We start from the raw sequence: 51,662 nt of genomic DNA, 5'->3' as shown, positions 1-51,662 counted from the left end.
TGGAGGTGAAGAGGTCAAATCAAGATACACAGCCCCTTTATTTTAGGGTGGATACCCCATCGGGTGCGGCTTTTCCACCCCTCAAACAGCCTGCTCGGCGTATTACGCTTGATTTTTCAACTCTCTCTTCCCCGGCGTCCTGGCTAACGATCATGTGGATTTCGATGTCAAGGCAGGTGAAATCCATGCCTTGCTTGGCGAAAATGGTGCTGGTAAAAGTACCTTGGTTCGCCAGTTGTATGGTTTATACCGGCCGGATGAGGGGAAAATTTTCATCAATGGCGAGGAAGTTGTGTTTCACTCCCCCAAAGATTCCATTGCTGCCGGCATTGGTATGATTCATCAGCATTTCATGCTGGTGCCGGATTTGACGGTGGTGGAGAATGTTGCACTTGGATTGCCCTCATCCCGCGGCGTAATATTAGACCTTGACCGTGTCCGTAAAAGGATTGATTTACTCTGCCAGCAGTACAATCTCAAAGTTGACCCAGACGCCTACATCTGGCAGCTTTCGGTTGGAGAACAGCAACGAGTCGAAATTCTCAAAGCACTTTATCGCGGAGCCGCTCTTCTCGTCCTGGATGAACCAACCGCGGTATTAACCCCACAAGAGGTGGACGACCTTTTCATCACTTTACGACGGATGGCGGATGAAGGTCACGCCCTGATTTTCATCTCCCATAAATTACACGAAGTACTTGCCATCAGTCAACGGGTTACCGTTTTACGCGATGGTAAAGTGGTCGGCACTCGTCAAACCAAAGGTGCCACGAAAACCGAACTTGCTCAAATGATGGTTGGACGTCCGGTCATCCTTCAGTACGAAAAGCCTCCACTAAAAATGGGGGAAGTCTTGTTGAAAATTGAAAATCTGGTGGTCCGGGGCGATCGCGGGAACGATGCCCTCAAAGGGGTATCACTGGAAGTTCATGGCGGTGAAATACTGGGTCTGGCAGGCGTTTCGGGCAATGGACAAAGAGAACTGGCAGAAGCACTGGCGGGTTTGCGGCCGGTAAAATCCGGACGGATTATCCTGAACGGCGTGGATGTCACTCACGCCTCTCCCTCGGTACGGATTGCTACCGGTCAATCCTACATCCCGGAAGAAAGAATGAAAGACGGAGCCATCAAAGATTTTAGCGTTGCTGATAATTTCATCCTCGAAGATCACGCCAAACCGCCTTTCTCCTCGCGGACTTTTCTAAATTTTCGCAGCATCCGACAGGTTTCCGAACGGCTGGTTCAGGAGTTCAATGTAAAAACCCCCACGATTGAAACCCCCATCAAAAATCTTTCCGGCGGGAACATTCAGAAGATGATCCTTGCACGCGAGCTTTCCCGGAAACCCAAAGTGCTGATTGCCGCACAACCAACCCGTGGGGTGGATATTGGCGCTTCGGAGTACATCCATCAACGATTACTCGAACAGCGGCAGGCAGGCACAGCCACATTGCTCATTTCGGAGGATTTAGACGAGATCCGCGCCCTATCGGATCGCATTGCCGTAATATACGAGGGCGAAATTGTTGGGGTTGTAGATGGCAAGACTGCCACCACCGAAGAATTGGGTTTAATGATGGCCGGTATCCGCGAAAAAGCCAAAGCCTGAAGCAATTCCTGGCTTTTCAGGCAAGAATTTGCCGATTAGTACTTTAATTTTGACGAAAAATATCGTAAAATATTCTTGAGAATCGGTGGTCGGAATCCGGTTAATTGCCGGACCGGCGTCGGACCTGTGTGAGTCCGTCGAAAAGTGCCGCCTTACTGAAGGAGTCCACCGATCCGATGAACATCTGGCAAAAATATGTCATTCCCCGCTCCATTGAAGAAGCAATCCACTACCTGACTTCCGCCCCCGGCTCCGCCCGGCCGATCGGCGGCGGAACCGATCTGTTACTCGAAATCCAACAGGGACACCATCCACCGGTTCACACTCTTGTGGATGTAACCCGCATTCCCGATCTGCTGCGGTTGCAAGAAATAGGGGAACGCCTTTTTATTGGCGCCGCAGTTCCTGTAAAGGTGATCACAGAGTCGCCTCTCGTTCGCCATCACGCTTTAGCCGTCGCTGAAGCCTGCGGATTGATTGGAGGCCCGCAAGTTCGGAATACAGCCACCCTTGGCGGAAATGTGGCTCATGCTTTACCGGCAGCCGATGGCATGATTTCTCTATTTGCTTTGGATGCGCAGGTTGAGATCGCCGGAGCCACAGGCCGCCGCTTGCAGCCCATTCACACTCTTTTCAAAGGCCCTGGCCAGTCAACCCTGGATTTGAACTCGGAGATTATCGTCGGATTTTACCTGCCCCTACGTAAATCCGGTCAGTCCTCTGCTTTCAGCCGGGTGATGCGTCCCCAAGGGGTTGCCCTGCCCATTTTGAACATGGCAGTGTGGATGGAACGGGAAGAGCAAGTGATCCGCGACATTCACATTGCGATCGGCCCCTCCGGGCCGGTGCCTTTTCGAGCCACGCAAGTTGAAAAGGAATTGATCGGAAAATCCCCTGATTCCTTTGCACTTAAAAGAGCAAAAGAGGCTATTCACCAATCCATCCAGTTCCGCAGTAGTGCCATGCGTGCCAGTGCCGCTTATCGGCATCATCTCAGCGAAGTACTGCTGGAAGAAGTTATCGGTAAAGCCTGGCAACGGGCATTTGAATTGGAGGTAGCATGAACGACCCGAACATGATTACTCTAACTGTCAACGGGAATACTTACCAGTTACCCGAAATCCCCGGTGAAATGCTGGCAGACCTGCTTCGTTATCGTCTCAAATTGACCGGTACCAAAGTCGCTTGTGGCGAGGCCGAGTGCGGTGCCTGCACAGTGATTCTTAACGGTGAACCGGTGCTGTCCTGTTCTTATCCGGCGGCAAAAGCCAATGGTGCAAATATCCTCACTATTGAAGGATTATCCAGCGTTCAGACCACTCCTGCATCGGATGGCAGCCAGATTCCCCTTCACCCCTTGCAGCAGTCATTCATCGAGTACGGCGCCGTCCAATGTGGTTTTTGCATTCCCGGACAGATTATGACTTCTTATGCCTTGTTACAACGCAATCCAGATCCCAGCGAAGAGGACATTAAGGTTGCCCTCAAGGATACTTTATGTCGCTGCGCCGGTTATCCCACAATTATTAGTGCCATAAAGGCGGCTGCTCGCACCCTTCAAACTGGCCGACCGCTGCCACCCCCCCAAATTGATCCTTCCAGCCATGCTGGCCGGGTAGTTGGAACAGTCCAACCCCGTCCGGATGCTGTTGCCAAAGTGACCGGGAAGGCAATTTATACAGACGATATTCAATTTGAAAACATGCTGCACGCCCGCGTAAAACGTGCTGGCGTTCCATCGGGTATTTTACGCAAGTTGGACATTGAAAAAGCTCAAAAACTGCCCGGTGTAGTGGCTGTTCTAACTGCCGAAGACATCCCCGGCGAGAAATATCACGGCCTGGTCATCCCCGACTGGCCGATTATGGTGGGCATCGGTGAGCAAATTCGTACAGTAGGCGATGCGCTCGCAATTGTGGCAGCCGAATCCCGTCAGATTGCCACCCATGCGCTTGATTTAATCGAAGTGGAAATCGAACCGCTGCCCGTGATTGATCACCCGGTTAAAGCCATCCAGGAAAATGCTCTTCGCATTCACAATAACGGTAATCTTCTCAAACACATCAAAGTTCGGAAGGGGGATGTTGAACAAGGTTTTGCACAGGCAGATGTAGTGCTGGAACATACTTACCATACCCCCATGCATGACCATGCCTTCATGGAACCAGAGTGCAGCATCGCCCGCCCGACCCCCGAAGGACGCATGGAACTTTACGTTGGTTCCCAAATCCCTTACTCTGACCGCAATCAGGTGGCGCGGGCATTGGGAGTACCCGAAGAAAAAGTACGCATCATCGGCCAATTAATTGGCGGCGGTTTTGGCGGCAAAGAGGACATTGCCGGCCAGATCCACGCCGCCTTGCTGGCAAATGTCACTGGCCGGCCAGTCAAATTGCTTTTTGACCGTCAGGAAAGCCTGGTTGTTCACCCTAAACGCCACGCCACTCAAATTCGGGTGAAGGTTGGCGCAAAAATGGACGGCTCTCTTACCGCTGTCGAAACCGAGTTGTTTGGAGATACCGGTGCCTACGCCTCCTTAGGCGAAAAAGTTTTAACTCGTGCCACAACTCACTCCTCCGGCCCGTATGAAATTCCAAATGTCAAAGCCGATTGCTACGCCATGTATACCAACAACCCTCCCGCCGGCGCTTTTCGCGGGTTTGGCGTAATGCAATCCGCTTTTGCAATTGAATCAATGATGGACACATTGGCTGAAGTCCTTCACATGGACCCGGTCGAGTTACGGAAGAAAAACGCCTTACGGGTGGGCAGTGTGACCAATACGGGCCAGGTCCTTCGGGAAAGCGTCGGATTAATGGAGTGTATAGAAAAAGTTGAAGCAGAGATGAACCGCTTAAGCGATGGGAGTCCCTTCACTCCCAAACCGGTCGAAGGAGCTCCACATCTTATTCGAGCATGGGGTTTTGCAGTTGGCTATAAAAATACCGGTTTAGGTGGCGGAGCGCCCGATAAAGCCGGTGCAGAAGTTGAACTGCGTCGAGATGGCACTTTTCAGGTTCGCTCCTCCTCTGCCGAATTAGGCCAGGGTTTACCGACAGTGTTGCAAGTGATTGCCGCTGAAGAGCTCAACCAAAATCCGCGTCAGATAGATGTTCTGTTAATGGACACCGACTTGACCCCCGACGGCGGCCCAACCACAGCCTCACGTCAGACCTTTGTAACCGGCAATGCTGTGCGTCACGCGGCGCGTGCCTTGCGCCAATTATTGACCAGCGAACTGGCCGAGCGCTACGATGTACCCCCCCAGGAAATCCGCTTCATTGAGGGACTGGCCCAGGTCAACGGCAAGCAGGTCAGTCTTTCCCATTTAGCCGAACAAATGCTTGAATCTGGCAGACAACCGCTTGCTTCCTATACCTACTGGGCACCTGCGACCCGCCCCTTGGGGCAGGGAGGCGACATGCACTTTGCTTTCTCCTTTGCTGCCCAGGCAGCCGAAGTTGAGGTCAATACCCTGACGGGGGAAGTCAAAGTATTGCGCCTGATTATCGCAAACGATGTCGGCACCGCAATCAATCCGCTTGGATTACGCGGTCAGATCGAAGGCGGTGCAATAATGGGAATTGGTCACGCCCTGACCGAAAATTTCATTGTCGAACAAGGCCGGGTCATCACCGACCGCCTCGCCCGTTATCGAATGCCCTCGATTACCTTTACACCGGAGATCATTCCCTTTGTAGTTGAACATCCGGTTTCTGAAGGGCCTTTTGGCGCAAAGGGTGTCGGCGAAATCGTACTGATTCCAACCATCCCGGCAATTACAAATGCAATTTATCATGCAGTTGGGGTTCGATTTGACCGAATCCCCGTTGATCAGGAAAAAATCCTTTTAGCCCTGAAGGAAAAAGCCGCAACCGCCTGATATTATACAAAGATTATACAAACGGTCTTAAAAGGCTGACTTGAATCCTCTCGTTGGCTAAAATGAACTTAGATTTATGTTCGTTTTAGCAGTGAGAGGATTTTTTATGAAACTGGACTTTTCTGCCAACCTTTATCAAAGCAATGAGCTTAACACACCCCTGATTGTGCCTTCTGATCGTGCCTTTCGAATTCATCGTTATCAACTTTTTTCTTTCCCAAAATCCCATAGTCAGGTTAACTGGCTCTGCCTTCCGGTTTCTGGCACCAATGTCCTGCACGATTGGTTGAAGCTGGAAAGGTTGTGGAGTACCCGAAAAATTACCAGTGCCGAATTGGAATATGTCGTCTCGATTGTTTCGAACGAGTTTGAACGCTCGGCAATCCTGCGTGGGCTGATTCGAAATCCTTCAATCAACTCATTAGATACTTTACTGGCTTGGATCAGCGACGATACCTTGAACAATTCATTGATCATTGAGATCTTCAAGCAGAATATTTCCTCTCTAAAAAATTTCTCCGTTATATCTCAACGGTTAACTTCCCTGTTGGGTAATCCCTCCCTCTCCGAAAAACAAGCGACTACCCTCTTATCGCTAGCAGCTTTGCATCCGGCATGGGAGTTACCCCAATCCCTGACGGAAACGATCTTCAAACGATACTATTCTCACCCAGCGGTTGCTTTTGCCCTTCTGGAATACCTTGTTTCACATCATAATATTGATTTTCTGAACCGGTGGATTGAAAAAACCTTATCTAAATCTGAAGTGCCTTATCCCCTCAATCTGGCGGTCTGGCTTTCCCTAAAACAAATCCAACCCTGGCGCTTTGAAGCTTATTTCTCCACTCTTCAATACCTCGATTGCCGGGAAAATCCCTGCCTCAATCCCCTCAAGAACTCTCTTGAGAAAATATCATCTTTTAATCAAGAACAAAATAAATTACCGCACAACGAACATGATTTGACGATTGCTCAATTCATGTTTTTCGGATCAATCCATCAACCGGGAGTTGGAGACAGCGGCGGCTTGTCCATTTTCCTCAATCAGCTTGGTAATGCACTCGCAGAGAATGAAAATATCCGCCAGATCCTCACATTTGTAACCTCTCCCCTTGCCACTTCTCTTCTGACTCCTGTGGAGAATGGCAACCAGATTCATTTACTGGTGACTCTCCCCATTCACGATAACTTCCAGGTTGATAAGGACGACTTTGTTGCCTATCCCCTCCAACTAAAAACCTTTCTTCGGCTTTTCCTCAATCAAATCACCCCCCTGCCAGACATCTTTCACTTAAGGTTTAACGACATTCGAACATTTGCCGTAGCAGAAATTGCCCGAGAAATGAACATTAAAACCATACTGACCCTCACCGCTGATCCGCACCGAGCCATAGAAAAACACTACGAATCTCGATCCAATCTCCAGCCTGAGGATATTCAAATCCTCAATCAATCGCTCTTCCGCGTGCTGATTGCCGATCAACTACTTCACCAATCGGATGCGGTAGTAATCCTCCCTTCCAAACAAGGCATACTGGATTTACTGCCGTATTTTCCACAACTCACTCAAATTATCCGAAAGAAAACTTTTACTGTCATCCCGGAAGGGCTCGAGGTTGCTTCTGCTAACTTTCATCATATTGACCCGATTCAGCCAGTTTTAACTCGCATTAAACGATCTTCGGATGATTCGAGTCACGCCAATCGCCGTCTGATTTTGAGTGTTGGTCGGCTAAGCCCGATCAAACAGCAAAATCTGTTGGTTGAGGCATGGCTGAAAAGCGATTTATGGCAATCGGTTGATCTTGTTCTGATTGGTGGATCACCTTCAAATCCAACACCCTCCGAGCAGAAAATGCTCCGTTCAATTGAGAAATTGCTTGAACAAAATCCCGCAGCCATGCCGTTTTTCTTCCTGTTGCCAGCAATGCCCAATCACCAGATTCGAGCCCTGGAATCTTACCTGTCAGAATGCTACCCCCTTGATCAACCGCCTGTGTATGTTTGCTCCAGCCTTAAGGAGGAATTTGGCATCGCCATCCTCGAAGCCATGTCAGCCGGATGGCTGGCAATTGGTCCAAAAGCCGGCGGCCTTTCCAGTTATATTCGAGATGGCGAGAATGGTTTCCTGATGGATACTTCCGAGGTTAATCAATTAGGAGATGCTCTTCTGGAGATTCTTTCGCTTCCAGGGCAAAAGTTGCAAAAAATTGCCCTTGCGGGTAAAAAAACCGTTCAGGAAAATTATGATATTCACCGTATTGCTCAACTACTGATTGACCTTTATATAAAAACCACCTCTGAATCCAACTTAAAGCCTCCCCATGAAAACCATCCTGATTATCAGCCCGCCGTTTTACTCGCATTTTAGCCCGTTATTGACCATTGCTAAAGCTATAAGAGTTAGTGGACGTGTTCGGGTAGTGGTTGCCACTGCTTCAGCCTTCGAGAATCAAGTTCGTGCGGCCAAGTGCGATTTTGCCCCATTAGAAGTGGCTTCCAACGCCAATACCGGTATCGCCGAGAAAACTCGCCAGGTCAAAAAAGAAGCCCGGCGTTTGGATCAATTTTTCAGGGCTACCCAAGAAGGCGCAATCCCAACTTTACTCATTCAGGCAAAGCACCGCCGTTTGGATATGCTACCTGAGCCTATGCCAATTTACCGGCAACTACAGCAACTTTATCAACAATGGCAGCCTTCGCTTTTTCTGGTTGACCAATTAAATTACGCGGTCACACTTTCCTTATTTTCATTGGGTTACCCATTTATCACTTTTTGCCCCGGCCACCCCACCTACATCCCGGAAGGCGATCAGACCTTCGGTGTGCCTTACGCCTTTCCATCTGAAATTCAACCGGCGGCAAAGGATTTGCAGAAGCTCAATAATCTGGCTTCAAAAATTGAACAGGAGTTTACGTCCGTATTCAATCAATTTTTAGAACAGTACGCACCTCACCTCCCCGCTGTTGAAAATGCGTTTCGTTTATCCTCCCCCCTGGCAATTCTGTTTAATTACCCTGATTTTGGCCATCTCCACCTGCAGCGAGAAAACCCCGTCAAGTGCTTTGGCGGGCATTGCTTCTCTCCCAACCCGACTCTCAATCTGGAATGGCGGGAAATCATTCGGGAAAACCACTCCCGGTTTCCCAAAGTTCTGCTCAGTTTTGGTACATTCCTCTCCGCTCGTTCGGATGTCATTCAAAAAACTTTGAAGTACTTAAACCAAATTTTTCCTAACGGCTTGTTTATTGCCGCTGTGGGTGGTCGTCTGCAGGAGTATGCCGAATTTCAGGACAGCCGCTTCATATTGAGCGAATTTTTACCCCAAACCGCACTCCTTCCTGAGGTGGATTTGGTCATTCATCATGGGGGCAACAACACCTTTACTGAGACGCTTTATCATGCCAAACCGATGCTGATTTTTCCCTTTTCCAGTGATCAGTTCGCCATTGCACACGATGCAGAACATTTTGGCATTGCAAAAGTGTTGAACCCAAACGACTTTTTGCTGGAAGAATTCGAGGGTAAAATTAAAATGCTACTTTCAGGGGATTGTGATGCCTCCCTGCGCAATTGGTCAAAATTCAGCCACCAACGCGGAGCGACTTTCCTTGCCAATTCAATTTTGTCTTTTGCATAAATCGATATTCCCTTTCAAAACCCGATCCATCCATTAAAAGGAGCATCTCATGGCCAAGCGTCTCATCACCGCTGAAGATCTCTATCGTTTTCAAGTTCCATCAGGGGCAGCAATTTCACCGGATGGAAAACACGTTATCCTGACCCTTCAACGAGTCGAGAAGAAAACTGAAAAGAAATTTTCCAACTTGTGGGTAGTCCCCGTCGAAGGGGGGCAACCGCATCAGTTTACCTTTGGCGAGCAAAGTGATAATCACCCGGTATGGTCACCGGATGGGTCACAAATTGCCTTCCTTTCCAATCGTCAGAATAAAGACAAACCGCCGGCGCTATTCCTCATCCCTTTCAACGGCGGTGAGGCCCGTCCGCTGGCTCAGATAGACGGTGAAATTGGCGAGATAATCTGGTCTCCGGATGGAAAAAAAATTCTCTGTACGGTCAGGAAGTTGGATCAGGAAGTTCTTGAACGTCAGAAAAATCCGGATCTTAAAAATATCAGCACCCCTGCCCGGCATTACAATCGTTTATTCTACAAACTGGATGGCTACGGTTACCTGCCTCATGAACGCTGGCATTTGTGGGTAATTGATGCCGCCAGTGGTAAGCCAACCCAAATCAGTGATCATCCGGTCTGGGACGAAAATTTCCCCGATTGGTCTCCCGATGGCAAATGGATTGCTTTTATTTCCAATCACAGCGATGATCCCGACTCCAACCCGGATCTGGATGATATTTTCATCATGCCTGCCCATGGGGGTGAAGCCCGCCGGCTGGAAACACCTCCCGGTAACAAATCCTCACTTCGCGTCTCGCCAGATAGTAAATGGCTGGCCTATTATGGCCAGGAAGGCATCGGAGAAGGCTTTAAGAATATCGGCCTTTGGGTCATTCCAACTGATGGATCCCAACCACCTAAAAACTTAACCGAAGCTTTTGATTTGAACGTCAGCGCCTGGACGATCAATGACATCGGTGGGGCCGTTACCAATCCACCCTTATGGAGCGCGGATAGCCAGGCCCTTTACTTCCCGGTCACTATTCATGGTTCCAGTATCTTGATGAAAATCCAGGTAGATGGAAGCGGATTAGAAACTATTGTTGGCGAAGGCGGAGTTTTTCACACCCAAACCATCAATCGGGCTGCAACCCGGATTGCGGGTTTATACGGATCCTTTTCGGATCCGGGTCAGGTGATGATCGTGGATCTGACCTCTCACCAGCAGCGCATTCTGACTCGTTTTAACCGCGAAATTCTCGACAAGGTTGATCTCGGTGAGATCGAGGAAGTCTGGTTCAAAGGGCCGGATAACAACGACTTGCAAGGTTGGATTCTCAAGCCACCCCAATTTGATCCGAATAAAAAATATCCATCCATAATGGAAATTCACGGAGGCCCGCTCACCCAATACGGCAAACTTTTCATGCACGAGTTTTACTATCTGGCTGCCCAGGGATTTGTGGTTTACTTTTGCAATCCACGCGGTGGCCGCGGTTACGGTGAGCAGCACGCTGCCGCCATTCACGGCAATTGGGGCGACCGTGATTACGCCGACCTCATGGCCTGGGCCGACTACATGGCGCAAAAGCCCTACATAGACACCGGCCGGATGGGGGTTACCGGCGGCAGTTACGGCGGTTACATGACGGTCTGGATTATTGGTCACACCGAACGCTTCCGCGCCGCTGTCACCCAGCGTTGTGTCAGCAATTTCATCTCCATGTGGGGTTCCAGCGATTTTAATTGGGTCTTTCAGCGGGAATTGAACGATAAACCACCCTTCGAGGCATTGGAATACTACTGGCAGCGCTCGCCAATCGCCCACATCGGCAACGCCAAAACTCCAACGCTGGTCATCCACAACGAGATGGACCTGCGTTGCCCGATTGAACAGGGAGAACAGGTTTATGTTGCCCTCAAGCGGCTGGGGGTGGATACCGAAATGGTGCGCTTTCCCGAAGAATTTCACGGTCTTTCCCGCGGCGGAAGGACCGACCGGCGTATCATACGATTGAATCATATTGCCAGATGGTTTAAAAAATATTTGCTCGATGACAGCCAACCACATTAATCCCCACTTTCCGCTCATTGACTTACACCGTCATCTCGACGGCAGCGTTCGACTGGAAACCATCCTGGACTTAGGGCTGACCCACGGTCTGCCTCTACCTGCCCAAGACATCGAAAGTTTACGTCCTTATGTCCAGGTTAGTGAGGCGCAAGCCGGGGTGATGGCCTTCATTGCTCGTTTTGAGTGGATGACCAGGATTCTCGTTAATGAGGATGCCTGTTACCGGGTTGCTTACGAATGCGTCGAAGACCTGAGTAAAGAAGGCATTGACTTCGCCGAACTACGGTTTTCTCCATGGTTCATGGCTGAAACACATCAACTCAACCCCGTGGCGGTGATTGATGCGGTGGTGGATGGTGTCCGCTCAGCCAGCAGTCAAACCGGCATCCCCATCAATCTGATCGGGATTCTCAGCCGCACCTATGGGCCGGAGATTTGTCATCGGGAACTGGAAGCCATCCTTGCCCGCCGCGAGGCGTTCGTGGCGGTGGACCTGGCCGGCGATGAGGCAAACTTCCCTGCCGAATGGTATCAGGCTCATTTCGCCTTGGTCCGCAATGCCGGTTTGCACGTAACCATCCATGCGGGAGAAAGCGCTGGTGCTCAGAGTATCTGGCAAGCCATTCAATTGCTTGGAGCAGAACGGATTGGGCATGCCGTCCAGGCGCAACACGATGAAACCCTGTTGGATTTTATGACCAAAAAACGCATCGCCGTTGAAGTCAATTTAACCAGCAATGTCCAGACCTCAACGGTAAAAAGTTATAACGACCATCCCGTTCGCCTCTTCCTTGATTGGGGAATTTGTGCAACTTTGAACACAGATGACCCCGGCATCAGTGCCATTACTTTGCCCTACGAATACAACGTGGCTGCCCCAAGGGCTGGATTGTCGCAGCAACAAATCTGGCAATTGCAGCAAAACGCATTGGAAGCGTCCTTTCTTACACCTCAACAAAAATCCGAATTGGTCTTGAAGAAAGGTTCACCCACACTTCATGGAGATGTTTGACTTCATTCTCGCCGGAGGCGGTGCTGCAGGCCTGAGTCTGGCGCTGCGCCTGATTCAAACCTTGCCCCACAAAAAAATCTTGATCGTTGATCGGGCACCTAAGCAAACCAATGACCGCACCTGGTGTTTCTGGTCGGTTCATCCAAGCCCTTATCCATCTGCCACTTACCGTACCTGGGAGAGATTGGCTTTCTTCAACACAAACTTCTCAACCACGTTTACCCTCTCCCCCTACCACTATTATTTGATTCGCGGTATTGACTTTTACCGCTATGCTTATGACATTTTGAACGCGTCCCCCAACGTTCGTTTTGAATTTGGCGATGTGCGTAGTATCAGTGAAGATGAGAATGCCGCATACATTGACCTCAATGGTGTTCACTTTCAGGGGGAGTGGGTGTTTAGCAGCCTCTACGATCCCGGCAAGATTAAAGCAGACCCCAAACGTTATCATTACTTAAAGCAACATTTTCGCGGTTGGGAAATTGAAACCAGCCTTCCCTTTTTTGATCCTCAAACACCGACACTGTTTGATTTTCGCACCCCACAAAACGGGCAGATGCGCTTTATGTACATTCTCCCCTTTTCGGAACGGGAAGCGCTGGTGGAATATACCCTCTTTTCCCCAACCTTGCTGACCAGCGAGGAATATGATCAAGCGCTTCAGCGCTACATAACTGAGGTTTTGAAAATCCGCGAATATCAGATCAGGGCAGTTGAAAACGGTGTGATTCCCATGTCCGATCAACCCCTACCTCGTCAACTTGGGAAGCGCATATTAGCAATTGGCACACTCGGCGGGCGGGTCAAGCCATCCAGTGGTTACGCATTTTTACGGATTCAGAAAGATAGTGAAGCAATTATCTCTTCGCTGATCCAGCATGGGCATCCGTTTGATCTTCCGGAATCTCCAGCCCGCTACCGGCTGTTTGACAGCATCATGCTACAAGTGATGCTGCGCCACGGCGATCAGATGCATCATATTTTTACTCAATTGTTTCGTAATAATCCGGTAAAACGGGTTTTTGGATTTTTGGACGAAGAACAAACCTTCTTACAGAATGTTAAAATCCTGACCTCCTTACCCCCATTGCCTTTTCTAAGAGCCTTGCTGCGACTAAAACTTTTAGGCAGGGTCTGATCCGGTTATGACAGGTTGATAAGATTCCTCAAAGAGTTAACCAGCATTCCAAGATATTCCTTCAGGCTGGTTGTGGTCATTGAAAGATAGCCTGCGTTCGGCAAGACATTAATTATTTGAGCGGGAAAATTTGCCTGCCATAAGCTGCGCCATTCTGCGTCGGTAATCGAATAGTCTGCCGGGGAAGGAATTACATCAATACCTTGCTCACGAAACAAGTAAACCGCCCGGGGCATATGTTGTGCCGATGTAACCAGAATCACTTTATCGAAGCCTCTCTCCCTCAAGATTTGGGTGGAATAAAACACATCTTCGGCAGTGTTTTGAGATTGATCCTGTAATATCAGCACCGAGTCGGGCACGCCCATGAACAGCATCAATTCTCGCATCTCCAATGCCGGTGTCGTTGTGCGAGCGGATAACCATTCGATATTTCCGCCGCTCAGTAGAATATAGGGGGCAATCCCCTGACGATACAGCCGAACGGCATGAATAACGCGATCGCCAGCCCCATTCACCTCCACGCCGCTGCGAGGTGCGTCAGAAGATTCCGTTCCACCACCCAGAACGAGGATGACATCGGCAGGCGGCAACTCGGCTGGGGGATGGATTTTCCTCTCCAGAGTGTAAGTCAGACTATAAGCGACCCAGCGGTTTCCCCCCAACCAGAGTAAAACAAGCGCAAGGACAACCAACCTCTTCTGCCACACTGGCGATACCCGAAGAAGCAGACTGAGTAAAATCAACAGGCAAGCCAAACCGAGGGGATAGATCAATAGAGGTAGAAATTTGGAAAGAAAAACAAACATGATTTTCTGCTCCCAACATGGCTATCCAAAATTAAACTTAAACATTCACCGAATATCCCCTGATGCGCTCTTTTATGATACCCTTAACCATACAATCACAAAAGGAATTCTGAGCATGAGAACAATTCGTTGGTTAAATCTGATTACTCTCGTTTTCACGATTGTAGTCAACACTCTGGCAAACGCTTTGCCCATCAACAACCGCACGACCGGTGAGATATCCGACTCATACCCGGTTTTATTTACCCCCGCTGGTTACGTCTTTGCCATATGGGGATTAATTTACCTGTCTTTGCTCGGTTTTGGAATTTACCAGCTTCTTCCCTCTCAGCAGAAGAACTCCCACATTGATCGGATTGGTGGCTGGTTCATTGCAGCCAACCTCTTTAACGGCGCATGGATCTTTGCCTGGCATTACGGCTTAATTCCACTTTCGATGCTGGTAATGTTGGGCTTGCTGATTTCATTGCTGGCAATTTATCTCCGCCTTGGAATTGGGGTTCAGGAAGCCTCACCTGCTGACCGAAGCCTGATTCATTTTCCATTCAGTCTGTATCTCGGATGGATTTCAGTTGCCACCATTGCCAATGCGAGCGTTTTACTCTACACTTTGAATTGGGACGGTTTTGGAATCGCACCTGAGGTTTGGACCGGTGTGGTAATTGTGATTGGCGGATTACTGGCAATCGCTATGATTCACTACCGAAATGCAATCACTTATCCGCTGGTGATCGTCTGGGCATTCTCCGGCATCCTTTTCAAAGCCGGCGGTTCCGAACAGATTGCAAACATTGCTGGAGCAGTTGCAGCACTCATCCTGATCTTCCTGCTGTATTCTATGCTGCGTGCCCGTCAAATGAAACTGATTTCAAGCCGGGTCAATCGTGAAAATTTACGCTAACCAGCTGATTCTCGGTTATAATCTCTTCAGAAGTTTTCAAACCAAATTTGAATGAACCAGGAGTTAGCCATGAAAGAGAACCTTGTTCTTGTACGCCATGGGCAAAGCCTGTGGAATCTGGAAAATCGATTTACCGGCTGGACTGACGTTGACCTGACCGACATTGGCAAAGAGGAAGCCCGTCTTGCCGGTCAGCAAATGCTTGCAGAAAAATTTACTTTCGATTACGTATTTACTTCGGTGTTAAAACGCGCCATCCGAACACTTTGGATCATTTTGGACGAAATGGACTTGATGTGGTTGCCGGTTGAGCGCGCCTGGCAGCTGAATGAACGGCATTATGGCGCATTGCAAGGTTTGAATAAAGCCGAGACTGCCGCAAAGTACGGAAACGAACAGGTGCACATCTGGCGGCGCAGTTACGCAACCCCTCCGCCTGCTCTTTCACTGGATGACCCCCGTCACCCGCGCTTTGACCCCCGTTATGCCAAGGTTGATCCTGCCCTGTTGCCTGCCACCGAATCCTTGAAAATGACCCTGGAGAGGGTGATGCCTTACTGGAATGAGAAAATTGTCCCACGCCTCAAAGCAGGTGAAAAAATCCTGATTGTTGCCCACGGCAACAGTCTGCGGGCGTTGGTCAAGTACCTTGATCAAATTTCTGACGAAGACATTACCGAACTAAACATTCCTACCGGTATCCCTCTGGCCTATCAACTGGATGATCAACTCAAAGTGGTGTCTCGCCGATATCTGGCGGACGAAGAAGCCGTCAAAGCCGCCGCTGAAGCCGTTGCACGACAGGGTTTGGCCAAAAAAGAATAACCACTGGCTTGTTAAGGATAATAAAAGCGGCTGCCACATACAAGGGCAGCCGCTTTTTGGCCGCATGAATGGAAATTATTCACCACGAGTCCCGAAAATATAGTCCCACAATGGTGAGGAGACTCCGAAACGTTGGTTCGGAGTTTTATAGTGATGCCGCATGTGATGGCGCTTCAATGCTTTCAAGATTCCGCTGCGCATTGGCCAGTGATGCGTAGCATAATGAGTAATGTCATACATCAAGTAACCGACAATAAATCCGGAAAAAACCATTGCTGTCATAAATGGAGCCTGTAACAAAACTCCAAATAATAGATGATAAATCCCATAAAACACAAGTGCTAATGGAATACTGACGACCGGAGGCATTACCAGGCGAGTCTTGCATTGAGGTTGTTCGTGATGTACACCGTGGAAGAGATAAAAAATCTTTTCTTGCTGAGGTGTTTTCGGCTTATAGTGAAAAAGGAATCGGTGCAGCAGGTATTCCGCCAGAGTCCACAAAAAAAGGCCGAAAATAAAACCAAATGGGATAAAGAATACCGAAACAAATGCCGGTTTGATCAGAATCCCCCGAATGAAGAAAAACACCGCTACTGGAAGCCAGATGATGACCACGACAATCGGTGAAATGTGGGTGAAAAATTCCAAAAAATCCGACTTGAACAGACGAATGGGTTCATCGCTGTGATTTATTTTGATAGTGTCCATTTGTTCACCTTGCGAAATGGAATTATTGGATAAATTTAGGGAGGATTATGTTGAAGTATATCACAGGATGAATCATTATATAATACCGGTAAAGCAGTCAATCAGGATGAATGTTCGTGAACAAATCCTCTATCCGCAAAAAAAGCCCGGTCAAGCAATTGCTGGCTGAACGATATTTACTTATTTCTCTGATCAGTTTTGCCGCCACTGTATTGGGCATTCGCTTATTTTTAGAACTGACCAATTACCCACGCGTTGAATTTGGTACTCTGCATATCGCCCATGTCATTTGGGGAGGACTGATATTATTTGCCGCAGCCTTATTACCAATCATGTTTGCCAACCGTTGGGCACTATTCTGGTCGGCATTGTTGAGCGGCATGGGCTTTGGCCTTTTTATTGATGAAATCGGAAAATTCATCACCCAAACCAATGATTACTTCTACCCTCCCGCCGCACCGCTGATTTACGCCAGCTTTCTTCTCACGGTGTTGATTTACACCCAATTTCGCAAGCCGCGTCCTTCCACCACTCGCGAGGACTTGTATCACATCTTTAGCATGATGGAAGAGTTACTGGACGAAGATCTGGACGAGGAAGAAAAATCTTACCTCATCCAGCGCCTGACTCACATCATCCACACATCAACCGATGCAACACTGGTTCGTCTGGCACAATCTTTGCTTCACTTCTTACAAAGCGACCTGCTAACCAACCCGGCCCCTTCTAAATCCGGTCTTCTCATCAAGTGGGAGCAACTGGTCACAAATTTCGAGAGCGTTTTTACCCGACAACGGTTATATTTTTTATTGATAATGGGCTTATTCTGGCATGGATTGATCTCTATTCTGGGTTTATTTAACCTGACCCTGCTGTCCATCCAAACCATCAATGGACAACCAGAAAGGTTTATTGAAATCATCCAGACCCTCCCGCCCAATATTCCCCCAGAATGGTTAATTGTCAAAACCGCAAGTCAGGCCGCAATTGGATTTTTTTCGGTTGCTGCAGGGTTGCTGCTGATTTTGAAACGCGAAAAAATTGCCGTTCGGATCGGCATTCTGGTGCTTACCACTTCCCTCACGATTGTCAACTTATTGGTTTTTTATCTGGATCAATTCTCAGCTTCGATCAATGCCATTTTCGAACTGGCTCTACTGCTTGGATTGGTCAATTATCGCCGGCGTTTCATTCAGAAAGACCTTATTGACGGTGCGGTTGAGATGGCGCGAGATTTAACGCCGGACGAAGAACCATCACTTCCGGTTTAAGCGTGGTTACCTTGGCCATCCCGTGGGTCAAATCACCCAAAGATCGTTCAAAATCAGTCAGATTTGAAAGAGGTATCTGCACTTTAAGGCTGACCCGATCGGTAAAATTCTCTTCTATTACCTCACCGTCCTTGTTCTCAATCAAACGCCGGACTTTTTGATAATCGGAATAACCCACGATACACACTAATTCACATGCCTTCACTTGTTTTGCAAGCGGCAACTCGGCAAGCACCGCCTTGGTCACCTGCTGATAGGCTTTGACCAGCCCACCGCTGCCCAATTTTGTCCCTCCAAAGTAACGCACCACTACCACGACGATATTCCCGATTCCGCTGCCTTTCAAAACGCTTAAAACCGGCTTGCCAGCAGTGCCTACGGGTTCGCCGTCATCGTTACAATGTTCAATGACAGTTGTACCGTGACCAATCAGGTAAGCCGGAACATGGTGGGTTGCGTCCGCAAACTCACTGCGGATACGCTGGATAAAATTTCGTGCATCTTCCACCGAAAAAGCAGGTGCAGCGATCGCAATAAAACGGGAATTGACGATGGTTATTTCTGCTCGCCATTCATTAGCAGGAACTGAAATCGTTTTAGAAAATTCAGAGCTCGTGGTATCATCAGATTTGCCCATAAGGCGAGTAGAACTCCCTCTGCCAAGGATCGAAAAATGAAACACTATTTAGTAGATATTCAGTATACCGCCCCCATCGAGAAAATTGATGAAATTTTGCCTCATCATCGGGCCTTCTTACAGGTAGGCTATGATCGGGGCTACCTGTTGTGTTCCGGTCCCAAAAACCCACGCACCGGTGGAATTATCATTGCCCGCGCCGAATCCGAGGATGAATTACGCATCTTTTTCGAACAGGACCCCTATCATCTAAACCACGCCGCTCGTTATTCGTTTATCGAATTCAATCCGGTTAAATTCCAGCCTTTTTTGGAAAAATGGGTCGCCGGACAGGAATAAAGCGTTACGTCATTGGGGTTGGGAAATCCCCATGCCCAATTTCTCGGCAATAAATTGAGCAATTTGTTGAGAGCCATTCATCGTTTCGATTTGTTTTTTCGGAATGGCAAGAGCCGAAGGAAGCACATCCAGCCATTTGCCGTGGATGAAATCTGCTTCTTCAATCCTCATCCCGTGTAATTCCCATTCCACAAAAGCGGCTAAAGGGGTTGTCTCCCGAAAATGGTTGCGGGGGATGTATAAATACGGCACCCCGCTGTGGTATGCCTCAGCAATCGTGCTGTATCCCAGTTTTCCCACAACAACATCGCTGGCGTTGACCAGATCAGGATGGTAAAAAGAATGGTGATGAGGTAGCAGTAAAAGATTCTCCCGCCACTCATATTGTTCGCTTGCGCCTGGAATGACAAATACAGCCTCGTTAAATCTTTGTAGCGGCCGCAATGGATTGAGAAGTTGAGGGATACCTCCCATGGTGATCAGAACCATTGGCTGATTGGAACTTATTTTCAGGGCATCCCGTAACACATGCCGCGGCATTCTCGGCAAACGCGAGACCGGCTGGCTTACCAGATTTGAAGACCGGTATTCACACACCGGTTCAGTTTGGATATGATAATCCGCCATCTCAAAGGCATCGCGCAGCAGGGTGATAAAATCCCTAAAACGCGGTTCTAATTCAATATAACCCTCATAAATCCAATCCCAGGTAAAGTTTTCCACCAATACCGAAGGAATATTTGCCAATTTTGCTGCCACAATCCCTAAAGGTGAAATATCACACAAGACAAGATCACTTTTGCGTTCTTTCAATAACTCTGCCAGATAAAGGACTTTTTCATTTGTAAAAGGCAAAAAGGACTTTAACCGCTCGACCGTTCCGGGTAAATCTTCAACAAAAGGCGAAAGTTGTACCACCCCCACATCGGTTTCAAAGGGAATGTACGCATATCTTTCGACCTTCAACGAGTCCTCAAAAAACCATTCGGGTACACTGGTAATCACATCGAATTGACAGTCTGAAATGATCCGATGAAGCATTTGCAAAACAGCAACCGTCCGCGATGCGTGACCAAATCCGTGGGGCGAAATGACAGCACTAATTTTCATAATTCAACATTCTTTTGTGATTTAATTACCATCGGAATTGATTGTACTACACTATCCGGTTATGTTGGTTAGTTTATCTTTTTTGTAATGTTTACATTGGATTAACATTATGGGAAAAATTCCAATGGCTACGCGCAATAGAAGACGGCTTTTTTCATCCCTTTTCATCGGAATTGTATTATTCTGGAATTTGCAGGCTGCATTCTTGTTTATCGTTACTCCCTCCCCCTACATCTCTTCGTTTCAACTGGAAGGTTTCTCCGGCAAAGTGTTGGTTCAGGGATTTGGAATTTTGTTTTTGATGTGGAATATCCCCTATGTCTTCGCCTTCTGGAATCCGCTTCAAAACCGGCTTTCTCTGATTGAAGCAAACCTGATGCAATTGATTGGGCTTGTCGGTGAAACCTTGTTGCAATCTTCCCTTCCACCGGGTGAAGCCATACTCCGCGCCACGGCTGCGCGTTTCATCTTATTCGACGGGATTGGCCTGCTGTTACTTTTGCTTGCCCTTTGGATTAGCCGCCCATTCAAATCTCATTCGTCCTGAGAAGGCGGCACAGGTAATCGAACGCTCAACCGGCGAATCTGGTCTTTTCCAGCCGCCGCAATGCGTAAAACCGCAATGGTCATGTCATCCTGTGGTTTTCCCAAATCCAAACGGATGGCCTGCCCTAAAATCGAATCGGCAATTCGATCTGCACTGGGGTTTTCCTCGTCCATTACCGCTTCCAATGCAGTGCAAATATCCAACCCCAAGCCAGAAATATTCAAACCTGCATTGGCTATCCCGTCGGTGTACATCACAACCGTAGTTCCCGGTGTCAGGGTTATTTCCGAAATCAAAGGACGGATATTTCTGGCTGTGCCTATCGGTTGAGATTCACCCGTCAAGCATTCGATATGATTATCTTGAGCAACGAATATGGGGGTAGGATTATTCCTGGAAAGAACAATCGTACCGCTCTGCAAATCAGCACTCAAGATATTCAAATACACCGAATATTGCCCATTTCTTTCGGTATAAAGCAAATCAGACGCCGCTCGAGCTGCTGCACCATCGCGAATGCCGTCCGCAATCAGACCAATCACCTTTCGAACGACCATGCCTGAGATCATCTTGGCTTCCCTGCCGGAAGTCTGACCATCGCACATGACCACCGATAATCCACCGTTAGGCCGTTCAATAATCTCAACAGAATCACCACTCTCTAACGAACCAAATTTGGTGACCTTGGCAACTGCGATTTGAATTTCCATAGCACTGATTTTACAGGTTTTTTAGCCATTCGCAAAGGGAGTTGATTCCTTTTCTGCCACGACAAACCACAGGTGATCATCCCCCAACCGATGCCATACCTGCTCGACACGAAATCCAGCAGCACCATAGCGTTGTGTCCAGATTGTCTGATACACCTCGTTTTCTGGACTTTGATGGGTGATACCAAACAACCAGCGAATCAACCGTTTGTACAGCGAATCACCGCCCTGTCTTACGGCTAGCAAAATCACAATTTTTCCCTGGGAGCGCAAAATCCGCCAACATTCCCCAATTGTCCTTTCGTCCAGTGCATATTGGGTGGGGAAGGTCATCAGGATCGTCGAAAAGGAGTCGCCCGCAAAGGGAAGATACTGAGCAATCCCCCGGCACAAACTGGATTGTTGGCCGGCCAGATTCAGCTTCTCTAAACGTTTTCTGGCTAAATGGCACATAAAACGGCTCTCGTCCAGCCCAAAGATGTGTTTTCCTTTCAATAAATATTCTTTTTGCAAATGACCGGGGCCAAATCCGATTTCGAGAATCGGCTCATCATTGAAAAATTTACCGCTTTCATACACCCACTCTTTCCATTTTCCGCCGGATACCCAGGCAGCCACCCAATCATAAGCGAAGGAAAATTGATGATACAGTAATTGAAAGAACCACCGTATCAGACCACCCCAAATATTCATAAGCAACTCAGTCAAATTCATGAACGCTCTCTTTATAACTCCCATTCGGGATTTAACCCGCCAGATGTACTCTTTATTATAAATAAAGTCCGTTTGGGATAAGTTCCACACCATTATTATCATTTGACCCCAACCAAACTGATACTTGCCAGTACAGGAGAGAGTCACGCTCATACCCTCCCAAATGGATTTGTAAGAGATTGACACACCACTCTTCGTCACTTCCCATTGATCTCAACCGTTTAATGTCATTTCAAGTGCAGCGGAGAAATCTCCCCCACAATCCTGCAAACCTTTATGAGAGATGACGGCGACTGCCCAACGACTCCGATAAAATATTTGGAAATCCTTATTCCAAACCGGCAATCCCAAAATTCCGTTGTTTTCTGGATTGCATATTACGAATAAATGTTCTATAATAAGGATGTGGACACTACTAATTTGGCCAATTTCCATCTTCTGACCAGTCAAACCGAGTTTGAGTTAGAAGAATCACACGACACTCCGCCTGAATGTTATTCCCCCAAACCAAAAATGAGGGAGGCACCGGCAATTTTTTGGGCAAAAAGATCGGGTGGCGGCCGTACACCACTCCTGAAAACCCTCTTAACTTCAGCCTGCGAGAAAAACTGCCTTTACTGCCCGTTTCGTGCCGGCCGTGATTTCCGCCGAGCCACCTTACAACCAGTCGAGATGGCCCAAATCTTTTCTCAAATGACCACCGCTGGACTGGTGCAGGGGCTGTTTCTCAGTTCGGGAATGGTCGGCGGTGGGATTCGAACTCAGGACAAGATTCTGGATACGGCCGAAATACTCAGAACAAAATACCAATATGCGGGGTATATCCACCTCAAGTTAATGCCCGGTGCCGAAAAAGACCAGATCCTTCGCGCCTTGCAATTAGCCACGCGCGTTTCGGTCAATCTGGAAGCCCCCAATCAAGAAAGACTGAAGTACCTGGCCCCCCGCAAGAAGTTTCACGAAGAATTGTGGCAGGTACTCCAATGGGCAAACGAACTTCGTCAATCTTTACAGAATGCTCATCAAAATGTCCAAATACCCTCCCTTGTTACCCAACTGGTCGTTGGAGCAGCCAACGAAACCGATGTAGAAATTCTACAAACCTCGGCGGATTTGTTCACTCGGCTTAAACTCAGCCGCATTTATTACTCCCGCTTCTCCCCCATCCCCGATACCCCTTTGGAAAACCTGCCCCCCGCTGATCCATTAAGACCCCTTCGCCTGTACCAGGCCTCATTTCTGATTCGGGATTATGGGTTTAAAACTGACGATTTCTTCTTCACTTCTTCTGGAAATTTACCGCTCGATCAAGATCCAAAAACACTTTGGGCGCAAGCTCATCTCTTGCATTCTCCGATTGAATTAAACAAGGCTGATTTTTCCCTTCTTGTCCGAATACCGGGGATTGGTCCAAAAACAGCCCGGCGCATTCTCCAATTTCGCCGAAACTCAAAAATCAAATCAGAATCTGAATTAAGGCACCTTGGTATTCCCGTGAATCGGGTATCGCCTTATATCCTCCTGAACGGCAAAAAAATCCCCGGTCAACCCTCATTCTGGTGAAATCCATCAACAGGGGATATTTATCCACCTGCATTTTTGGTATAATCTTTTTAGTCAATAACATCATTTTCACCCACATTCGGGGAAGAGACCAAATCCAAATTGGCACCGAAGGGGCAAGGCAATTTTTCCATTCGCCGAATCTCTCAGGTAAAAGGACCCCGGATGAATTCTCCTCTGAAAAGCACCTCGTGCACCCATGGAGCAAATCTCGAAATTCGGGATGAATCTCACAGGTCTATAACAGAGGACATACCTTTGTCTGGTATGTCCTCTGTGTTTTATCCAATCATCTTCTGACAGGAGGTTTCCCATGAATGTCCCACCTAATTTGAAGTACGCCAAAACCGATGAATGGGTCAAGGTAGAAGGTAACATTGCCATCATTGGGGTCTCGGATTACGCCCAATCACAACTATCTGATATCGTCTATTTTGAATTCAAAGTAGATCCCGGCGATACGGTCACAAAAGATCAATCGGTTGCTACTCTTGAATCGGTCAAAGCTGCTGCGGATGTCAACGCTCCGGTTTCGGGCAAAGTGGTTGAATTGAACCAATCCCTCACAGACCAATTTGAAGTAATCAACAGCGATCCCTATGGGGCTGCCTGGATGATGAAAATTGAAATGTCGGACGCTGCCGAACTGGATGCCTTGATGGATGCAGCCGCATATGAAGCCTACTGCCAGGAACGAGGTCACTAATGTACACTCCCCATACCGATTCCGAACGGGAGGAGATGCTCAAGGTTATCGGCGTACCTTCCATCGAATCGCTCTTTGAAGATGTTCCGGCCGAATACCGTTTTCCGAGACTGAACCTCCCAGAACCTTTAACTGAAATGGAAGTTGCTGCTCAGTTGCAGGAACTTGCCAGTATCAATGAAACTACTCGCGATTTGATCTGCTTTCTCGGAGCCGGCGCATACAACCATTATGTGCCGGCTGCGGTGGATGCAATCCTCCGACGTGGTGAGTTTTACACGGCCTACACGCCTTACCAGCCCGAAGTTTCTCAAGGCACCTTGCAAGCTATTTTTGAATATCAGAGTCTCATCGCCAACCTGACCGGAATGGATGCTTCCAACGCATCTCACTATGATGGTGCAACTGCTACGGCTGAAGCCGCCGTTTTGGCCTATCACCATTTCCGGGGAAAACGCACCCGCTTTGTCGTTTCTCCATCGGTCAATCCCCAATACCGCGCCGTTTTACGAACATACATGAACGGCTACGAAAATCTTGAAGTCATCGGCGATGACACCAATCACCCCTTCGCGACCGTTGAAGATCTACTCCCTCTGGTTGACCCCAATACCGCCCTGGTCGTCGTTCAATACCCCGATTTCTTTGGCAGAGTGCAGGATTTAACCAGGTTTGCCCAAAAAGTACATGAAGCCGGCGCCTTGCTGGCTGTGGTTGTTAATCCACTGGCGTTGGCATTGTTCAAGAGCCCCGGCGAAATGGGAGCCGATATCGCCTGCGGCGAGGGTCAGCCATTGGGTATTCCCCTTTCCTACGGTGGACCCTATTTAGGGATTTTTGCAACAAAGAAAGATTACGTGCGTAAAATGGCTGGCAGGCTGGTCGGTGAAACAACCGACAAAGAGGGACGCCGGGGATATGTACTCACCCTCACAGCCCGTGAACAACACATACGGCGTGAAAAGGCAACCTCAAATATCTGCACCAATCAAGGATTGATGGCGCTGGCCGCCACGGTGTACATGAGTCTGCTCGGGAAGACCGGTCTACGGCAGGTGGCGGAATTGTGCTACCACAAGGCACATTATACTGCTCAACAAATTAACCAAATTCCCGGCTTCGAGGTGGACCTCAAGGCACCATTTTTCCATGAGTTCGTCGTCAAGTGCCCCGATTCGGTTGAGGAAATCAACGAATATCTGCTCGATAACGGCATTCTGGGTGGATACGATTTGGGTAATGACTACCCTCATCTGAAAAACCACATGCTGTTAGCCGTAACCGAAATGAACACCCGCGAAGATATCGAAATCCTCTGTGAGGCTTTGAAGGAGTATTCCCATGACTGAGCCCACAATCTATGAACTTTCTTCTCCCGGCCGGGTTGGAGTCCGTTACCCACAGCCGGATGTCCCACTGGCAGAACTTCCTCAGGACCTTGTGAGGAAAGATTTACCCCTGCCGGAACTTTCTGAGTTGAATGTGATTCGCCACTTCATGCACCTTTCTCACCTCAATTACAGCATTGATAGTGGCTTTTATCCTTTGGGTTCCTGCACAATGAAGTACAACCCTAAAATCAACGAAGAAATGGCGCGCTTACCCGGTTTCGCCTACACCCACCCGCTCCAGCCAATTGAGACCGTTCAGGGAAATTTGGCTTTGATGTATGAGTTGCAGGAATACCTGAAAGAGATCACCGGTTTTGACGCAGTAACTCTTCAACCAGCCGCAGGAGCCCAGGGCGAATTCACGGGCGTGATGATCATCCGGGCTTACCACAAATCTCGCGGGGATACCAAACGTACCAAAATACTGGTCCCGGATTCGGCCCATGGCACCAATCCAGCCACTTCTGCAATGAGCGGTTATGAAGTTGTCCACATTCCTTCTGATTCGCGCGGAAATGTGGATATCGAAGCCCTGCGGACCACCTGCGACGATACAGTAGCCGGCCTGATGTTGACCAATCCCAATACGCTTGGTTTGTTCGAGGAACAGGTAGTTGAAGTCAACCGAATTGTCCATGAAGCCGGCGGTCTTGTGTATGGCGATGGCGCCAATCTTAACGCCTTGCTCGGCATTGCCCGCCCCGCCGATTTGGGCTTCGACATCATGCACATCAACCTTCATAAAACTTTCTCAACCCCGCATGGCGGTGGTGGTCCGGGCTCCGGGCCAGTGGCTGTAAAAGGAGCTTTCAAAGAATTTCTGCCCGGTCCAATTGTGGAGGTGTTGGAAGAAGGAGACGAAGAACTGCCCCCCGTTTTCGGATTCTACCAACCCACCCAAAGCATTGGCAGGGTAAAAGCCTTTCATGGTCATTTTGGAATGATGGTACGGGCTTATACCTATATTTCGGTTCATGGAGCGGATGGGCTGCGAAAGGTATCCGAATATGCCGTATTAAACGCAAATTACCTGCTGGCACGAATGCGAGGCACCTACAAAGTTCCGTATGACCGTATTTGTAAGCATGAATTTGTCGTCGAAGGCGTTTGGGACGATGCCCCCGGTGTTCACGCTTTGGATGTTGCCAAGCGTTTGATGGATTACAACTTCCATCCGCCGACCAATTACTTCCCCTTGATTGTTCGGGAAGCCTTGATGATCGAACCAACCGAAACCGAAACCAAACAAACTCTCGATCGGTTTGCCGATGTTATGCTGAAAATCGCTGAAGAGGCTCACCAGCAGCCCGAACTCCTGCGTGAAGCACCTCATTCAACGCCGATTGGCAGATTGGATGAAGTCAAAGCCGCCAAGGAACTGGTGCTTTGCTGCTGGTTACCCGAACAGGTAAAGAATTAGCCAACTGCTTTTGTACGAGTCACCCCCGCTCCCCATGAAGAGCGGGGGTTTGTTATAATTTCCCCATCAAATCAACAGGAGGCCCGCTATGAAACTCAAAGGTTTGAAAATTGTCTACCTTATCGGCGAAGGTTTTGAAGATCTTGAATTCTACGTTCCCCTGATGCGGTTACGCGAAGAAGGCGCGGAGGTTGTCGTCGCCGGCGCAAAAGCCAATCAAACTTATATCGGAAAGAATGGCCTGCAGGGAAAATCCGAAGTCAGCTTTGAAGATCTCAACCCAGCCGATTTCGATGCACTGGTCATTCCCGGCGGCTGGGCTCCCGATAAACTGCGCCGCTACGATACGGTAAAGAAGATGACTCGTTGGTTTTATGAAAACCACAAAATTGTGGCGATGATCTGTCACGCCGGCCTGGTTGGCATAAGCGCAGGGATTGTGCGGGGGCATGAAGCAACCGGCAGCGAAGGAATCAAGGACGATTTGCTGAATGCCGGTGCAACCTGGCGGAATGAAGCCGCATTTCGGAGTGGCAACATCGTCTGGGGCCGCGTGGTTGCAGATATTCCAGATTTTTGTCGGGAACTGGTCACTGCTTTGGAAGAATACCGGCAACAGGTTAGCAAGAACGAATGATTGAAGCACGCGACTTTACCAACCGGCGCAATTTTCCGGGTGAACTCGGTAACGATTTTGATGTCATCCTACGCCGCTATGATGCCATTCAAAAAATTCCACCGCTCATTTTTGGAGTAATTCTCTTTGGGCTGGCCTGGTTACCCGCCCGAATGGAGTGGGGATACGCACTTGCCCTGTGGGGCTTTTTCATGCTCGATTGGCTGATGCTGGCAATTCTGCCAGCCTTCCAACGATCATTTGGCCCACCACAGCCCCCTGTCTTTTTACTCGCCCTGCTGCGATTGCCGTTTGCGCTGTTGCCGTACCCGCTAAATTTTGTACTCCAGGCCATTGGCAGCCTGCTGGTATTTTATGGCTTCTGGGTCGAACCCCATCGCATTACAATCACCCATCAAACCTTGCAAACACCGAAGTTGAAAAGCGGTTCGAAGATCCGTATTTTGCACCTAGGGGATTTGCATGTTGAGCGCATCACCCGGCGGGAAAAAAGATTACAGGAGCTGATCAAGCAACTTCGCCCTGACATGATCTTATTCAGCGGTGATGTTCTCAATCTATCTTACAACCGTGACCCGCTTGCATTGGAACAGGCTCATCAGATCATGTCGGAATGGCAGGCCCCTCTCGGAGTGTATGCCGTTGCTGGCAGTCCAGCAGTAGATTTGGCGGAAATGTTGCCCGCTTTTTATCAGCGGTTACCTGTTCGTTATTTAGAAGAAGAACGCCTTGAACTTGAAATTAATCAACAAACCGTTCATCTGATCGGTCTTTCCTGTACCCACCGCCCATTTGTGGATGCTCCTCGTCTTGAGAAGCTACTTCCCCCCACAAGTGAAAATTTCACCATTCTGCTGTATCACACCCCCGATCTTGCCCCCAATGCTGCCAAGACAGCCGTAGATTTACAGCTTTCCGGCCACACGCACGGCGGACAGGTCCGGTTGCCACTGATTGGCGCTTTGTTTACTGCGTCACTTTACGGACGAGCCTTCTCTTCCGGCCGCTACCAGTTGAACGGTCTGACGCTTTATATCACACGCGGTATAGGAATGGAGGGCGCTGGAGCGCCACGCGTGCGCTTCCTTTGCCCTCCTGAAATTATCCTATGGGAAATTACTGGCAGCGGCGCAGATTAATCTAACGGGCTTGTTTGCCTTCAACCCACTCGTAAACTTTGTTCAAAGCCTGGGGTAGCATGGACGGGTCCTTTCCGCCCGCCTGCGCCAGATTGGGCCGCCCGCCTCCTCCGCCGCCAACCATCGCAGCCACGTATTTAATCAAATCACCAGCGTGCCAGCCTTTCTTTACCAGATCATCACTGATGGCTCCAATCAACAATGGCTTATCATTTTCAACACTCGCCAGCACAACCACACCACTGACAAACTTTTGGCGGAAGCGATCGCACATCTGGCGCAGTGTCTCTGCGTCAGCATTGGACAATTGAGCAGCCAGCACTTTTATCCCTTGAATATCCCGCACGCTATTTAAAGCTTGCTCGAATTCGGCAGACACCAATTGCCGGCGTAAAAGGGACAGTTCATCCTGCACTTCATCGAGCTCTTTGAGTAATGCCTCTGCCTTTGCAGGGACATCATCCAGCGAAGTGGAAAGGATTTGAGCAGTTTGTTTCAAGGTGCGAAACCGACGCTGCACCAGGGCATAGGCCTCTCTACCGGTTACGGCTTCAATCCGGCGCACGCCGGCAGCGGCACTGCCTTCACTGGTGATCAGGAAAATTCCAATATCGCCCGTGTTTTCCACATGAGTGCCACCGCACAATTCGTAAGAAAGAATTTCTTCTTCATCGCCAATCGTGATCGTTCGCACAGTTTCAGCATACTTCTCGCCAAACAGAGCCATTGCTCCTTCGGCAATTGCTTCATTGAGCGGCTTGAATCGGATGTTGAGATGCAAGTCTTCAAAAATGGCGCGGTTGACACCCGCTTCAATCCGTTCCAATTGCTCAACGGTTAATGCTTCAGGATGGGTAAAATCGAAGCGCAGACGGTCGGGTGCAACCAGTGAGCCCGCCTGACGGGCATGTTTCCCCAACACGGCCTGCAATTCGGCGTGAAGGAGATGAGTTGCGGTGTGATTACGCATAATATCCCGCCTGCGCTGAGCATCTACCGCTGCAATTGCCAGATCACCAACGGCTGGTTTACCACGGACAACCTCTCCCACATGAACGATCACCCCGGCGGCTGGTTTGCGGGTATCCTCAACCCGTATTTCCCAGCGAGGATCAGCAACCGAGACAATCGTACCGGTATCCGAAACCTGTCCACCGGCTTCAACATAGAAACAGGTTGCCGGCAGGATCACCTCCACCAGGTCACCGGTCATCACTTCCGGCACGGATTGACCATCCCGTACCAGCGCAAGCACCTTCCCTTCAACTTCCAGGGATGTGTAAGGGTCATAGCGGACACCCTCTAATCCTAACTCGCCACTGGCTTGCAGCGATTCAAGAATGCCGCGGTAGACGTCCACATTCTCACCGCCTAACGGGCCAAAAGCCTTGCCAGCTCCGGAGGCCAGACGATGATCTTCCATTGCCCGCGTAAAACCGGTTTGATCAACCTCCAGTCCCTCTTCAAGCGCAATGTCGCGGACAAGTTCTAGCGGTAAACCATGAGTGGCATACAAATCAAACGCTTTTTCGCCATCCAGTAATTTGCCGCCGCTGTTTTTGACCTCCTGTAATAATTCTTCCAAATGAGCCAGCCCCTGTTCGACCGTGCGCTTAAACCGTTTTTCTTCGCGGGTCAGCGCATCCAGAATGGCTTCACGGTTGCGAACCAGCTCAGGATATGCCTTGCCATAATTTTCAACGACCACATCCGCAACCTGAGCCAGGAAGGGTTCGTCCAGGCCGATTTTGCTACCAAAACGCGAAGCCCGCCGAATAATCATGCGGCAAACGTAATTTCTGCCGGTGTTGCCCGGTACTACTCCATCCGCAATCAAGAAAGCCGCGGCACGAGCATGATCGGCGATCACGCGGTAAGGGGTGATATTGGCATCCCGTTCAGCCTCGCTGTGACCGGTTAATTCACGGACTTTTTCCATGAGTGGGAAAAGTAAATCGGTCCGGTAATTGGAGGGCTGATCTTGCAAAATCGAAACGATTCGCTCCAACCCCATTCCAGTATCCACATGACGGGCTGGCAGTGGCTCAAGTCGGCTGGGGCTGATTCGGTTGTACTGAATGAACACCAGATTCCACAACTCAAGGAAGCGCTTGCAGTTACCGTTCACCCGACAGACATGCCCTTCTTCATGCTGACGATCGCAATATTCGATACCGCGATCATAATGAATCTCACTGCATGGGCCGCAAGGGCCGGTCTCCGCCATCTCCCAGAAGTTATCTTTACGTCCAAAATAGAGAATATGAGACTGATCTATGCCCGGTTGCTGCGCCCAGTACTGGGCTGCCTCCTCATCGGTGGGAATCTCGTCTTTTTCATCTTTGAAACAGGTTGCCCAAAGCCGCTCTTTTTCAAGTCCCCATACCTCAGTCAACAACTCCCAGGCCCATGATATGGCTTCTTTTTTGTAATAATCCCCAAATGACCAGTTTCCCAGCATCTCAAAGAAGGTATGATGGGTATCATCCCGACCCACATCATCCAAATCATTGTGTTTCCCGGCTACGCGCATGCACTTCTGGGAATTTACTGCGCGGGTGTATGGTCTTTGATCCGTTCCAAGAAAGACGTCCTTGAATTGCACCATTCCTGCATTTGTAAACAGCAAGGTTTGATCACCGCCCGGAACCAGCGATGAAGATGGAACGAAGGTATGACCCCTTTCAACAAAAAAATCTATAAACATTTGTCGAATTTCCGCGCCAGTCCAATTTTTCTTCATATCTTTGGCTCCAACCTGATGAAAGAAATTGAGATGATGAATGGCTTTGATTATACAGGAACACTGCCTGCTTAGCAACCAGTCCCCAAATAGCGAGGATCCATCCTTTTGGATGGATCCTGTCACAGAGATGGGAGCCTGAAACTGAAATTAGCGGGATACGCTCATCTTGAGCAATTTTCCTTCCGGGGTTAGTGTCACCCGAGCATAGTGGTTGTGGGTGTGGCCGCCGAAGAAAATCTTTCTTTGAAAAATGAACACCTTTCGGTTGACTAAAGTGTTGCCACTTTCAAAATTTGTATTGTTTTTTCCGTCAGAGACATTTGGATCTACCCCAACCTTTTGCAAGCGATAACGAACATCCGCCAAATCAATACCCGGCAGATAGGCTTCTACCGCTGCTTTGGCTTGTTGAACCAGCTCCTCATTTGCGATACTCAGTTCACCATCGCCGTTAGCATGATCACTGACCGTCTTGATGTTCCAATGGGTGCGGCTTCGGACGTACTTTTTCGATTTAACTGGTTGTGAGTCAGCACAAACCAGAGGATCTCCATATAATACAAAAGAAATCAAAGTCTTTTGATCTTCACCATCCAGAAAACCCTGCCGCTTATTCATCTCACGGGCCATGCCAATTTTTGCCTGTACCAGCGCATCACCCGCCGAATATCCCTCGGCTATGGCTTTCCAAAATAGGTTTGCCAACAAGTCTGCGCCAACCAACGGTGGACTGACTGCCCCATAAGCAATTCCGGTGGAGGCGATTACTGCTCTTGTTCCAATGGAAAGGAAGCGCAAAGCCAGGGAGGTGTTCTCTTCCTTGTCCACAATATAGCCGCCATAACAGGCTTCGCTGAAGACAATTCGGGGCGAATGACCATTTTTTGGCAAATCCGCCAGTGTTAACGCCACGGGATATTCCGATCCATTCCCGCTTTCGCGGGGATCACGCTGGCCGTACCATTCGGCGGTTTCAGCTAAACCGTGCAGGTTGTAAAAGCCCAGCTCGGAGCGCACCAGTTTTTCCGGGTCAAAGGTTCGCGTTTGATGAGGCGGTGAAACCAGCACGGCTGTTTCGGTACTGACCGGCTTAAAACTTGCCACCGAAGAGCGCCTCCACACAGCTGCAGTATATCCAAACCGATCTTTGCTGGAAGGTGAGGGCTGGGGACGGCGATATAAAAATAGCCAGCGTAACAAATCGAATAAAAAGCGCTCTGGTTTTACACCTTTTTGGGTCTTCTGTTTTTTTTGATGATACTGTATCGCACTCCGTATCTGTTGCAGCAATAATCCAGCGTCGGAACCTTTTTCACCGGGTAAGCGCCCAACCGGCCATTCCGGTATGAAATAATTGGAATCCAGGGTACTGTATGGGTTATCGGACAAGACCTCCTCGTCAGAGTCATCGGTTGGGTTCGGTAACCGGTGAAATGGCACCACATCCGGTCCGCCCACAATCATCAAAGCACCAATTCGCCCGCCTTTTCTGGCAAGTGCCTGATCCAAATCTGCCAGCGACAGCTTCATTTTCCATGGATCATTCCCCGAAATGGTTGTCATGCTCAATTTACCCGTGCATTCAAGGTCGTCTGGATAGAAGACCATTGCACCCCACCCCGCCCGTTGACGGATGGCTTCTGCCAGCCGGTTCATTTCCTGATGAAGAATCTGCGTAGTCTGTTCTCCATATTTCGCACGTAACCCGCTGCGGGACGAAAAAATCACATAAATAGGGAAACGTCCATCTGCCTTTGCAACGGCCGGAGATTTGAGACGCTTGGCTAGTTTCTCAAATTCCTGTTCAGTTTCCTTCAACCATGCGGGAGGCTTTTTCTGTACTCGCTCAAAGCGAGGCAGTTTTTCTTCCTTTTCGCATGCGAGCGTTTGATCAACCGATTCGTTCTTAATATCTTGGCTATGCGAAGTTATTTGTTCATCCATGGGTACAGATTGATCATCTGTCAATTCGCTCGGCTCGACCGTCGGAATTTGACTGCCGGCTGGGGCCAAGCGATTCCAGCCCAGTTTTCCTGCAATACTGGCCGGAATGGGAATACCGAAGGTAATCTCGTATCGAATCGGCCACAAGGGTAAGTAGGGATGATTATCGCCCCACCACCGTTTACTGACCTGACCGTTGGAGTCTTCTGCTGCGCATTGATGCAGCATTTGCACGGCTTGCGTCTCGTTACCCGCCAGTAAATGACTCTCTGCCAACCCTAGCCGAAAGACCAGACACTCCGGCCAACGCTGATGATATAACTCACAAAACCGCATCACCCCCGCCGAATCTCCCAAAGCCCGCAGCAACTTGACATGTAAAATTGCCCCCAGCACCTCATCCTGATTCAACGCCAGGGCTTGATAAATATTCACTTCTGCAGTTTCAAGGTTGTTTTCCTGTAACGCTTTCAGCGCATTTTTGAGAATAATTGCCCACCCCGGCATGGATTGAGCGATATCCAATCTTTCCCCAAGGATATAAACCCGGATTGCCGCATTTTTGGATTGCTCATTATTCATTCTGGCATACCATCCGGCAAGCAATTTTTGTACTCGGACGTCCTCCGGGTCAAGACGGGCAATTTTTTCCAAAATTGTGATGCCCTGGTTGAGTTTATTTTCCAAGAAAAACAACTCCCCCAAAAGAGTGTTGACTTCCAGATCCCCCGGAAAAGCCGTCAGCCACGAAAGCACCAGTTGCCGGGCAAAGCGCAGTTCACCGCACTCCAATGCGCAATTCAGCAAGATTAAAGCCGTACTCCGATTAATTCTGCCTCTTGCAATCAGCGTTGCATCTTCATTATCAATTTGCTTTACAGGCATGTTTTCGCCTCCTGTCCGTGATGAACCAGATTCAGTGCAATGATTGCACCAAGCTGACGGCGAATGTTGACATCCTCTGGTGCTAACTCAGCCGCCCTTCTTAGCATAACCTCCGCCGCGGGATAATCTTTACCATCCCGCAAAACCAGTGCCGAGTAATAATAAGGGCGATAATCCTCTGGGTTGACTTGAATAGCCTGCTGGTAAACCCCCAATGCTTTACTGAATTCCCGACGGGTGGTGTACACTTCTCCCAGTTTCAGATAGGTTTCCAACTGAGCTGGTTGCAGCCGGATGGCTTCGCTAAGATGGAACACCGCTCGATCCAGTTGCCCTTGATCTTTGAATACTTCCGCCAAAAGCCGGTGGATTTCCACATTTTGCGGGTTCAGTTTCAATGCCTGCAAGCCGCTCTGCTCTGCCAGTTTGACTTTGCCGGTTTTCATGCAGGTTTGAGCAAACAACCACAAAATCTGCTCATTTTGCGGGTAATTCACCACCAATCTCTGAAGCAATTCCTGTGCTGCCGCCACGCCTTGTAATTCTCCAACCAATCTTGCCCGCTCAAACTCCAGTTCCCATTGCCCGGGAATTTCTTCAATCGCCCGATTCAATTCGGTTAGAGCCTCGCGCAACTCCCCCTGACGGATCAGGATTTTCACCACTAACAAGCGGGTGCCCGCATCCGCAGGTGCAACCTTTTCTGCCTGCCGTGCAAAATACAGCACCTTGTTTTCATCACCCATTCGTAGAGCAATTTTACCAGCGGTGATCCATGCCTTTCCATTGGTGTGGTCCAATTCCACGGCTTTTTCGGCAGCTCTCAAAGCAGCCTTATCGTCATTACACCCCTGTAATGCCAGAGCCATCAGCAGCCAGATTTCGCTGCGCTCGCCATATAAATGGACAACACTTTGCAGCAATTGCACAGCGTGATCAGAATAACCGGTCATCAAATAATGCTGCACGAGCCGGACGAGCAAATCGTAATCATTTGGATTAAGTTGCAGGGCTTTTTCAAGATGATGACGGCAAGATGCCATCTCACCACATCGTTCAGCCAGATCCGCCGCCTTGATCTGCCAGATGATTTCGTTCTCCCAAATCCCCAGCGCAACCTCAATGGCTTCTAATGCCTGAGCATAATCCTGATTCTTTTCAGCCATTCGGGCCAGTACCGCTTGATAGACCGGATGGAAAGGTGCCTGCTCAACTGCATGACGAGCGTAATCAAGGGCTCTTGGGGCATCCTCATCCTCCCAAAGCAGTGCTGAAAGCATTTGGACAAAGGGGTGCTGTCGCCAGATTTCAGCCATTTGCATTGCACCGCTCGGGTTATTAGTGCGCAGATGCATCTCAACCAGCCACGCAAAATCTTCGTCTATGGTAGCAAATGCGCTCAAATCCTGAATACGTTGATAATCCGGCTGGAGCAATGCCTCTGCCCGTGCCACCCAATGATCCAACAGGCGCGAGCGGCTCATCTGGCTTGCTTTTTCCAACATTTCCTTCGCTTGCCGCTGAATAGTCAGTGAGGTAGCCGGCTTCAGTGCGTGGTTTTCAATTCCCAGAATTTGACTCAACCGCTGCCACTCCAGCGCCCGAATCAATCCCTTTGCATAACAAAGATAGGCAGCCGGTTCGTTTTCGTGCTCCTGCAAAACTCTTTCTGCCAGCTGAATACCATTCTGCCACTCCATCAAATCAAAGGCGGCTTCGCTCAGCGTCCGTAAGACTGCAGACCCCCTTTCGTGGTTCGCGGCACTTTTTTCTTCCTGGACCTTCAAAAATACCTGGCGAAACTCGGAAAGCGCTTCCGGAAAATTACCCAGTTTGGCATTTAATCGGATGCGAACAGTCCTGAGATGAAGATGATCCGGTTTATGCGCCAATCCGCGTTGAATAATTTTCTCAGCTTCGATTAAATCTCCGTTTTCAATTTGACTTTCTGCCTGAAAAGCGTGCAGTCCAGCCAGCCAATCTGCTTCTTCCTCGCTGGTGAAACTGGTAAAACAACCGATTGGAAGATTCTGCTCAACCACGGTGGTAATTTTGCTAAACCGTTCAGGAAGAAGCAGCCGGTAGGCAAGATCGGCTACCTGATAAGCCATTTCCAGTGAGGATGGACACAGTTGCAAAGCGCTCTCGGCGTGATAAAGAGCCAGATTTAACTCACCGGCTTCCAGGCATACCGGAACAAACAGACGGTGAACTGTAAAGGTGGTTGCAGGTTGGTACCCCCACACCTGACTGTCCTTGTCATCCACCATTGCTTCTCCTCTCCCCTCTTGACTTTCACAAATTCGTAAAGCCTTCTCCAAAGAGGCAATGGCTGCTTGGGGACGTTGCATTAATTTTTGCAACTCGCTCTGGAAAATATAAGCCTCGGCTGCGTTAGGATTTATTGTAAGAGCCGTTTGCAGGGAATGATTAGCCGATTCAATCTCACCACTGCGCCAGTGCAATAAAGCCAGGTGGAAATGCAGGGAATAATCCGGTTCCTGTGATAGTAAAATCGCCTTGTCAATAGCCTTCTTCGCTGCTTCCAAATCGCCGATTGTCAGGGCTATCTCAGCCATCCTTTTCAATTGATCTGACGTGATATATTCCAGGGATAGCAATCGCTTCAATTCCTCACCGGCTGCCTCATCATTACCGTTCTTCATCCAAAGTCGAGCCAGATTCAAAGCATACTCGACTTCCTGAGGAACCAGTTGAACAAGAGTTTGAAAAGCTTCAATGCTGAGTTGAATTTCATTCAAGCGTTCCATTAAGTTTGCAAACCAAATTAAACCCTCTACGCTGTTCGGCTGAAGCTTCCTCACCTGTTGAGCTACTTCTTTGGATGATTCAAGAAGGTTTAGACGGAAGTACACTTCTGCCAGCAGCTTCTTGACATCCAAATTTTCAGGGGAAGCCTGACTGGCATTTTGCAGGGCTGCCAGTGCCATTTCGTTTTCACCCGAATGAAAAGCAATAACCCCAAGCCCGGATTGGATTCTCCATTGCCACTCAGGTGAACCAGCCAGCTCAAATTCAACCAATCGCTGGAATCCCGGCAAAGCCTGATCCCATTCCTGCAAATTCAAGTGAATTTCCGATTTTAGTAAGAGCGCTTCAAAATGATGGGGTACTTCCTTCAAAACCCGCTGAAGTGCTTTTTGGGCTTTGATTAAAATCCCAACAGACGAATCTGGCACGCTGGAGAACCGCCTCAATTCCAGACCATTCAAAAGAACTTTTGCATATTCCACAAACCATTCCAATCGCGCACCTTCGAATTGAAGTGCCACTTCTAATATCGAAATACCCTCGCTCCTCTCCCCATCCCGCAACAAAATGCGCGCATGTTCATAGGCCAATTCTGGATGAGTCGGCCATTTCAGTCGGGCTCTTTCTGCCACTTCCAGGGCTTCCTTATCATGACCAAGGGAAGCAAGGGTCTTAATCAAGGTCAATGCCACTTCATCTGACTCCGGTGCTAAACGGGCAGACTGCTTTAAGTAGGGTAAAGCTTCAGCCGATAGGCCATTTTCCAAACATGCTCTTCCCATGGCAAGATGTAATTCAGCCGAGTCGGGTACATTCAACAAAGCTGCCCTCAAGGTTTCCAGCGCTCTTTGCGACTCGCCGTTGTGTTTGTACAATCGGGCTAATTCAAGCCATGGCTTGGGCTCTTCCGGTATCAAAAGAGTGGCTTTCGTCAGGTTGGTTTGGGCTTCTTCCAATTTTCCCTCTCCAAACTGAGCCAACCCTAACAGGGTATAAGCCTGTCCCTGATCACCATGCTGTTCGATTATTTGCTGGCAGGTTTGAACCGCGAGATCGTAATTCCTTCCTCCAATCGCACAGGTCACCAGATTCAACTGATCTTCTAAAGATGAATCTTCGAAACGATTCAGGATATCCTGACGGATTTTCAAGGCCGACTCCCAATCATTCCGATCCTCAAGCATTCTGGCGTAAGTCCGATAATGTTGGGGATTGGTTTCCTCCAATAAGATGGCTTCGCGGATCAATCGGATTGCAATATCATCCTGACCCAAACGATGAGCAAGCCGAGCTGTCCATGTCATCAGAGAAACATCTCTAACACGCCGCTTGAGGAACAATTGGGCCACTTCCAGGGCTTCCTGATACAAACTCAGGTGTTCTAAAATTGCCAATAATTCGAAAGGAGAATATTCAAAGACAAATTGTCCTCTAAGGATTTTTTCTTCGTTCTGTTGATGCTTTAACCATTCCCAAACGGCTTCTTTGACAATTTCCCGGCTTTCGTGTTCCTCTCCAATCGCTGCTTCGCTTCCTTTTGCAAATACCTGAACCAATCCAGGCAGATTAAATTCGCTTAATCGCCGCATGAGAGAAACAGGTGGTTTAACCCAAACAGCTTCCTCCATCAATGTTTCGGGTAAGGGTTGAGTGCTGAGCAAAGGCTCAATCTCGTCCCATAATGTTTCGGTTGCTCTGGAATCATTCTTCACCACCGAAATCAATTGCAGGGTTGTACCACCCAGCCAGTGCTGTAATAAATTTCTGGAACGGCTCAAAAACAATTCTGATTGAGCCGGATGTCCTGCTATCTGATGCAGAGTTGCCGTCCATTGCAGATCCAGGGCTTCACCGGCCAATTCAGCCCACGATTTTTGACGCAAGGCATCCCAATCCACGCCGGACAAACCGCCAGTTTTCAGACGACCTTCGCGTAATATTTGGTTTGCCAGCCATCCGGCCAGTTGAGGTTCATCGCAACCTTTAAGATAAACCAGCCATTCAACCTGAGAAGCAAGAGAGATTTCCGCCAAAACCAGCATGAACAGGCGTTTTGTTTCATCTTCACCTAATGGGTTGCCTAACAAGATATGAGTGATCCACTCTTTTGAAAGAACGAAATCCTCTTGGCTTAAAAGTGCTTTCAAATAATCTTCCCGGTCCGGAATCAGGCCGAACAAACACACAAGCGGTGTTTTCCATAATTCGAGGAGGAAAATTTTATTCTTCAAATGAATGGATTTGAGTTCATCCATCAATCCAAGCCAGGTTTGAGTCTTACGCCGACGCTCGCGTAATGCCAGCGCAATCAAACCAGCCTCTCGCAAATTTTGCGGTTTTGAAGCGGTGCGCAGCAAATTTTCAAAAGATTCCAGCGCCTTTTTTCGTATGGAAGGCTCAACCGAGGGGAAATGGTCACCTTGTAAAGCAGCGATATCCATGCGGCTGTTCAAGATCCTCAAAACCAGATTGGCTGGCTGCCAGTCTTCTTTGACCGTTTGTCCGCTGCTCAACCCTTCAATGTTCGAGCTGATCTGGACTGCGTCCCAGACGAGAGCGTCTCTCTTCAACGCTGAAAACACAACCGGCACATCTTCCACCGCCAAACTTGTTTTCAATACTTCCAGGAGGTCTGCGGATGGCATAGGGACTCCTTGTTTTTAATTTGGGCAATGCAGGGAAAACAAATTACTGGATTTGAAAGGCAAGCCCAAAGGCTGCTGCTATCATCAACATGCCGGCAATGATCAAAAATACACCTATGCCAGCTGCCGTCCGCACCAGTTGATTGAGGGATTCGATCAGTCCGGAAGCATTCCCAATCAGACCGGCAACTTCTTCAGCAATCCCCTTTTGAGCCAGTCGGGCGGTTTGTTCTGCGATTCGCTTGATTTCTCCACCCAGCACCCGGCTGACCAGCACAATCACGCCAATCAACCACATGATGACACCCAAGCATAAGGCCACCCCAGCCGTGGTCAGCAAAAAGTCGTTTCTGGTCATTTCGAAAATCATCATACCCTTCCTCCCATAGATCTCTGCTGGAAGGATATGATGCAAGAAATGTGCCAGAAACTGCTTCCTAACCGTTCAGATGGGCTATATCCGCCGGTAAGTCCGGTAAATCAATTGCCCGACCCTCACAAAAGAGCATGGCACGCTCAATGGCATGGCTTAATTCGCGAATATTTCCCGGCCAATCATACTCCATCAGAGCCTGCATTGCCCGTGGAGTAATATCGTCCACATTTACCCCCAGTTTGGCTTTGTATTGCCGGATGAAGAAGCCCACCAGTTCAGGAATATCCATCTTTCTTTCGCGGAGGGGCGGCAGGTGCAAGTCCACCACCTTCAGGCGGTAATATAAATCCTGCCGGAAACTGCCTTCTTGTATCATCTCTTTCAAGTTGCGATTGGAAGCTGCCAGCACTTGAACATCCACTTGAATTAAGTTCGTTCCGCCTACCCGCCGAAACGCATGTTCCTCAATCGCTCTCAGCAACTTGGCCTGAATATCCAACGGCATAGAGGAAATCTCATCCAGAAACAGGATGCCGCCATCGGCTACTTCCATTAAACCGTTTTTACGCCGTTCCGCGCTGGTAAATGCACCTGCCTCGTAGCCGAACAATTCCGATTCAAGTACGGTGGGTTGAATTGCTGCGCAATTAATCGCAATAAACGGCTTGTTCGAACGCGGCCCTGTGCTGTGGATGAACCGGGCAAGCACTTCTTTCCCTGAGCCGGTTTCGCCAGTAATCAATACTGAGACCTGAGCCTGCGCGGCTTTCTGCGCCTGACTGAGCAACGATTCCATGGAATGGGTTTTACCCACTACAAAGGAAATACTTTGTTTCTGGCTTTGCCGTAAATGAGCCAGTTCCCTCCGCATTTGCACGATTTCGCAAGCTCTCAAAATAGAATTTTCCAATTGGGTCAATTGAATCGGTTTGGTCAAAAAGTCATGGGCGCCATTCTTCATGGCGTCCACTGCCATTTCTATATCGCCATGAGCAGTGATGATGATCATCGGTGGCCGATAAGGCATATTTTGCATTTCATACAACAAACTCGGCCCGTAGCCGTCAGGCAGTGAGACATCCAGAAGAACCACATCCCCGTTGCCACGCTGCAGGCATGTACGAGCATCACTGAGAGTCGGCACACCAATTACTTCATAACCCAGCGGGGTTAAGTAATCTGAGATGTTTTTTCTGAGATTGGCTTCATCATCAACTACAAGGATGGTTATGGACATAATCAGGATTCCTCGCTGGCAGGTAGAAAGATACGGAATACAGTTCCGCCCGGGTAACTATTGAATGTAATGCTCCCTCGATGGGCAGTAACGATCCTTTTTGTGATAGACAGGCCCAAGCCAGTACCGCTGGCTTTGGTTGTCACAAAAGGCTCAAAGATCCTTTCTCGAATATCATCCGGGATTCCTGGCCCGTTATCTGACACCGCAATTTCCAAATGCGGGTGCGGAGATACCAGCGTTGAAAGGCTGACTTTCACGCTTAAGACCCCGCCATTCTCTCTCATGGCATCAATCGCATTACTGATGAGATTGTTGAAAACCTGATCAAGTGCCCGCCAATCGCCTTTTACAGGTGGTAGTTTTTCCGCCGATTGAAACACATGGTGTACGTTCAATCTTTCCATACGCGGCCGCCAGCGCTCCAGAATGCGATTCAGCAATTGGGGGACGTCCACCATTTCTTGCTTGGGTTCATAAGGCTTGGCATAGGTTTTCAGTGCTTCCATCTGGTGGTGCAAGCGTTCACAATCATTCTCCATACGGCTAACCAGTTCCTGTAAAGAATTTTCGCTGGCTAGCCGGCGGGAAAGAATTTGTAAGCCGGTAGAAATATTGTTGATTGGGTTGAGAACTTCATGGGCAAAAACACCCATAAACTCGCCGAGAAATGCGCGTTGTTCCAACTGGCGGGATTGCGCCAGAATTTGCTCATGCTCGCTGATATCCCGTACCAGAAGGACTACTCCAGACAGATCGCCATAGTGCTGGATCGGTAAAATTTTCACATCTGCTGCAAAGGTTTGCCCGTTTCGGCGGTGTAAAGTGATGTTTTCCAGCAGGGACGAAGTCTTCGTTGTCATCACATTGGCAAGCGCTGGCAGAAAGCGATCAGGGGTGATCAAAATATTTTCAATCCGCTCCCCCCGAACCTCATTCCGCGTATAACCGAATAATAATTCTGCAGCGGGATTGATTTCGATAATCACCGAGTCCGGGTCAACAACCACAACCCCTTCTTGAACTTCTTCATAAACCGCCCCATACAACTGAAGTTGAAACTCCCTCCGCGCTGCTTCTCTTCTAATGTTTTCTTCCAGAACAGAACGGCTGATGACTTGAGAAACATAAACCGCCAGCACTTCAATGGTCTCTAATAATAAAGGTGGTGGCTGAGATTCCATACCTCCCACAACAAGCAAACCTTCCAAGGCATTTTCTCTACCGATGGCAACACTGGCAACATAAGTGACACCCGCAATCCTTGCTGAACGATGTAAATGAGTGGTCATCCGCTTCCCCGGAGTCCACAACACGGGCAACGACAGGCGGATCAAATCGCTGGACGGCAAGGTATCGGGGAATAATGTCAACTCTTCGAGACTGATCAGCTTGCGCAATTCGGGAAAATCGGCGCTGGCGTGGTAAATACAGATCAGATTGGTTTCAAAAAGTCCCTTTAACACATCCAGCAAATGCTGAACGGTCTCCATCCATTCTCCAGACGAATTCTCCACAAACCGTGGAATCATCTGAAATGTGGTTAATAGTCGCTTTTGCCAGTTGCCGCTCAGATATTGCAAAGTCATTTGGGAAATAACCCTCAATACGACGTAGCCGGTTTGTTGATCCAACACACCTTTGCGAATTTCTACCGGGATGCTCAAGCGATTACGGGTTCTCAACAATCCCGTAGTGCTATCCTCTTTCAAGATTTCTTCGAGGCTGGGATTTTCCAATAAATTCTCTAAATTTTCATTTATGACTTCCTGCTGGGAATAAGCAGAAAGCACCAAAAATGCGCTGTTCGCCAGAAGGACTCGGTTGCCCTCTGGATCATACACCAGCGCCGGTTCTGCAATCAATTCCAGTAAATTTTGAATGGCTGAATAGGGTTCAATCTTATTAATTTTGTTACCAAATAACGCCTGAATCGGACGACTGATTACATCTCTCATATCTAAACCTGATTAACTCTGCGTAAGTGGGCGGGGAGGATACCCTCCATTGCCCGATATTTTGCCACCGTTCGCCGGGCAACTTCATAACCTTGTTGGGCGAGCAAACGCGCCAGTTGAGAATCACTGAGAGGATTTTTTTCCCTTGAGATAATCTCCCGCAATGCCGTCCGCACATTCAGACTGCGGTCAAAGAAATTCGCTAGGGGAATGATTTTCTTGTTGGGCAATTGAACTGTTTTGTTAGAAACCGCCCGCGAAATGGTCGACTCATGAACACCCAGCTCCTCCGCCAGAGAAGCGCGGGTCAACGGTTTAATATAGCGGTCACCGCGCAAGATGAAATCTCGTTGAATACTGACCACCCGCTGCATTAAGCGCTGCATGGTAAAGTTCCTCTGCTGTAAGCATTTGACAAATAATGCTGCCCGTTCCAGATCATTTTTCATTCCAATCCGGGTTTCTTCACTGGCAATCCGCGCCGCTTGCCGAAATAGAGGGTTGACCCTCAGATATCCGCGTATCGGCAAGATAATTTCAACCACCAGGGGGTTTTCTGGAGAATTATTCAGGTAACTGATGATGATATCCGGATGGTAATAGACTTCTCCCGCTTTCGGTGAGGGGTTTCTCACATCCCCCCAATGGGCTCGCGCCGGAAAAGGATTCAGGTTTTCACCAATGAAACGCACCGTCTCCTGAACTTGATGATAAGAAACATTCAATTTGCGGGCAATTTCCGCGTATTGACGGTGGGTGAGCAAATCCATCGCCTCAGCAATGATGTGCCGGGCTAACTCAGGAGTAGGCTTGGTTTCATTTAGGACATCCAGTTGAACCAGCAAAGCTTCCTGTGGATTGGCCGACCCCACCCCAACAGGTTCGGCGCGCTGGATGAGTTGCTTAATACGCAGCACTTTTGAAAGCGGGACATGAAAATACTGGGCAATTTCAACCGGTGCAATGGTCAAGAACCCGTCCTCATCCAGATGAGTCAGGAAAAAGGCGGCAATCCGTCGTTCTTCTCCCTCCAGCTCAACCGCAATTTGACGCAAAATGAAGACGGGCAACTCTTCCACAATGGGTGAAACAGGTTCATCGGGGATCAAATCCGCACTCGAGCCACCGGAAGAGTAAAAATCCTCACGTGGCGAAACAAAAACAACTGGTTCTTCCGCCTGCATACTGACCGGGCGGCTGCACACCGGACATTCACCATGCCCCGGCAGCACCCGATGACAGGTCGGACAGCGGCGTTCTTCTACCAGCTCCAGGGCGGGGTTGGTCAACTCCTGTTGAATTTGCTGATATAACTCTCCCACCGTCTGGTTCAGGAGGGTCATGGTCTGGGTTAAATGAGCGGTAGTTACCGTGCGGATACTGGGACTCTGGATTTGAAACATGTTTTCAACCTGCTCCCTCAAAAAAGTATACTGATCATCAGCAAATGGTGCAAGTTTTATGCCAGGGCAATTTACCCCAAGCGTGGTAGAATTTGCTTTGGGAAACGGAAAATGAAGCAAATTACCGTGATTGGTGGCGGTTTGGCTGGCAGTGAAGCAGCCTGGCAGGCAGCCGAGTTGGGCTGTGAGGTATTTCTATACGAAATGCGCCCGGAAATTCAAACTGGTGCGCATGTCAGCGGCCTCCTTGCTGAACTGGTTTGCTCCAACTCACTCGGCTCTTCCTTAATTGACCGCGCTTCCGGCTTGCTCAAAGAAGAAATCCGCCGTTTTGGGTCTTTGCTGCTTCAATGTGCCGAAGCCACTGCCTTACCTGCCGGTGGTGCGTTAGCCGTTGATCGTGAGGCTTTTTCCAAAATGGTCACCGAACGGATCGCCAATCATTCCCGTATTCATCTCATCCGCCAGGAAGTCAAAGACATTCCCGATGGCATTGTCATTGTTGCCAGCGGCCCACTCACCTCACCTGCACTGGCAGAGGCGATTCAAAACCTCAGTGGAGAAAACCGCCTTTATTTTTACGACGCAATTGCCCCAATTGTGCATGTAGACTCAATTGACTTCTCGATTGCTTTCAAAGCCTCGCGCTACGGAATTGGCGAGGACCAGGAGGGGGATTATATCAATTGCCCCATGTCTCGCGATGAGTATTTCGCATTTGTTCAGGCGTTGCGCAACGCTCAACGCATTGCACTGCGTGAGTTCGAAAAGGAAATTGAAGCAGGCGTTCGCGCCGGAATGGATCACTTCTTCGAGGGGTGTCTGCCGGTCGAAATTCTTGCTCAACGGGGTGATCTGGCCCTGGCGTATGGTCCGATGCGCCCGGTGGGTTTGAAAGACCCGCGTACCGGTAAACGCCCCTTTGCTGTTGTTCAACTGCGCCAGGATAATCTGGCCGGTACGCTTTACAATCTGGTCGGATTCCAAACCAATCTGACTTTCCCTGAACAAAAACGGGTATTCCGTATGATTCCCGGTTTGCAAAACGCCGAATTTGTCCGCTACGGTCAAATGCACCGCAATACTTTTATTGCATCGCCGCTTCTACTTCAACCTTCTCTACAGGCTCGTCAACGGGAAACCCTTTTATTTGCTGGCCAAATTACGGGTGTAGAGGGTTATATGGGGAATATCGCGACCGGATTGCTGGCTGGTATCAATGCTGCCAGACTGGCAAAAGGTCAGCCAACGTTGATCATGCCGCAGACGACCATGCTGGGTGCGTTGTGTCATTATGTCACCCACGCTTCGATGAAAGACTTCCAGCCGATGAAAGCGAATTTTGGTATCCTCCCCGAACTGCCAGAACCGGTCAAAGGTAAACGGGCGCGCGCTCAAGCGCATGTTGAACGTTCACTGCGGGATCTGGGAACCTTTTTTAAAGAATGGGGATTAAAACAGTAATAACCCCATGAAGAGATCTCCCCTCTACTCCCTTGCTCTGTTCATCATTTTATTGCTCACCGGTTTGCTGATCAGCAACCGATTTGGTGGCAGTCCTTCTTCTACCCTTTACCGTTTTGACAAAACCCGTGCATTCCGAGATGTGGAAGTGCAGTTGTCGTTTGGAGAACGAACCCCCGGCAGCCAGGCTCACCACCAGACCATTGAGTACATCCTTGAACAAACCCAAAAGGCAGGCTGGCGGGTGGAATTACACCAAACTCAGCGCATGGGACATCCAATTACCAATGTGGTTGCCAAGCGGTCAAATCCACAGGGAAAAACCATCATCCTTGGCGCACACTATGATTCGCGCTTTTTCAGTGATCAAGACCCCGATCCTGCACAACACAATCAACCCGTCCCCGGTGCAAACGATGGGGCTTCGGGTGTGGCTGTTTTGCTTGAACTGGCTCGCAGTCTGCCACCGGATTTACCTGTTGAAATCTGGCTGGTTTTTTTCGATGCCGAAGATCAGGGTAATATCCCCGGTTGGGATTGGATTTTGGGTTCTCGCGCATTTGTTGAGGAGGTTTCCATCAACCCCACTGCTGTTGTGATTTTAGATATGATCGGGGATGCTGATTTGAACATCTATCTCGAAAGAAATTCCAACCCGCAGCTGGCCGGTCAAATTTGGGATAGTGCCCAAAAATTGGGGTTTGAAAAGCACTTCATCCCACAGTATAAATACAGCATACTCGATGATCACACTCCTTTTTTAGAAAGAGGATTTGCAGCGGTGGATGTGATTGATTTTGATTATCCCTATTGGCACACTCGTCAGGATACCCTCGATAAAGTATCTGCAGAAAGCCTCGGCATCGTTGGAGAAACAATTTATCACTGGTTAACCACATCCGAATAACCCTTGGTAAAAACCTCAAAAATAGCATAAACTTAACCCAATGAACGAATTGGAATTGTTGAGAACAATCAAACCGGTCTGGATCAATCGCGTGATCCAATCTTTGGCACGCGGGGCAGGATTGCGGGAAGACCTGCGGATTCAAGTTGAATCCTTTTTCACCAAACTTGAACAAGCCGTCGAAACCGGTGATCCGGCATGGCTGGATTCGGTGTTAACCGACTGGTCTCTTTCACTAACACTCACCGACCTGGAGGTGAGCACCAGTAGCTTGTTGAAATTCACCATCCTGCTTCAGCAAATCACCATCGAAACCTGTCAGGAAGTCCTCGATGAGTCTCAAGCATTGGGCATGGTCACTACTCTCCTGCCCATATTCAGCTATATCGTGGAAAAAAGCGCTGTGTTGGAAATGGAAGCCAAAGTAAGCCATCTCAGCGCTCAATTGGAACAGACCCGTCAGAATCTAGAAAAACTGGACAAAAGTAAATCCGATTTCATTGCTGTTGCTGCACATGAGCTGAAAACCCCACTCACCCTCATTGAAGGATACACTGCCATGCTGCGCGAAATGCTGGAGCAGCAAACCGGCTTGAATCATTACCTCACAATGGTGGATGGTATTTCCAACGGCGCACGCCGCCTGCGCACGATCATTGATGACATGATTGACGTTTCTTTGATTGATAACCGACTGCTCAGCCTCAACATTCAGCCGGTGTGGATTAACCGCCTCTTCCAGCTGCTTCAGGCTGAATTGCAACCCGCTCTTCAGGAACGCCATCAAACCTTGACCATCCACCCATTCCCCGGTTATGACGAGTTGACTTTCGGGGATCCCGAAAGACTTTTACAAGTCTTCCGCAATGTGCTGGTAAATGCGATCAAATTCACACCCGATTACGGCAAAATCATCATCAATGGGCGGAAATTACCCGGTTTTATTGAAGTAGCCATCACCGATGAAGGCATTGGCATTGATGCGGAAGATCAGCTGATCATTTTTGAAAAGTTTTCCCGCATTGGCAATGTCGCTCTCCATTCCAGCGGAAAAACAAAGTTCAAAGGCGGCGGCCCCGGTCTGGGATTACATATTGCCAAAGGAATTATTGAAGCCCATGGCGGCGCTATTTGGGTGGAATCCAACGGCTACGACGAGGAAAAATGCCCCGGTTCCACTTTTCACATCCTCGTTCCACACCATGTTGAACCACCCGACTTAAAAACCGCCCGATTATTCGCATCTTTACTTACCCCAACACACAAAACTGGAGCCTATGAATCATCAGAATAAATCCATCTTTCGCCCGGCTGATCGAATCGCTTCGTTCAAGCCCTACTTTTTTGCTAGTCTGAACCAAAAAATTACGGAACTCAAAGCCCTCGGCGTGGATGTCATCCGCCTGGACATGGGCTCTCCTGACCTGCCGCCCGCCGATTTTATCACCGAAGTGTTAATTTCCACTGCCCGCAGGTCAGATACCCATGGATACACACCCAACGGCGGTACACTGGCTTTTCGCAGAGCCATTGCAGCCTATTATGCGGATCGTTTTCAGGTTGATTTAGACCCGCAAAAAGAAACCATTGCGCTGCTTGGATCTAAAGAAGGCATCTTCAATCTCACTCAGGTCTGCATCAATCCGGGTGATATTGTGCTGGTGCCCAATCCCGGTTATCCCGTTTATCAATCCAGCACCATGATTGCCGGTGGTCAAATTTTTCCAATGCCCCTGTTGAGCGAAAATCACTTTCTGCCCGATCTGGATTCGATTCCCGAATGGGTGTTGGAAAGAGCGCGTTTGATCTGGCTAAACTACCCAAATAACCCTACCGGCGCCGTTGCACCTTTTGAATTTTTCGAAAAAGCAGTTGCGTTTGCCCACAAACACCAGATTTTGATTGCTCACGATGCCCCCTATGTAGATATTTGCTTTGACGGATATAAAGCCCCCAGCATCATGCAGGTGCCGGGCGCAAAAGAAGTAGCCATCGAATTCAACTCCCTTTCCAAAACCTACAATATGGCTGGTTGGCGATTAGGGATGGCGGTTGGAAACGCGGAAGTCATCCGTTATCTGCACACTTATAAAAGCCAGGTGGATTCTTCTCACTTTGAAGCCATTTTACAGGCTGGTATCATTGCCTTGACCGGTGATCAATCCTGGCTGGAGGAACGCAACCAAATCTACCAGTACCGTAGAGATATTGCCCTGAGCGGTTTGCGGGAATCCGGTTTTAAAGTGGAAACTCCCCCGGCTGCCATTTACATTTGGGCACACCTACCGGAGGGTTATACAGACAGCACCGCTTTTTGTTCTCAATTATTAGAAGAAGCCGGTGTCAGCGTTACACCCGGGGTGGTTTACGGCAAACATGGTGAAGGATACATCCGCATATCCCTCGGCGTACCCACTGATCGCTTAAGAGAAGCCATGCATCGCATGATCGAATGGCTGAAAAAATAAGCGGAATTGACAGATCAAATGGCAAAAAAGATTGCTGAACCAACTCAAACACCGCGCGAACGCGCCATCCTCGTTGGAGTGGATTTAATCGGAGATCCCGGTCTACTCCCCCTCGAAGATTCCCTCGCCGAACTGGCTTTGCTGGCAGATACCGCAGAAGTAGAAGTCCTCGGCGAAGTAACCCAGCGACTGGATAAACCCAACCCGGATACTTTCATTGGCTCCGGCAAAGTCGAAGAGATTAAGATGCTGGTCGAGGAAACTCAAGCGGATCTGGTCATTTTTGATACCGAACTTTCGCCCCGTCATCAACGCGAATTGGAAGAACGTTTTGGCGAACAGGTACGGGTGATTGACCGAACAGCATTAATCCTGGATATTTTTGCCCGTCACGCCAGCACCCGCGAGGGCATTTTACAGGTTGAACTGGCTTACTACGAATACCGGCTGCCCCGCCTGACAAGAGTATGGACCCATCTCGCTCGACAGACCGGTGGGGGTGGTGGTCGAACAGGTTCAACCGGCGGTGTTGGCTTACGTGGCCCCGGTGAAACCCAACTGGAAGTTGATCGCCGCGAAATTCGGCGAAGGATCGCCAGGTTGAAGGAAGAATTGGAAAAAGTTCGCGCCCATCGCCAGCGGTATCGTGAACAGCGCCGCCGCTCCAATATTCCCATCGTAGCATTGGTGGGTTACACCAATGCCGGTAAGTCCACCCTGTTGAACAGCCTGGCCAGGGCGGAAGTATATGTCGCCGATCAATTATTCGCCACTCTCGATCCGACCACACGCCGCGTTGAATTACCCGCCGGTCATACGGTTCTTTTCACCGATACGGTTGGTTTTATTCAAAAATTACCCACCCAATTAATTGCCGCCTTTCGAGCAACGCTCGAAGAAATTACCGAAGCTGATCTTCTGGTGCATGTGCTGGATGTAACGCATCCAAATGCCTGGGAGCAGTGGAAAGCCGTCCAGCAGACACTCCTGGATATCGGCTGCGAGAATATCCCCACCATAACCGCTTTAAACAAAGTAGATCGCATCTCCGATACCGAAGCAATTCGCAAAGCATTGGGTCAATTCACCAGTTCTGTGGCCATTTCCGCAAAAACCGGCGAAGGTCTTCCCAATCTGCTGCGCGAAGTGGAAAACATCCTCTTTGAAAACTTCGCTCCTGTAACCGTTTACATCCCCTACCGTGAAGGTCAGTTAATCGCCCAATTCCACGAATTCGGTAAAGTGGAGGAAAGTCAACCTTTTGGAGAATACATCAAAATCAAAGGTTCGTTGCCCGGACGTTTATTGAACGCTTACCGCCCATACCTGAAACGCCCCACCCCTGCGAAAAGCGAGGTTTGAACAAGAGTATGCTGGGTAATTTCTCGCATTTTCTGGATAAAGTTTCTTCCTTTCTGGCAAACCGCAAGGGATTGTTACCTTTGGCAGGGTTGATTTTGATATTACTCAACTTCATCTTGCAATTTTTCTTAAGCGGTTGGCTGATTGAGAGTAATTTATTTTTACATCTCGGACTGATTCTGGCAATCATCGGGTTTATGCTGGCCTGGGCGCTCTGAGCACCACAAAAAGGCTGCCCGAATCGAGCAGCCTTTTTAAACTTCAGCCATCAAGTTTTAAATTACTTCTTTTTCTCGGCTTTTTCCATACTGATAATTTCGCGGCCCTGATAATATCCGCAATTGGGGCAAACCGTATGCGGTAATCGCATTTCACCACATTGACTGCACTGTACCAGATTGGTGTTTTGCAGTGCGTCGTGAGCCCGCCGACGGTCGCGCCGGCCCTTTGAAAGTTTCCGCTTTGGAAGTGGTACCATTCCTGTTACTCCTGTTTAGCCTAGCCAGATTCCGGCAAATTTTCCAATTCAAAAAGCTGCACTATTGTACCTTCACCCATTTAGAACTGTCAAGTAAAAAATTTCAGAGAGAGTTGAAAAATCAAGCGTAATACGCCGAGCAGGCTGTTTGAGGGGTGGAAAAGCCGCACCCGATGGGGTATCCACCCTAAAATAAAGGGGCTGTGTATCTTGATTTGACCTCTTCACCTCCA

Annotated in this window: 39 protein-coding genes and 1 riboswitch; of the genes, 25 read left to right on the top strand and 14 right to left on the bottom strand. The window is 48.9% G+C overall.

The window, feature by feature from the left end; all coding sequences use genetic code 11:
• Positions 1-154: 154 nt before the first annotated feature.
• The 8 genes from AC812_RS15265 to AC812_RS15230 all read left to right on the top strand — a co-directional run bounded on the left by AC812_RS15265 (position 155) and on the right by AC812_RS15230 (position 13,354).
• Positions 155-1,609 (top strand): ABC transporter ATP-binding protein, encoded by a 1,455-nt coding sequence (locus AC812_RS15265; RefSeq protein WP_236839262.1) that lies wholly within the window; start codon positions 155-157, stop codon positions 1,607-1,609.
• Between the two features lie 176 nt (positions 1,610-1,785).
• Positions 1,786-2,673 carry an FAD binding domain-containing protein gene (locus AC812_RS15260; RefSeq protein ID WP_061917133.1) on the top strand — a complete coding sequence of 296 codons (888 nt, stop codon included), beginning with the start codon at positions 1,786-1,788 and terminating at the stop codon, positions 2,671-2,673.
• Positions 2,670-5,492 carry a molybdopterin-dependent oxidoreductase gene (locus AC812_RS15255; RefSeq protein WP_236839263.1) on the top strand — a complete coding sequence of 941 codons (2,823 nt, stop codon included), beginning with the start codon at positions 2,670-2,672 and terminating at the stop codon, positions 5,490-5,492. The genes AC812_RS15260 and AC812_RS15255 overlap by 4 nt, the downstream gene beginning before the upstream one ends.
• Positions 5,493-5,598: 106 nt before the next feature.
• Positions 5,599-7,863: a glycosyltransferase family 4 protein gene (locus AC812_RS15250; protein WP_061917136.1), complete on the top strand. Its 2,265-nt coding sequence runs from the start codon at positions 5,599-5,601 to the stop codon at positions 7,861-7,863.
• Entirely contained in the window at positions 7,817-9,133 is a 1,317-nt protein-coding gene (locus tag AC812_RS15245; RefSeq protein WP_082149112.1) for a glycosyltransferase, read from the top strand. The genes AC812_RS15250 and AC812_RS15245 overlap by 47 nt, the downstream gene beginning before the upstream one ends.
• A 49-nt stretch (positions 9,134-9,182) precedes the next feature.
• A complete protein-coding gene (locus tag AC812_RS15240; protein ID WP_061917141.1) occupies positions 9,183-11,201 on the top strand; it encodes a S9 family peptidase in 2,019 nt (672 codons plus the stop codon).
• Positions 11,182-12,213 (top strand): adenosine deaminase, encoded by a 1,032-nt coding sequence (gene add, locus AC812_RS15235; RefSeq protein WP_061917144.1) that lies wholly within the window; start codon positions 11,182-11,184, stop codon positions 12,211-12,213. Before AC812_RS15240 ends, add begins: the two co-directional genes overlap by 20 nt.
• On the top strand, positions 12,200-13,354 hold the full coding sequence (locus tag AC812_RS15230; protein WP_082149113.1) for a lycopene cyclase family protein: 1,155 nt from the start codon (positions 12,200-12,202) through the stop codon (positions 13,352-13,354). Before add ends, AC812_RS15230 begins: the two co-directional genes overlap by 14 nt.
• A gap of 5 nt (positions 13,355-13,359) precedes the next feature.
• On the opposite strand, the gene AC812_RS15225 is transcribed toward AC812_RS15230, so the two are convergent.
• The gene (locus tag AC812_RS15225) at positions 13,360-14,163 is read right to left on the bottom strand and encodes a YdcF family protein (protein WP_061917149.1); all 804 of its coding nucleotides are present in this window, start codon (positions 14,161-14,163) and stop codon (positions 13,360-13,362) included.
• A 115-nt stretch (positions 14,164-14,278) separates the two neighbouring features.
• Here AC812_RS15225 and AC812_RS15220 point away from each other — a divergent pair, with 115 nt between their 5' ends.
• Positions 14,279-15,064 carry a tryptophan-rich sensory protein gene (locus tag AC812_RS15220; RefSeq protein WP_145962568.1) on the top strand — a complete coding sequence of 262 codons (786 nt, stop codon included), beginning with the start codon at positions 14,279-14,281 and terminating at the stop codon, positions 15,062-15,064.
• A gap of 69 nt (positions 15,065-15,133) precedes the next feature.
• Positions 15,134-15,889 (top strand): 2,3-diphosphoglycerate-dependent phosphoglycerate mutase, encoded by a 756-nt coding sequence (gene gpmA / locus AC812_RS15215; RefSeq protein ID WP_061917154.1) that lies wholly within the window; start codon positions 15,134-15,136, stop codon positions 15,887-15,889.
• A 75-nt stretch (positions 15,890-15,964) separates the two neighbouring features.
• Here gpmA and AC812_RS15210 read toward each other — a convergent pair whose 3' ends face one another.
• Positions 15,965-16,600 carry a sterol desaturase family protein gene (locus AC812_RS15210; RefSeq protein ID WP_114676110.1) on the bottom strand — a complete coding sequence of 212 codons (636 nt, stop codon included), beginning with the start codon at positions 16,598-16,600 and terminating at the stop codon, positions 15,965-15,967.
• Positions 16,601-16,716: 116 nt separating this feature from the next.
• On the opposite strand from AC812_RS15210, the gene AC812_RS15205 reads away from it, so the two are divergent.
• Positions 16,717-17,871: a hypothetical protein gene (locus AC812_RS15205; RefSeq protein WP_145962569.1), complete on the top strand. Its 1,155-nt coding sequence runs from the start codon at positions 16,717-16,719 to the stop codon at positions 17,869-17,871.
• Here the strand turns inward: AC812_RS15205 and AC812_RS15200 are convergent.
• Positions 17,804-18,508, bottom strand: coding sequence for a YigZ family protein (locus AC812_RS15200; RefSeq protein ID WP_061917160.1), 705 nt, complete (start codon positions 18,506-18,508; stop codon positions 17,804-17,806). The two genes, AC812_RS15205 and AC812_RS15200, sit on opposite strands and share 68 nt — an antisense overlap.
• A 36-nt stretch (positions 18,509-18,544) precedes the next feature.
• Here AC812_RS15200 and AC812_RS15195 point away from each other — a divergent pair, with 36 nt between their 5' ends.
• A complete protein-coding gene (locus tag AC812_RS15195) occupies positions 18,545-18,847 on the top strand; it encodes a YciI family protein (protein ID WP_061917163.1) in 303 nt (100 codons plus the stop codon).
• A gap of 9 nt (positions 18,848-18,856) precedes the next feature.
• Here AC812_RS15195 and AC812_RS15190 read toward each other — a convergent pair whose 3' ends face one another.
• On the bottom strand, positions 18,857-19,957 hold the full coding sequence (locus AC812_RS15190; RefSeq protein ID WP_061917165.1) for a glycosyltransferase family protein: 1,101 nt from the start codon (positions 19,955-19,957) through the stop codon (positions 18,857-18,859).
• Between the two features lie 124 nt (positions 19,958-20,081).
• Between AC812_RS15190 and AC812_RS15185 the strand changes: the two genes are divergently transcribed.
• A complete protein-coding gene (locus tag AC812_RS15185; protein ID WP_145962570.1) occupies positions 20,082-20,504 on the top strand; it encodes a hypothetical protein in 423 nt (140 codons plus the stop codon).
• Here AC812_RS15185 and AC812_RS15180 read toward each other — a convergent pair.
• Positions 20,492-21,214, bottom strand: a complete 723-nt coding sequence (locus AC812_RS15180; RefSeq protein WP_061917171.1) for a SpoIIE family protein phosphatase — start codon at positions 21,212-21,214, stop codon at positions 20,492-20,494. The genes AC812_RS15185 and AC812_RS15180 overlap by 13 nt on opposite strands.
• A 21-nt stretch (positions 21,215-21,235) precedes the next feature.
• Entirely contained in the window at positions 21,236-21,928 is a 693-nt protein-coding gene (locus AC812_RS15175; protein ID WP_061917174.1) for a class I SAM-dependent methyltransferase, read from the bottom strand.
• Positions 21,929-22,315: 387 nt separating this feature from the next.
• Here AC812_RS15175 and AC812_RS15170 point away from each other — a divergent pair, with 387 nt between their 5' ends.
• The 6 genes from AC812_RS15170 to AC812_RS15145 all read left to right on the top strand — a co-directional run bounded on the left by AC812_RS15170 (position 22,316) and on the right by AC812_RS15145 (position 28,784).
• On the top strand, positions 22,316-23,491 hold the full coding sequence (locus tag AC812_RS15170) for a radical SAM protein (protein WP_061917178.1): 1,176 nt from the start codon (positions 22,316-22,318) through the stop codon (positions 23,489-23,491).
• Positions 23,492-23,563: 72 nt separating this feature from the next.
• Positions 23,564-23,663: riboswitch (glycine riboswitch) on the top strand.
• 141 nt (positions 23,664-23,804) lie between these two features.
• Positions 23,805-24,197, top strand: a complete 393-nt coding sequence (gene gcvH, locus AC812_RS15165; RefSeq protein ID WP_061917181.1) for a glycine cleavage system protein GcvH — start codon at positions 23,805-23,807, stop codon at positions 24,195-24,197.
• Positions 24,197-25,546, top strand: coding sequence for an aminomethyl-transferring glycine dehydrogenase subunit GcvPA (gene gcvPA, locus AC812_RS15160; protein WP_061917184.1), 1,350 nt, complete (start codon positions 24,197-24,199; stop codon positions 25,544-25,546). Before gcvH ends, gcvPA begins: the two co-directional genes overlap by 1 nt.
• On the top strand, positions 25,539-27,008 hold the full coding sequence (gcvPB, locus tag AC812_RS15155) for an aminomethyl-transferring glycine dehydrogenase subunit GcvPB (protein WP_061917188.1): 1,470 nt from the start codon (positions 25,539-25,541) through the stop codon (positions 27,006-27,008). Before gcvPA ends, gcvPB begins: the two co-directional genes overlap by 8 nt.
• A gap of 88 nt (positions 27,009-27,096) precedes the next feature.
• Positions 27,097-27,645 (top strand): type 1 glutamine amidotransferase domain-containing protein, encoded by a 549-nt coding sequence (locus tag AC812_RS15150; RefSeq protein WP_061917189.1) that lies wholly within the window; start codon positions 27,097-27,099, stop codon positions 27,643-27,645.
• Positions 27,642-28,784, top strand: coding sequence for a metallophosphoesterase (locus AC812_RS15145; RefSeq protein ID WP_061917192.1), 1,143 nt, complete (start codon positions 27,642-27,644; stop codon positions 28,782-28,784). The genes AC812_RS15150 and AC812_RS15145 overlap by 4 nt, the downstream gene beginning before the upstream one ends.
• A gap of 1 nt (position 28,785) precedes the next feature.
• On the opposite strand, the gene alaS is transcribed toward AC812_RS15145, so the two are convergent.
• From alaS to AC812_RS15110, 7 genes are all read right to left on the bottom strand, one after another.
• Positions 28,786-31,491 carry an alanine--tRNA ligase gene (gene alaS / locus AC812_RS15140; protein ID WP_201797714.1) on the bottom strand — a complete coding sequence of 902 codons (2,706 nt, stop codon included), beginning with the start codon at positions 31,489-31,491 and terminating at the stop codon, positions 28,786-28,788.
• Between the two features lie 186 nt (positions 31,492-31,677).
• On the bottom strand, positions 31,678-34,359 hold the full coding sequence (locus AC812_RS15135) for a C25 family cysteine peptidase (protein WP_061917197.1): 2,682 nt from the start codon (positions 34,357-34,359) through the stop codon (positions 31,678-31,680).
• Positions 34,350-39,776: a tetratricopeptide repeat protein gene (locus AC812_RS15130; RefSeq protein WP_061917200.1), complete on the bottom strand. Its 5,427-nt coding sequence runs from the start codon at positions 39,774-39,776 to the stop codon at positions 34,350-34,352. Before AC812_RS15130 ends, AC812_RS15135 begins: the two co-directional genes overlap by 10 nt.
• Before the next feature lie 43 nt (positions 39,777-39,819).
• Positions 39,820-40,149 carry a hypothetical protein gene (locus tag AC812_RS15125; RefSeq protein ID WP_061917202.1) on the bottom strand — a complete coding sequence of 110 codons (330 nt, stop codon included), beginning with the start codon at positions 40,147-40,149 and terminating at the stop codon, positions 39,820-39,822.
• A 64-nt stretch (positions 40,150-40,213) separates the two neighbouring features.
• On the bottom strand, positions 40,214-41,389 hold the full coding sequence (locus AC812_RS15120; RefSeq protein ID WP_061917205.1) for a sigma-54-dependent transcriptional regulator: 1,176 nt from the start codon (positions 41,387-41,389) through the stop codon (positions 40,214-40,216).
• Between the two features lie 2 nt (positions 41,390-41,391).
• Positions 41,392-43,347 (bottom strand): two-component system sensor histidine kinase NtrB, encoded by a 1,956-nt coding sequence (locus AC812_RS15115; protein WP_061917207.1) that lies wholly within the window; start codon positions 43,345-43,347, stop codon positions 41,392-41,394.
• A 2-nt stretch (positions 43,348-43,349) separates the two neighbouring features.
• On the bottom strand, positions 43,350-44,750 hold the full coding sequence (locus AC812_RS15110; protein ID WP_061917209.1) for an RNA polymerase factor sigma-54: 1,401 nt from the start codon (positions 44,748-44,750) through the stop codon (positions 43,350-43,352).
• 111 nt (positions 44,751-44,861) lie between these two features.
• Here AC812_RS15110 and trmFO point away from each other — a divergent pair, with 111 nt between their 5' ends.
• From trmFO to AC812_RS15080, 6 genes are read left to right on the top strand one after another with little or no spacing between them, the layout of a single operon-like run.
• Entirely contained in the window at positions 44,862-46,214 is a 1,353-nt protein-coding gene (gene trmFO / locus AC812_RS15105) for a methylenetetrahydrofolate--tRNA-(uracil(54)-C(5))-methyltransferase (FADH(2)-oxidizing) TrmFO (protein ID WP_061917235.1), read from the top strand.
• A gap of 7 nt (positions 46,215-46,221) precedes the next feature.
• Positions 46,222-47,121 (top strand): M28 family peptidase, encoded by a 900-nt coding sequence (locus AC812_RS15100; protein ID WP_061917212.1) that lies wholly within the window; start codon positions 46,222-46,224, stop codon positions 47,119-47,121.
• 40 nt (positions 47,122-47,161) lie between these two features.
• Positions 47,162-48,415 carry a sensor histidine kinase gene (locus tag AC812_RS15095; protein ID WP_061917214.1) on the top strand — a complete coding sequence of 418 codons (1,254 nt, stop codon included), beginning with the start codon at positions 47,162-47,164 and terminating at the stop codon, positions 48,413-48,415.
• A complete protein-coding gene (locus AC812_RS15090) occupies positions 48,399-49,589 on the top strand; it encodes an LL-diaminopimelate aminotransferase (RefSeq protein ID WP_061917217.1) in 1,191 nt (396 codons plus the stop codon). The genes AC812_RS15095 and AC812_RS15090 overlap by 17 nt, the downstream gene beginning before the upstream one ends.
• Before the next feature lie 18 nt (positions 49,590-49,607).
• Positions 49,608-50,951, top strand: coding sequence for a GTPase HflX (gene hflX, locus AC812_RS15085; RefSeq protein ID WP_061917220.1), 1,344 nt, complete (start codon positions 49,608-49,610; stop codon positions 50,949-50,951).
• Between the two features lie 8 nt (positions 50,952-50,959).
• Positions 50,960-51,169, top strand: a complete 210-nt coding sequence (locus AC812_RS15080) for a hypothetical protein (RefSeq protein WP_061917225.1) — start codon at positions 50,960-50,962, stop codon at positions 51,167-51,169.
• Positions 51,170-51,231: 62 nt separating this feature from the next.
• Here AC812_RS15080 and rpmF read toward each other — a convergent pair whose 3' ends face one another.
• On the bottom strand, positions 51,232-51,429 hold the full coding sequence (gene rpmF / locus AC812_RS15075; RefSeq protein WP_061917227.1) for a 50S ribosomal protein L32: 198 nt from the start codon (positions 51,427-51,429) through the stop codon (positions 51,232-51,234).
• Positions 51,430-51,662: the final 233 nt, after the last annotated feature.

This window comes from Bellilinea caldifistulae (assembly GCF_001306055.1).
Taxonomy (GTDB): Bacteria; Chloroflexota; Anaerolineae; order Anaerolineales; family Anaerolineaceae; genus Bellilinea; species Bellilinea caldifistulae.
This window is presented reverse-complemented; position numbering and strand designations above follow the sequence as displayed.

What these genes read in the sequence shown, in the direction of transcription:
- AC812_RS15180 (WP_061917171.1), bottom strand. Translation starts at nt 21,214, where the DNA reads ATGGAAATTCAAATCGCAGTTGCCAAGGTCACCAAATTTGGTTCGTTA.
- AC812_RS15195 (WP_061917163.1), top strand. Translation starts at nt 18,545, where the DNA reads ATGAAACACTATTTAGTAGATATTCAGTATACCGCCCCCATCGAGAAA.
- alaS (WP_201797714.1), bottom strand. Translation starts at nt 31,491, where the DNA reads ATGTTTATAGATTTTTTTGTTGAAAGGGGTCATACCTTCGTTCCATCT.
- trmFO (WP_061917235.1), top strand. Translation starts at nt 44,862, where the DNA reads ATGAAGCAAATTACCGTGATTGGTGGCGGTTTGGCTGGCAGTGAAGCA.
- AC812_RS15110 (WP_061917209.1), bottom strand. Translation starts at nt 44,750, where the DNA reads ATGTTTCAAATCCAGAGTCCCAGTATCCGCACGGTAACTACCGCTCAT.
- AC812_RS15185 (WP_145962570.1), top strand. Translation starts at nt 20,082, where the DNA reads ATGGCTACGCGCAATAGAAGACGGCTTTTTTCATCCCTTTTCATCGGA.
- AC812_RS15100 (WP_061917212.1), top strand. Translation starts at nt 46,222, where the DNA reads ATGAAGAGATCTCCCCTCTACTCCCTTGCTCTGTTCATCATTTTATTG.
- AC812_RS15090 (WP_061917217.1), top strand. Translation starts at nt 48,399, where the DNA reads ATGAATCATCAGAATAAATCCATCTTTCGCCCGGCTGATCGAATCGCT.
- AC812_RS15200 (WP_061917160.1), bottom strand. Translation starts at nt 18,508, where the DNA reads ATGGGCAAATCTGATGATACCACGAGCTCTGAATTTTCTAAAACGATT.
- AC812_RS15080 (WP_061917225.1), top strand. Translation starts at nt 50,960, where the DNA reads ATGCTGGGTAATTTCTCGCATTTTCTGGATAAAGTTTCTTCCTTTCTG.
- gcvPA (WP_061917184.1), top strand. Translation starts at nt 24,197, where the DNA reads ATGTACACTCCCCATACCGATTCCGAACGGGAGGAGATGCTCAAGGTT.
- AC812_RS15230 (WP_082149113.1), top strand. Translation starts at nt 12,200, where the DNA reads ATGGAGATGTTTGACTTCATTCTCGCCGGAGGCGGTGCTGCAGGCCTG.
- AC812_RS15210 (WP_114676110.1), bottom strand. Translation starts at nt 16,600, where the DNA reads ATGGACACTATCAAAATAAATCACAGCGATGAACCCATTCGTCTGTTC.
- AC812_RS15190 (WP_061917165.1), bottom strand. Translation starts at nt 19,957, where the DNA reads ATGAAAATTAGTGCTGTCATTTCGCCCCACGGATTTGGTCACGCATCG.
- AC812_RS15135 (WP_061917197.1), bottom strand. Translation starts at nt 34,359, where the DNA reads ATGCCTGTAAAGCAAATTGATAATGAAGATGCAACGCTGATTGCAAGA.
- rpmF (WP_061917227.1), bottom strand. Translation starts at nt 51,429, where the DNA reads ATGGTACCACTTCCAAAGCGGAAACTTTCAAAGGGCCGGCGCGACCGT.
- AC812_RS15175 (WP_061917174.1), bottom strand. Translation starts at nt 21,928, where the DNA reads ATGAATTTGACTGAGTTGCTTATGAATATTTGGGGTGGTCTGATACGG.
- gcvH (WP_061917181.1), top strand. Translation starts at nt 23,805, where the DNA reads ATGAATGTCCCACCTAATTTGAAGTACGCCAAAACCGATGAATGGGTC.
- AC812_RS15115 (WP_061917207.1), bottom strand. Translation starts at nt 43,347, where the DNA reads ATGAGAGATGTAATCAGTCGTCCGATTCAGGCGTTATTTGGTAACAAA.
- gcvPB (WP_061917188.1), top strand. Translation starts at nt 25,539, where the DNA reads ATGACTGAGCCCACAATCTATGAACTTTCTTCTCCCGGCCGGGTTGGA.
- AC812_RS15245 (WP_082149112.1), top strand. Translation starts at nt 7,817, where the DNA reads ATGAAAACCATCCTGATTATCAGCCCGCCGTTTTACTCGCATTTTAGC.
- AC812_RS15150 (WP_061917189.1), top strand. Translation starts at nt 27,097, where the DNA reads ATGAAACTCAAAGGTTTGAAAATTGTCTACCTTATCGGCGAAGGTTTT.
- add (WP_061917144.1), top strand. Translation starts at nt 11,182, where the DNA reads ATGACAGCCAACCACATTAATCCCCACTTTCCGCTCATTGACTTACAC.
- AC812_RS15145 (WP_061917192.1), top strand. Translation starts at nt 27,642, where the DNA reads ATGATTGAAGCACGCGACTTTACCAACCGGCGCAATTTTCCGGGTGAA.
- AC812_RS15240 (WP_061917141.1), top strand. Translation starts at nt 9,183, where the DNA reads ATGGCCAAGCGTCTCATCACCGCTGAAGATCTCTATCGTTTTCAAGTT.
- AC812_RS15250 (WP_061917136.1), top strand. Translation starts at nt 5,599, where the DNA reads ATGAAACTGGACTTTTCTGCCAACCTTTATCAAAGCAATGAGCTTAAC.
- AC812_RS15220 (WP_145962568.1), top strand. Translation starts at nt 14,279, where the DNA reads ATGAGAACAATTCGTTGGTTAAATCTGATTACTCTCGTTTTCACGATT.
- AC812_RS15260 (WP_061917133.1), top strand. Translation starts at nt 1,786, where the DNA reads ATGAACATCTGGCAAAAATATGTCATTCCCCGCTCCATTGAAGAAGCA.
- AC812_RS15125 (WP_061917202.1), bottom strand. Translation starts at nt 40,149, where the DNA reads ATGATGATTTTCGAAATGACCAGAAACGACTTTTTGCTGACCACGGCT.
- AC812_RS15130 (WP_061917200.1), bottom strand. Translation starts at nt 39,776, where the DNA reads ATGCCATCCGCAGACCTCCTGGAAGTATTGAAAACAAGTTTGGCGGTG.
- AC812_RS15095 (WP_061917214.1), top strand. Translation starts at nt 47,162, where the DNA reads ATGAACGAATTGGAATTGTTGAGAACAATCAAACCGGTCTGGATCAAT.
- hflX (WP_061917220.1), top strand. Translation starts at nt 49,608, where the DNA reads ATGGCAAAAAAGATTGCTGAACCAACTCAAACACCGCGCGAACGCGCC.
- AC812_RS15255 (WP_236839263.1), top strand. Translation starts at nt 2,670, where the DNA reads ATGAACGACCCGAACATGATTACTCTAACTGTCAACGGGAATACTTAC.
- gpmA (WP_061917154.1), top strand. Translation starts at nt 15,134, where the DNA reads ATGAAAGAGAACCTTGTTCTTGTACGCCATGGGCAAAGCCTGTGGAAT.
- AC812_RS15225 (WP_061917149.1), bottom strand. Translation starts at nt 14,163, where the DNA reads ATGTTTGTTTTTCTTTCCAAATTTCTACCTCTATTGATCTATCCCCTC.
- AC812_RS15170 (WP_061917178.1), top strand. Translation starts at nt 22,316, where the DNA reads ATGTTCTATAATAAGGATGTGGACACTACTAATTTGGCCAATTTCCAT.
- AC812_RS15120 (WP_061917205.1), bottom strand. Translation starts at nt 41,389, where the DNA reads ATGTCCATAACCATCCTTGTAGTTGATGATGAAGCCAATCTCAGAAAA.